Source organism: Algiphilus sp., from assembly GCF_023145115.1.
In the GTDB taxonomy this organism is placed as follows: domain Bacteria; phylum Pseudomonadota; class Gammaproteobacteria; order Nevskiales; family Nevskiaceae; genus Algiphilus.
In genome coordinates, this window is sequence record NZ_JAGLEJ010000036.1 from 57,672 (window position 1) to 110,326 (window position 52,655).

Consider the following 52,655-nt stretch of genomic DNA (forward strand, 5'->3'; position numbering starts at 1 on the left):
TCGACGCGCACAGGTGCCCGGCATCGGCGAGCAGCCCGTCCGACACGTCGATCGCCGCGCGCGCCAGTCCGCGCAGCGCCCGCCCGGCCGCTAGCCGGGCCGTCGGGCGGTGCAGGCGTTCGCGCAGCGCCGGATCGTCCGCACCGGCGAGCGCGGCAGCGGCGTCGCCGAGCGTCCCGGTGACGCACAGCAGATCGCCGGCGCGCGCGCCGCAGCGGCGCAGCGCCCCGCCCGCCTCGACACTGCCCACCGCGGTGATGGTGATCGCCAGCGGGCCGCGCGTGGTGTCGCCGCCTGCGAGCGGCACGCCGGTGGCCCCGGCCGCCCGGCGCAATCCGTCCGCGAAGGTGTCGAGCCAGGGGCCGTCGAACGCCGGCAGCGTGAGCGCCAGCAGGAAGCACTCGGCTTCCGCGCCCATCGCGGCGAGATCGGACAGATTGACGTTGAGGGCCTTCCAGGCGATCCCGGCGGGATCGTCGTCGGGCAGGAAGTGGCGGCCGCTCACCAGCGTGTCGCAGCTGAGCGCGATCTCGCGACCCTCGGGCGGCTGCAGCAGCGCGGCGTCGTCCCCCACGCCCAGCGTCACGGCACCGGAAGCCGGCGCCGCGAAGTGGCGGCGGATGAGGTCGAACTCGTTCACGGCCGCGCCGCGCGCGGCATCAGAGCCCGGCGCGCATGTGCTCGGAGCGCACATCGTGCGCGACACGGTCCAGCACGCCGTTGACGAACTTGTAGGACTCGTCGACGCCGCCGAACATCTTGGTGAGGTTGACCGATTCGTTGACCACCACCCGCCACGGTACGTCCGGCTTGGCCATGAGCTCGTAGGTGCCCACCATGAGGATGGCGCGCTCGGCGGGGTCGAGCTCCGCCAGTGCGCGATCCAGGTGCGGCACGAAGGTCTGCGTGATGTGCGCCGCGTCGGCGGTGATCGCGCGCAGCAGCTCGTCGAAGTAGGTGCCGTCGGCACGCCCCAGGCCGGGTTCCTCGCGGAATTCCCGCAGCAGCTGCTCGGCGGGCGCCTCGTTGACCAGCCACTGGTAGAGCGCCTGCACGGTCAACCGGCGCGCCAGACCGCGCCGGCTCTGGCCCTGCGGCTTGCCGCCGCCGCGCTCGGCGTCGCTCACGGCGCGTCTACCTCCCATTCGAAGCGGATCATCTCCAGTACCGCCTGGGCGGCCTCGCGGCCCTTGTTGTCCTCGCCCTCGCCGGCGCGCTCGAGCGCCTGATCCTCGGTATTGACGGTCAGCACGCCGAAGCCCACGGCGAGCGCGTGGCGCAGCATGACGTCCTGCAGGCCGCGCGCGCATTCGCCGGCGACGAAGTCGAAGTGCGGCGTATCGCCGCGGATCACCGCGCCGAGCGCGACGATGCCGTCGAAGTGCTTGCCGCGCGCCAGGTGCTCGCAGGCCAGCGGCAGCTCGTAGGCACCGGGCGCGCGGTAGACGCGGATGTTGTTCTCGGCGACGCCCCAGTCATGCAGCGCGCCGAGCGCGCCCTCGACCAGTGCGTCGACCACCTCGGCATTCCAGCGCGTGGCGAGCACCGCCACCCGGGTGTTGGCGAACTCGCCTTCCGAGGGCGCCGGCGGCGCGTGGTAACCCGTCTTGATATCGGACATCGTGTTCTTCTTGCTTGTGGCTGGTGCGCCGTCGGCTCAGTCGCAGGGCACGTACTCGGTGACCTCGAGATCGAAGCCCGACAGCCCCTGCATGCGCTTGGGCGCCGACAGCACGCGCATCCGGCGCACGCCCAGATCGGACAGGATCTGGGCGCCGATGCCGTAGGTGCGCAGCACCTGCTCGTGGTCGTGCCCGGTCGTGATCGGCACGCGCTCGTGCGCGCTCAGGCTCAGCTCCTGGATCTGCTGGGCGAGCTCGCGCGGGGTCTCGGGCTTGCGGAGCAGCACCAGCACCCCGTTGTCCTCCTCCGCGATGCGCTGCATCGCGCGACGCAGGGGCCAGCCGAAATCGGGATGCTGCACGCCCAGCGTGTCGGCCAGGGTGTTGCGCAGGTGCACGCGCACCAGCGTCGGCGTATCGGGCGTGATCTGCCCGCGCACCAGCGCGAGATGCACGGTGTTGTCGGCCGAGTCCTCGAAGCTGATCAGGCGGAACGGACCGAACTCGGTGTCGATGCGCGACTCCGCCACCCGCTCGACGCTGTGCTCCTCGCGCAGCCGGTAGCGGATCAGGTCGGCGATGGTGCCGATGCGCAGGCCGTGCTCGCGGGCGAAGACCTCGAGATCGGGCCGACGCGCCATGGTGCCGTCCTCGTTCATGATCTCGACGATCACCGATGCCGGCTCGAGCCCGGCCATGCGCGCGAGATCGCAGCCCGCCTCGGTGTGGCCGGCGCGCGTCAGCACGCCGCCCGGCTGCGCCATCAGCGGGAACACGTGTCCGGGCTGCACCAGGTCCTCGGGCGTGGCCTCGGGCTTCACGGCAGTGCGGATGGTGTGCGCGCGGTCGAAGGCCGAGATGCCGGTGGTGACGCCCTCGGCGGCCTCGATCGAGACGGTGAACGCGGTGCGGTGGGCATCATCGCCGTGCGCCACCATGGGCGGCAGGCGGAGCTGGCGGCAGCGCTCGGGCGAGAGCGTCAGGCAGATCAGGCCACGCGCATGGCGCGCCATGAAGTTGATGTCCTCCGGACGCACCTTCTCGGCCGCGATGATGAGGTCGCCCTCGTTCTCGCGGTCCTCGTCGTCCATGATGACGACCATCTTGCCCGCGCGCATGTCGGCGAGGACATCGCCGATGTCGTCGAGGCCGTTCTCGGCGCGGCTGCCCTGCTCGATCTCCGCGGTCATGTCGTGCGGCTTGTTCATGTTGCGTCGCCCGCGGCCAGCAGCCGCTCGGTATATCGTGCGATGAGGTCGACCTCGATGTTGACGGCGGCCCCCGTTTCGGTGGCGCCGAGCGTGGTGTGGCGCCATGTGTGGGGCACGATGTTAACGCCAAAGCGGGTGTCATCGACGTCGTTGACGGTCAGGCTGATGCCGTCGACGCATACCGAGCCCTTGCGCGCGATGTAGCGCGCCAGCGGTGCGGGCACCTCGATCTCCAGGCGCCAGCTGCGCGCGTCCTCGCGTCGGTCGACGATGCGCCCCACCCCGTCGACGTGGCCCGAGACCAGATGCCCCCCCAGCGGCTTGGCGAGGGTCAGCGCCGGCTCCAGATTCAGCGGACGCCCGACGGCCCAGCCGCCGGCCGTGGTGGCGTCGAGCGTCTCCACCGACACGTCGGCCTCGAAGCTGTCGCCGCCGAACGCCACCGCGGTCAGGCAGATGCCCGACACCGCGATACTGTCACCGATGGCCGCGCTGTCGAGGAACCCCGCTGGCGTGCCGATCTCGAGACGCCGGTCGCCGCCGTCGTCGCGAACCGCGCGGAGCTCTCCCAGCGCCTCGATGATGCCCGTGAACATGTCTACTCCTCGTCGGGGGCCGCGGTGACCGCGGCCCGGATGCGCAGATCGGCGCCCACCATGCGGACGTCCTCCCACTGCAGCAGGCGCCGCTGCGCCAGCCGCTCGATGCCCGGCAGCGCCGCCAGGGGCCGTGCGCGGTCGCCCAGCAGGCACGGCGCCTGATAGAGCAGCAGCTCGTCGACCACGCCGGCATCGAGCAGCGCGCCGGCCAGTGCCGGGCCGCACTCCGCCAGCACGTCGTTGATCCCTGCTTCGCCGAGCGCGATGAAGGCAGCCGGCAGATCGACGTGATCACCGCTCAGCGGCACCCGCAGCACCGACACTCCGGCCGCCGGTGCGACGCGGGCATCGCTGCCGACCAGCCACCAGCGCGGCGTGCCGTCGTCGTCGAACACGCGTGCGCCCGGATCGGCGACACCGCGGGCATCGAGCACGATGCGGTCGGGCTGCCGGCAGGGCGCCTCCAGGCGGGCGGTGAGGCGCGGATCATCGTCCCGCACGGTGCGCGCGCTGGTCAGCACGGCGTGGTGGCGCGCGCGCGCGCGATGCACGTCCCGGCGCGCGGCCGTATCGGTGATCCACTGCGATTCGCCGCTCGCCATGGCGGTACGGCCGTCCAGGCTCGCGGCCAGTTTCAGGGTCACGAAGGGTCGCCCCCGCTCCAGCCGCTGCACGAAGCCGCGGTTGAGGGCACGCGCCTGCGCCGCCATCAGTCCGCTCTCGACGCGGATGCCCGCCTCGCGCAGGCGCGCCAGCCCGCCCCCGGCAGTGCGCGGATCGGGATCCGGGTGCGCCGCCACCACGCGCGCCACGCCCGCGGCAACCAGCGCATCGGCGCACGGCGGGGTCCGGCCGGTGTGCGCGCACGGCTCGAGTGTCACGAAGACCTCGGCGCCGTGCGCCGCATCGCCCGCCGCGGCAAGCGCTTCGGCCTCGGCGTGCGGCGCGCCGGCACGGGCGTGGAAGCCCTCGCCGACCACCGCGCCGTCGCGCACGATGACGCAGCCCACCGCCGGATTGGGATGGGTCGCGCCCTGCCCGCGCCGCGCCAGACGCAGCGCGCGCGCCATGTGGCGGGCGTCGGTGGCGGAGAAGCCATCGGGCGATGCGCTCACGCCGCCTCCGCGCCCCGGACCGTTCCGGCCGGAGACACCGGGGCAAGTCGCGGCGCGGCGAACACGCGCCGGGGATCAGTGCGCGGTGTCATCGCCACCATCGGTCCCGATCAGCGGAATCTGGCTCCGCCGCAGCTCGGCGGTGGGCGCGCGCTCGAGACGCTCGATCTCCTCGCGGAAGGCCTGCGCGTCGTTGAACTGGCGATACACCGACGCGAATCGCACATAGGCGACGTGGTCGAGATCACGCAGCTCCTCCATCACCCATTCGCCGACCCGGCGCGCCGGCACGCTGCGCTCGCCCACGGTGCGCAGCTTCTCGACGATATGGTCGATGCTCTGCTGCAGACGCTCGTCGGAAACCGGCCGCTTGTAGAGCGCCCGCGCCATGCCGCGGCGCAGCTTCTCCTCGTCGAAGGGCTCCAGTCGCCCGCCCGACTTCTCCAGCGGCGGCACCGGGAGATGCGCGCGCTCGTAGGTGTTGAAGCGCTCACTGCATTCCGGGCACTCGCGGCGACGGCGGATCGACGAACCGTCGTCCGCCGTCCGCGAGTCCACGACGCGGGTGTCGGCGTGCCGGCAGTACGGGCACTGCACGGAGTCAGCCGCCCCGCGCGTCGCGCCGCATCAGGCGGCAGCGCGACGGGTGTCGCCGTACACCGGAAAGCGCGCGCAGAGCTGCTCCACCTGCCCGCGCACGCGGGTGATGGCGTTCTCGGCGTCGTCGCTGGCGATGGCATCGATGATGTCGGCGATCCAGCCGGCGATCTGGGCCATCTCCTCGGTGCCGAAGCCGCGCGTCGTCGAGGCGGGCGTGCCGATACGCAGACCGGAGGTCACGAAGGCGGAGCGCGGATCACCGGGCACGGCATTCTTGTTGACCGTGATGTGCGCGCGGCCGAGCGCTTCCTCGGCATCTTTGCCGGTGACATCCGTGGCCACCAGGTCGAGCAGGAAGAGATGGTCGTCGGTGCCGTCGGAGACCACCTTGTAGCCGCGTTCCTTGAACACGCCGGCCATCGCCTGGGCGTTGGCTACGACCCGCTCCTGGTAGCCGCGGAAGTCCTCGGAGAGCGCCTCGCGGAAGGCCACCGCCTTGGCGGCGATGACGTGCATGAGCGGGCCGCCCTGCATGCCCGGGAACACGGCCGAGTTCAGCTTCTTCTGCAGCTTCTCGTCCGCGCCCTTGGCGAGGATGATGCCGCCGCGCGGGCCGCGCAGGGTCTTGTGCGTGGTCGAGGTCACGACATGCGCGTGGGGCAGCGGCGACGGATAGACGCCCGCGGCCACCAGACCGGCGACGTGCGCCATGTCGACCCAGAACCAGGCACCGACCTTGTCGGCGATGGCGCGCATGCGCGCCCAGTCCTTGACGCGCGAATAGGCCGAGAAGCCGCCGATGAGGATCTTGGGCTTGTGCTCGACGGCCTGCTTCTCCATGGCGTCGTAGTCGATGAGACCGGCGGTCTCGTCGATGCCGTAGGCGACCACGTTGTAGTGCTTGCCGGAGAAGTTGGCGGGATGCCCGTGGGTGAGATGGCCGCCGTGATCCAGGCTCATGCCCATGATGGTGTCACCGGGCTGGGCCAGCGCCATGAACACGGCGGCATTGGCCTGGGCGCCGGAATGCGGCTGCACGTTGGCGTAGTCGCAGTCGAACAGCTCGCGTACGCGGGCCAGCGCCAGCTGCTCGGCAACGTCGACGTGCTCGCAGCCGCCGTAGTAGCGCTTGGACGGATAGCCCTCGGCGTACTTGTTGGTCAGCACCGAGCCCTGCGCGGCCATGACGGCCGGGCTGGCGTAGTTCTCGGAAGCGATGAGCTCGATGTGCGCTTCCTGCCGACCGGCTTCGGCCGCTACGGCGCGGGCGATTTCCGGATCGAACTCGGCAAGGCTGGGCGCGTTCTTCCACATAAGATTGATTCTCCTTGGGTTATGAGGCAGACCGGATGCGTGTGGCCGCGAACGAGCGCGGCAGCGGTCTACTTGGCGATGGCGAGCATCCGGTCCAGCGCCTTGCGCGCCGGCTCCGCCACGTCCTGCGGCACCTGGATGCGATTCACCGTATTGCCCACCACGAGATTCTCAAGGGTCCATGCCAGGTGCTGGGGATCGATGCGGAACATCGTCGAGCACATGCACACCATCGGCGACATGAACTGCACGCTGACGCCCTTGGGCTTCATCTCCGCAGCGAGGCGGTTGACGAGATTGAGCTCGGTGCCCACCAGCCAGTGCGTGCCGGGCTCGGAGGCATGCACGGTGTTGAGAATGGTTTCGGTGGAACCGACGTAGTCGGAGGCCAGGCAGACCTCCAGTGCGTTCTCCGGATGGCTGATCACCCTGCCCTCCGGATGCTGCTCCCGGAACCGGCCGATGTGATCCGGCTGGAACATCTGATGGACCGAGCAGTGGCCATTCCAGAGAATGACGCGGGCATCGCGGATCTGCTCCGCCGTCAGCCCGCCCATCGGCTTGGTGAAGTCCCACACCACCATCTGCTCGAGGGGCACGTCCATGTTGTAGGCTGTCCAGCGACCGAGATGCTGGTCGGGGAAGAACAGCACCTTCTCGCGGCGCTCGAAGGCCCACTCGAGCACGCCGCGGGCGTTGGTCGACGTGCAGACGATACCGCCATGGCTGCCGCAGAAGGCCTTCAGATCGGCCGCCGAGTTGATGTAGGTGACCGGCGTCACCGTCTCGTCGGGGTCGAGCACTTCGGCCAGCTCGCGCCAGCAGGTCTTCACCTTGGCGAGATTGGCCATGTCGGCCATCGCGCAGCCGGCCGCCAGATCGGGCAGCACCACCGTGCGCTGACCAAAGGTCACGATGTCGGCGACCTCGGCCATGAAGTGCACGCCGCAGAAGACGATGAACTCGGCATCCGTGGCAGCCGCCTGATGGGCGAGCTTGAGGGAATCGCCGGTCAGGTCGGCGTGCCGGTATACCTCTTCGCGCTGGTAGTGGTGACCGAGCAGCACGGCACGTCCGCCGAGCTGCTCCTTGGCGGCCCGGATGCGTGCGTCGCACTGCCCATCATCAAGAAGCGCGAACTCGTCGAGTTGCAAGGCTGCTGCCACGGTCAGACCTCCTCGCTGCCGGATGGCTTCGCTGCAGTCATCGCCCTATTGTAAGTCAGCGGCGTTCTCCACGGAGGCGCAGTCCACCCGCTCGACAACCCGGACGATGAGCTCGTCCTCGATGACGAAGGTCTCTTCCTCGCCATTGTCGACATCGTCGAAGCCGGGCAGCGCCGTCGACTGGATGAGCACGGCGCGCACGCGTTCCTCGTCGCCGACCTCCCCGATCGCGGTGATGGTCCCGGCGCGGCGCTGGGTCGAGAGCCTGGTGCGATCGACGACCTCGACGACGGGGTTTGCTTCCTCTGCATCGTCATTGCCGGCGCCATCCTCGGCGTTGATCGGCTCGTCGCCCACTCGGTAGTTGATCTCGCGATCAATGCGGCGCGTGACCTCAGCCTTGCTGCCATCCTCGAGCGCGATGCGCAAGTCGCCCTCGACGCCCGGCTTCACGCTGCAGTCCTGGGGCACTTCCAGCACGCGATCGCCGTCGTCGTTGCGCGGCACCTGCCAGCGCAGCGCGTCGACCCGGCCGGGGCGCACCGTCAGCGAGAGCGGGTCGGCATCGACCTGGGTCGGGTCGGCCTCGCCTTCCTCGAGATCGGCGTCGTCGGCGGGATCCTGGTCGAAGCTGGCGTTGGCGGTGCCGGTACCACCGCTGCCCTCGGCGTCACCGACCGCGCCGTCGCCGTCACCGGTGCCGTCGCCCGCTTCCTCCTCGTCGTCGTCGTCCTCGAGACCGGACAGGCCGAGCACCAGGCTGTTGCCTCCGGCCGCCGGTTCCGGGAAGAGAAGCAGGTTCTGGCTGTCCTCCGACGCCGAGAAGCGCGCCTGATTGGAGAGGTCGAGCGTGCTGCCGTCGTCGAATACTGCGGTCGCCGTCAGCAGATCGGACAAACCGATGACCAGCGGCTGGCCGTCGTCGTTGGGGCGCGACACCTGTAGCTCGGCGATGTCCGCGACGCGGAACTCGCGCTGGAAGCTGCGATCGCAGAGTTCGAAGTCGAGTTCCACGCGCTGGGCCGTGGCGGCCTCGAGGGCGCGGATCGCCACCCGGCTCTGGGTGGGCTCGACCCGCGCGGCCTCGCTCTCCTCGCCGCTGTTGACGTCGGTGAGAGACAGGGACGCCGCGGTCGCGACCGACAGCGTCTGGCCGTTCACGGTCGCCTCGCTGACGACCTCGGCGAAGCTGTTGGGCGCCAGCACATCCGGAAAGTCGACGAAGGGATCGATCGCCCCCAGCGCCTGGACCTCGACCGGAATCTCGGCACTGAAACTCGAGTAGTTCACCGTGATGGTGGCGCTGCCCGGCGCAACCGGCACGATCGCGCCGCGCGGGAAGACCTGGTCGGGGTTGCCGAGAAAGGGAATGTCGCGGTTGGAGACGCGCACCACGGATTCGTCCGAGCTGCGGTACACGACGTTCTCGCTGCGGCGCGTGATGTTCTCGCGCGCACCGCTGTCGAACTCCAGGATCACGCTCATCGCCGCCGGCAGGCATTCCGCGATCCGGAACGGCTCGCCGTCCTCGAAGCGCTCCTGCGCCGCCTCCGCCTCGCGCGTCGACAGGCCGGTGCCGCTGAAGTCCGGCTGGATGGTGATGCCGGTGGGCGCGACGCCCTCGCCGACCGCGTCGCAGCCGGCGAGCAGGCCGGCCGTCAGCAGCGCCGTGCCGGCCGTCAGCCATGCCCGGTGCGTGCGGGATTCGCGCATCATGAACTCTCCGTTGCCGTGGTTGCCGCAGCCGGAGCAAGGCTGCGCAGTGACAGCTCGCGCAGGGACGCCGGATCGACGCGCCCGGGGGCGTCGGTCAGCGGGCAGTGCGCGGTCTGCGTCTTGGGGAAGGCGATGACCTCGCGGATGGAGTCGGCACCCACCATGAGCATGACCAGCCGGTCGATGCCGAAGGCGATGCCGCCGTGCGGCGGTGCACCGTAGCGCAGCGCCTCGAGCAGGAAGCCGAACTTCTCGCGTGCCGATTCGGCGTCGATGCCCAGAATGCCCAGAACCGCCTCCTGCATCTCGCGCCGGTGGATGCGGACCGAGCCACCCCCGATCTCGACGCCGTTGAGGACCATGTCGTAGCCCTGAGACAGGCAGCTGGCGGGATCGTTCTGGACCTCGGCCGGATCGTCGGTCTGCGGCGCGGTGAAGGGGTGGTTGCTGGCGAACCAGCGCTTGTCCTTGTCATCCCATTCGAACATCGGCCAGTCCACCACCCAGAGCGCGCGCCAGCCGGCCTCGACCATGCCGAGATCGGCCGCCACCTTCTGGCGCAGCGCGCCCAGCGCGTCGCAGACGACATTGAAGCGATCGGCGCCGAAGAACAGCAGATCGCCGTCGGCGGCGCCGCTGCGTTCGACGATGCCGGCCAGCGCCTCGTCCGACAGGTTCTTGATGATCGGCGACTGCAGGCCCTCGCGACCGGCGGCGACGTCGTTGACCTTGATCCATGCCAGACCGCGCGCCCCGTACTGGCCGACGAACCTGGTGTACTGGTCGATCTGCCCGCGGCTCACCGAGCCGCCGCCCGCCACGCGCAGCACCGCGACGCGCGATCCGGGGTCGTTGGCGGGCCCGGCGAAGACCTTGAAGTCGCAGTCCGCGACCAGGTCGGCGATGTCGACCAGTTCGAGCGGGTTGCGCAGGTCGGGCTTGTCCGAGCCGAAGCGACGCATGGCCTCGGCCCAGCTCATGTGCGGCATGTCGCCGAGATCGACATCGAGCACGTCGCGGAACAGGCCGCGGATCATGCCCTCCATCAGGACCATGATGTCCTGCTGCGTGCAGAAGCTGGTCTCAACGTCGAGCTGGGTGAACTCGGGCTGGCGGTCGGCGCGCAAATCCTCGTCGCGGAAGCAGCGCGCGATCTGGTAGTAGCGGTCCATGCCGCCCATCATCAGCAGCTGCTTGAACAGCTGGGGCGACTGCGGCAGCGCGAAGAAGCGCCCGGCGTGCGTGCGCGAGGGCACCAGGTAATCGCGCGCGCCCTCGGGCGTGGCACGGGTCAGCACCGGTGTCTCGACCTCGACGAAGCCGTTGTCGTCCAGATAGCGACGCAGCGTCGAGACCGCGCGGTGGCGCAGGCGCAGGTTGTGCTGCAGGCCGGACCGGCGCAGATCGACCGTGCGATGGCGCAGACGCACATCCTCGCCGACGTTCTCGTCCTCGGGGTAGAACGGCGGCGTCTCGGCGCGGCTCAGCGTCTCCAGACCGGTGCCCAGCACCTCGATCTCGCCGCTCGCCATGTCCGGGTTGACCGTCCCCTCGGGGCGGCGACGGACGCGCCCGGTGATGCGCAGCACGTACTCCGGGCGCACCCGCTCGGCCTCGGCGAAGATCTCCGGGCGATCCGGGTCGAACACCACCTGCAGCAGACCTTCCCGGTCGCGCAGGTCGACGAAGATCACGCCGCCGTGGTCGCGGCGGCGGTGCACCCAGCCGCAGACGGTGACCTCGGAGTCGACCAGGGTCGCATCGACCTGGCCGCAGTAATGAGAACGCATGAATCGGGTCCGGAGAATCGCGAGCCGCGCATTGTAGCGGTGCTGCAACGCGCGTGAGCGGGCGCCGGGCCCCGGCCCCGACCGGGCGATCAGGCGGCGCTGGTGCTGGCGGCGCTCGAACCGGTGCTCGAACCGCTGTCCGAGGACTTGGCGGCTCCGCCGTCCGAGGCCTTCGTGCTGCCGCTGTCCGAGCTGCCGGCGCCGCCATCGTCGGACTTGCCGCCCGACGACGTGCCGGTACCGTCGGAGGCGACATTGCGGCGCTTGTCGGACTTGAAGTCGGTCTCGTACCAGCCGCCGCCCTTGAGACGGAACCCGGCCGCCGAGATCAGGCGCTCCATGGTCTGGTCGCCGCAGACCTCGCAGGCGACCTCGGGCTTGTCGTTGATGCCGTGCAGGACTTCCTTCTCGGCGCCGCACTTGGCACAGCTGTATTCGTAGAACGGCATGACGCTGGGTCTCTCGCTCGAGCGCCCGATGGCGCGACAAAGGGCGAATGAGGGCCGCGGCCGGAAAATCAAGGCCCGCCCTCCTTCGGCGGCTATTGTGCCGCAAGCGGACCGGCACCACCGCCCGCACGGAGCCGGACGCCCGAACCCGACCGACGGACGGGACAGCATTTGCCAAGCGCCGATGCCGGGTGCACTGTTCCGCGGTCCGCACCGCCCGCCGAGCGCGCCGCCATGACCAGCGCCCCCGCCACGCCACCGAAGTTCACCGACCCCGAGGTCACCGCCACCGGCGAAGCGCGCGCCAGCGTCGCGCCGGTGGCGCTGCGGACGCTGTGGTTCAACACCGGCACGCTGTGCAACCTCGCCTGCACGCACTGCTACATCGAGTCCTCGCCCAGCAACGATCGGCTGGTCTACATCGACGACCGCGAGGTCGCCGGGTATCTCGACGAGATCGAGACCGGCGCATTCGGCACGCGGGAGATCGGCTTCACCGGTGGCGAGCCCTTCATGAACCCGCATTTCATGGCCATGCTCGCAGATACGCTCTCGCGCGGCTTCCGCGCGCTGGTGCTGACCAACGCGATGCGTCCCATGGAGAAGTGTGCCGAGCCACTGCTGGCGCTGCGCGCCGAGCACGGCGACCGGCTCGAAGTGCGCGTCTCGGTCGATCACTACGCGCGCGAGCAGCACGAGGCCGAGCGCGGCCCGCGCTCCTGGAAACCCACCGTCCGCGGCCTGAAGTGGCTCTCCGACGCCGGCTTCAATCTGTCCGTGGCAGGCCGCACGATGTGGGGCGAGGACGAAGCCGCCATGCGCGCGGGCTTCCGCGCCCTGTTCGCCGAGCACGGCATCGCGATCGACGCCGACGATCCGCTCCACCTCATGCTCTTCCCGGAGATGGACGAACGCGCCGAGGTCCCGGAGATCACCACCGGATGCTGGTCCATCCTCGGCAAATCGCCGGACGACATCATGTGCGCCAGCTCGCGGATGGTCGTCAAGCGCAGGGGCGATCCGCATCCCGTCGTCGCTGCCTGCACCCTGCTGCCCTACGACGCACAGTTCGAGATGGGACGGAGCCTCGCCGAGGCCTGGCGCCCGGTGCGCCTCAACCACCCCCACTGCGCCAAGTTCTGCGTGCTGGGCGGCGGTTCGTGCTCGGCCTGAAGGGATCGACGCGCTCCACCCACCGGCCGCCAAGCGACCCCGGATGGCTGCCGACCGCGTCGGCGCCGGCACCGCAGGGACGGCACGTCGGGCGGCACGTCGGGGACAGTATACTTATTTCCCGGACTGTGTGCGCCCAGCCTCCCGTTCTCGGTCAGAAAATACGTATACTGTCCCCATACGGTCGTGGGGACAGTGTACTGATTCCATGAGCAACTGGAGGCCTGTACCCGGAAGTGCCCCGGAGATCAGCATACTGTCCCCCGCCGTATCTCCCGCCCCCATGCCCCGCTCCCCATCTGCCGGAAGAGACCGTACGAGCGCGTGATCAGCGTCGTCCTCCCCACCCACGACGAAATCGGCCTCGGCCTGCTGCCCGACGTGCTGGCACCACTGACCGGTCATGCCGATGTCGAGCTGATCGCCGTGGACAACGCCAGCCGGGACGGCACCGCGGACCTCCTGCGCAACGCCGGCGCCCGGGTCATCGACCTGCCCGGCAGCAACCGCGCGCAGCGCCTCAATGCCGGCTTCGCAGCCTGCAGTGGTGAGGTCGTGCTACTGCACCATCCGCGCAGCGTGCTGGCACCGGATGCGCTCGACGCGCTGCGCGGCCTCCCGGCAGACGCCATCTGGGGGGCCTTCACGCATGCCTTCGACGACCGCCACCCGCTGCTGGGCTGGACCTCCTGGTACTCCAATCGGGTGCGTCTGGACCGCGCCGGCGTCGCCTATCTCGACCACTGCATCTTCCTGCGCCGCGACCGCCTGCCGGATGCACCGGTGCCGGACCTCGACATCTTCGAGGACACCGCGCTGTCGCGGCGTCTGCGCCCGCTCGGGCGCCCCCGTCGCCTGCCGCAGATCGCCACCACCTCGGCGGTGCGCTACCGGCGCAACGGGGTCTGGCGGCAGGCGGCCATGAACCAGGTCCTCAAGCTGGGCTACGCCGCACGAGTGCCCCCGCGCCTGATGAACCGGATCTACGAGCGCGGGCTGTCGCTGAACGGCTGAAAGCGCGGCACGCGGCCCGCTCTCAGGTATTCTTGTGCGCCGCGCCATCGGTCCGCTCGCGCCAACCAGGGGGAACCCGCTTGAAGCTCACCATTTTCGGCTCCGGATATGTCGGTCTGGTCACTGCCGCCTGCCTGGCGGACGCCGGCAATCAGGTCGTCTGCGTCGACGTCGACGCCGCCAAGATCGACAAGCTCCGCGCCGGCCACGTTCCGTTCTACGAGCCGGGGCTCGAGGCCATCGTCAAGCGCAATGCCGATTCGGGACGCCTGAAGTTCACCACCGATGCCGCCGAGGGCGTGGCGCACGGCCTGTTCCAGTTCATCGCCGTGGGCACGCCCCCCGACGAGGACGGCTCGGCGGATCTGAAGTACGTGCTCGCGGTGGCACGCACCATCGGTGAGCAGATGCACGAGTACCGGGTCGTCGTGACCAAGTCCACCGTGCCGGTCGGCACCTCCGACAAGGTGCGCGACGAGGTCGGCCGCGCCCTGGCCGCGCGCGGCGCACAGACCGAGTACGACGTCGTCTCGAACCCGGAATTCCTCAAGGAAGGCGCGGCGGTCAGCGACTTCACCAAGCCCGACCGCGTCATCGTCGGCACCGACAACCCGCGCACCGCCGAGCTCATGAAGGCGCTCTACGCGCCCTTCAACCGCAGCCACGACCGCGTCGTGGTCATGGACATCCGCTCCGCCGAGCTGACTAAGTACGCCGCCAACGCCATCCTGGCGACCAAGATCAGCTTCATGAACGAGCTCGCGAATCTGGCCGAGAAGCTGGGCGCGGACATCGAGGACGTGCGCCTGGGCATCGGATCCGACCCGCGCATCGGCTACCACTTCATCTATCCGGGCTGCGGCTACGGCGGCTCCTGCTTCCCGAAGGACGTCAAGGCGCTGATCCGCACCGCCCACGAGCAGGACTTCAACGCCGAGCTGCTGCGCTCGGTGGAGAGCGTCAACGAACGCCAGAAGTCGGTGCTCTTCGACAAGATCCGGCGCCACTTCGGCGACGACCTCGCCGGCCGCACCATCGCCGTATGGGGCCTGTCCTTCAAGCCGCGCACCGACGACATGCGCGAAGCCTCCAGCCGTTCGCTGATCGAGGCGTTGCTGGCGGCCGGCGCGACGGTCCGCGCCCACGACCCGGTGGCAATGGACGAAGCCCGCCGCATCTGGCCGGACCGCAACGGCATCGTCTACTGCGAAAGCCCGGAGGCCGCCCTGGACGGCGCCGACGCACTCGCCCTGGTCACCGAGTGGAAGGTCTTCCAGAGCCCCGACTTCTTCGAGATGGCGAAGACGCTGAGCGCCCGGGCCATCTTCGACGGTCGCAACATCTACGACCCCGGGCTGGTCAACGCCGCCGGCATGCACTACTACGGCATCGGGCGCAGCGCGCCGCTGTAGGGGCGGATGGCGCGCATCCTGCTCACCGGCGCCGCCGGCTTCGTCGGCTTCCACACCGTTCGCGCCCTCTGCGCGCGCGGCGACGACGTCGTCGGCTTCGACAACTGCAACGCCTACTACGACCCGGCTCTGAAGGAGGCGCGCCTCGCCGAGCTGGCGGCGCTGCCCAACTTCACCTTCCGACGCGGCGGCCTCGAGGATGCCGATGCGCTGCGCGCCGCCATGGCGGAAGCCCGACCCGATACGGTGATCCACCTCGCCGCCCAGGCGGGCGTGCGCTATTCGCTGACCCGCCCCGACGCTTACGTGGCCTCGAATCTGGTGGGGTTCAACAACCTGCTGGAGTGCTGCCGGCACACCGACGGCCTGCAGCATCTGGTGTTCGCGTCGTCGAGCTCGGTCTACGGCGCCAATACCCGCCTGCCCTTCTCCACCGACGACCGCACCGACTATCCGGTGAGCCTGTACGCGGCCACCAAGAAGGCCAACGAAGCCGTGGCCCACGCCTACAGCCACCTCTACGGCATCCCCACCACCGGCCTGCGCTTCTTCACGGTCTACGGCCCATGGGGGCGGCCCGACATGGCCTACTTCAGCTTCACGAAGGCCATCCTCGAGGGCGCGCCGATCAAGGTCTTCAACCACGGCCGGCTGCAGCGCGACTTCACCTACATCGACGACGTCGTGGAAGGCGTGGTGCGCATCGCCGACCGACCGCCCGTCGAAACCGTGGGCGCCGACGGCAGCTACCGCAGCGACGCGCGCTTCGCGCTGCACAACATCGGCAACCACAGCCCGGTGGCGCTGGGCGACTTCATCGCCATCCTGGAGCGGCTGTGCGGCCGCGAGGCCATCAAGGAATACGTCGCCATGCAGCCGGGTGACGTGCACGCCACCTACGCCGATATCACCAGCCTCCGCGATGCCGTCGGCTTCGAGCCGGACACGCCACTGGAAGACGGGCTGGCGCGCTTCGTGGACTGGTACCGCGGCTTCCACGGCGCGGGCTGACCGCACGCCGGCAGCGCGTACCCCGGCACGCAAGACCGCGCAAAGCGGGGACGCCCGCGCGACATAAATGGTGACAGTATACTTATTTCCCCCGGAGCTACAGCGCTATTGGTCGGTCGAAGGGGAAATGAGTATACTGTCCCTGCTCTCGCCCGCCGACCATCCACTGGCGCCGGACGCCGAGCGCGCGCAGGATCGCGATTCACCCGACGGAAGCCGCCGCGTGCGCAAGATCGTGCACATCGACATGGATGCCTTCTACGCCTCGGTCGAGCAGCGTGACGATCCGTCGCTGCGCGGCCGGCCAGTCGTGGTCGGCGGCCGTGGCGCGCGCTCGGTGGTCGCGGCGGCGTCCTACGAGGCACGGCGCTTCGGGGTGCGCTCGGCGATGCCGTCGGTGCGCGCCGAGCGCCTGTGCCCGGACGCGGTCTTCCTGCCGCCCGACTTCGCGCGCTATCGCGCCGTGTCGCGGCAGGTGCGCACCATCCTCCTGCGCCACACCACGCTGATCGAGCCGCTGTCGCTGGACGAGGCCTATCTCGACGTCACCAGCAATCTGCAGGGGCTGCCCAGCGCGACCGCAGTGGCCGAGGCCATCCGGGCCGCCATCCGCGACGAGCTGCGCCTGACCGCCTCTGCCGGCGTTGCGCCCAGCAAGTTCCTCGCCAAGCTCGCCTCGGACGCGCGCAAGCCCGACGGCCTGTGCGTGGTGCGCCCGCGCGATGTCGACGCCTTCCTGCTACCGCTGCCAGTGAGCGCGCTGCCCGGCGTCGGCCGCGTCACCAACGGCCGCCTGGAAACGCTCGGCATCCGCACGGTGGCCGACCTGCGCGCCGCACCGCGTTCGCAGCTCGAGGCGCGCTTCGGCCGCTGGGGCGCTCGCCTCTCCGAGCTGGCGCACGGCATCGACGACAGCCCGGTACGCGCCGACCGCCGGCGCAAGTCGATATCGGCGGAGGATACGCTGCCCGAGGACCTGCCGCCGGATGCGCTGGCGCCGCACATCGCGCGCATGGCCGACAAGACCTGGCGCGCGGCAACCAAGGCCGCCGTGACCGGTCGCACGGTGGTGCTCAAGCTGAAGACCGCCGACTTCCGCATCCTCACGCGCAGCCTCACCCTCGCGCAGCCTCCGGCCAGCGCCGCGGAGCTGGCCGACACCGCCGCCGCCCTGCTGTCCCGCGTCGCGCACGGCGCCGACCGTTACAGGCTCATCGGCGTGGGGCTGGCCAACCTCGACGCCGCTGCCGGCAACACGGTCCAGGCACCGCAGGCCGCCCTGTTCGCGCCCGGCGAGTCCTAGTCGCGCCCCTCGATCCACTCGTTGTAGAAGGGCGGCATGTCCGATGACGCCCGCCCGCCGAAGGCGGCCTCGCGCTTCTTGAGAAAGGCCTGCACGCCTTCCTTGCCGTCACCGACGCTGGTGTAGAACATCGCCAGCGAATCCACCCTGTGGGCATCCAGCGGGTGGGGTGCCGCACTGTTGCGGAGCAGCATCTGACGGGTCAGCGCCACCGCCACCGGCGAGCGGTTCGCCACCAGTGAGCGCGCGTAGGTCACCGCGTGCTCCAGCAGATCATCCACCGGCACCACCTCGCGCACCAGGCCGCCGGCGTGCGCGGCCTGTGCATCCAGGATCTCGGCCTGATAGCACCACTCCAGCGCCTGCGACAGCCCGACGATGCGCGGCAGGAACCACGTCGAGCAGGCCTCCGGCACCACGCCCAGCCGGCCGAACACGAAGCCGATGCGCGCCTTGTCGGCGGCAATGCGCGCGTCCATGGCCAGGGTCATGGTGGCGCCGATGCCCACCGCGGCCCCGTTGATCGCCGCGATCACCGGCTTGCGGCAATCGTAGATGGCCAGGGTGACGCGGCCGCCGGTATCGCGCACGCCGGCGATGAAGGCCGGATCGTCGAGCTTGTCGTCCATGTCGGCGAGCGTCGGCTGCATCGACTCGTCCAGTCCGAAGACGTTGCCGTCCACGGACAGATCCATGCCCGCGCAGAACGCACGCCCCTCGCCGGTGACGACCACCGCGCGGATGGCATCGTCGTCGTTGGCGCGGCGGAAGAAGTCCTCGAGCTCGTCGGCCATCCGCACGGTGAAGGCGTTGAGCTGATCCGGCCGGCTCAGGCGCAGGATCAGGATGCCGTCGTCGCGTTGCTCGGTCTGCAGGGTCTCGTAGGCCATGGGGTACCTGGAAGCGTCAACTGGGACGGCAAGTGTGCCTGCCGGCGCACGGCCGCGCCGGCGATGCCCGCTGCGCCGCTCCCCCTTCCTCAGGTCTGCGCGGGCGCGGTACGCAGCGTCACGCCCGCGAGCACGCCGCAGCCCGCAACCACCAGCCCCAGCGGCAGGGCGCTGCCGTTGTAGCTGACACCAACGATGAGACCGGATACGGCCCCGGCCCCAAGCTGGATGGTGCCGAGCATCGCCGAGGCCGCCCCCGCCTGCCGCACGAAGGGATTCAGTGCCAGCGCCGTGGTGTTGGCCAGCGAGCAGCCCACCGCGAACAGCACGATCGCCATGGTCGCGATGAAGCTCGCCACGCCGAACAGCGGCGACGCGCAGACCGCGACCAGCAGGAAGGTGCCGATCACGAAGGCGCCGATGGTCCACGGCAGGAGCTCGCCGGGGGTGCGATAGCGCAGCATGCGCGCGTTGACCTGCGAACCCAGCACGAAGCAGGCGGCGTTGACGCCGAACAGCACCCCGTAGAGACCGGGCGACACACCGAGCAGCTCGATGAGCACGAACGGCGATCCCGAGATGTACGCGAACAGCGCCGCCAGCCCGCTGCCGCCGGTGAGCGCATAGGCCAGGAACTGCCGGGTGGACAGCACCTCCCAGTAGTCGGAGGCGGCGGCGGACAACGGCCGCGCACGATTGCCGCGCATGATCTCCGCATCCATGGTCTCGGGCAGTCCGCGCACCACCGCCACCAGGCAGATCACGCCGTACAGGGCAAGGAAGGCGAATATCCAGTGCCAGTCGCCCCACATCAGCACCTGCCCGCCGAGCACCGGCGCCAGGATCGGTGCCACGCCCATGATCAGGATCAGCGTGGAGTACATGCGCGCCGCCGCGGTGGCGTCGAAGAGGTCGCGCACGACCGCGCGCACCATCACCATGCCGGCGGCCCCGCCCAGCGCCTGCAGCACGCGCAGCGCGATCAGGTGGTCGATGTCCGCGACCGCCGCGCAGCCCGCCGAGGCCAGCGAGAACAGCACGAGGCCGAAGAGCAGCGGCCGGCGTCGACCGAAGCGATCGGAGATCGGCCCGTACAGCAGCTGGCCGACCGCGAGGCCGAGCAGATAGGCGCTCAGCGTGGACTGCACCTGTGCCTCGTCGGCGCCGAAGGCGCGGCCGATGGCCGGCAGGGCGGGCAGGTACATGTCGATGGACAGCGGCCCGAACGCCATGATCGCACCCAGCAGCAGGATCAGGCTCCGGGCGGGCCGCGCAGGATCGATTCGGGAAGGGGCCACCATCAGGCCCACTATGGTACCGGCTGCACCCCTCTCGGCGCCCGCCGCGATGCTGCCACACCCCCTTGCCCCGGCCGGGTGCGGCGACGCAAGCTGCCCGGGCGACCGGCGACGAGGCATCCATGGACGATAGCGCCCTGACCATCCCGCTGTTCCCCCTCGGCACCGTCCTCTACCCCGGCGGCGTGCTGCCGCTGCGCATCTTCGAGCCGCGCTATGTCGCGATGGTGCGGGACTGCCTCGCCCATGATTCCCTGTTCGGCGTCTGCCTGATCCGCGCCGGCTTCGAGGCCGGCAAGCCGGCGATCCCGCACGGGATCGGATGCACCGCGCGCATCGCGCGCTGCGAGGAGACCGGGCCGAATCGCTTCTCGCTGGTGGCGCGCGGCGAGTCGGTGTTCCGGATCGACCGCCACTGGGCGCGGGACGACGGTCTCCTGATGGGCGCGGTCACCCTCGCCGACCCACCCGACCCGACACCGCTGCCCGAGCGCTTCCGCGGGCTGCGCGAGCTGCTGGAGCGCGCCATCGCGGAGCATGGTGCCGAACGCTTCCCGTCGCCGACGCGGCTCGACGACGCCGCATGGGTGGCCTTCCGCGTGGCCGAGCTGCTGCCCGTCCCGCCCGAGCGCCGACAGCGCTTCCTGACCTGCGACGATCCGATCGCGCGACTGGCCGACGTCGCCGAGACCCTCGCCGAGCTGCGCAGCGGCGGAAGCTGAACCGGCGCACACCGCGCCCGCGTTTCCGGGACAATGCGCGCCCGCCCGCGTCCCGCCCGCCATGGCCTTCCCGCATCACCAGCGCGCCGCTGCCTTCGGGCTCGGCACCGTGCTCATCTCCGGAGCCGGCCAGACCTACTTCATCGGTCTGTTCGGTGCCGAGCTGCGCGATGCCTTCGGGCTCAGCGAAGCGGCGCTGGGCACCATCTACGGCGGCGCCACGCTGGTCAGCGGCCTGCTGATGTTCTGGCTGGGCGCGATGGCCGACCGCATGCCTCTGGGGCGGGCGCTGGCCATCGCGCTGACCTGCCTGATCGCCGGTGCGCTGGTGATGGCATCGGCACCGCACCCCGCCCTGCTGCTCCCCGGTTTCCTGCTACTGCGCCTGGGTGGTCAGGGTCTGTGCGGACACATCGGCATCGTGGCGGCCGCGCGCCACGCCGGACCGCGCCGCGGCACGGCGCTCAGCATCGCCGCCTTCGGCTTCGTCATCGGCGAAGCGCTGTGGCCCATGCTGGTGAGCGCCTCGCTGGGGCTCATGCCCTGGCGCTGGGTCTGGGGCGGCACCGCGCTGGTGGTGCTGGTGGCGGGATGGCCGCTGCTCGGCTGGCTGGCGGCGCCGCTGCCCCCGCCCGACGCGGCGGCCGGACACGGCACGGCGCCGCTGCGCCGACGCACCCTGATGACCTCGCCGCGCTTCCTGGCTGCGCTGTCGGTGGTGCTGGTGCCGCCCTTCATGATCACCGCGGTGTTCTTCCACCAATCCTCGGTAGGCGCAGTGAAGGGCTGGGCGCTCGGCGACATCGCGTCGGCCTTCGCAGCCTACGCCGCCGCCCAGGCCACGGCAAACTGGTTCACCGGTCGTGCCGTCGACCGGCTGGGCAGCGTCGCCGTGCTGCGCCTGCAGCTGCTGCCGCTGGTGCCGGCGATGCTGGCGCTGGCCTGGTTGCCGAGTGGCGCGGGCCCGTGGCCGGTGTTCGCGCTGCTCGGCGCGATGAGCGGCGCCAGCCAGGTCAACGCGGGCGCGCTGTGGGCGGAACTGTTCGGCACCGAGCAGATGGGCATGGTGCGCGGCGTGGCCGCCGCCATCATGGTGGTGGCAACGGCACTGGCGCCGCCGCTGCTGGGACTGGCGCTGGGTGCGGGACTGCCGCTCGCGGCCTGGTGCCTACCGGCGGCCGCGTACGCCGTGGTCGTGCCGCTGCTCGTGGCCCGCACGCTGACGCCCGCGCGGGCACCCGCGACCTAGCGGCGCAACGCGCTCACGGCTCCGTCGGCAACCCGAGCCGGCGATCGAAGATGCGCGCCTCCGCCAGCCTCGCCGCCGCCCGCAGCTCGCGGTATTCCTCGGCAAGGGTGGCCAGGCGCTCGACGGCATCGGCGCGCCAGGCGGTTTGAAGGTCGCCGCGCAGCGCGGCCAGCGCGTCGCGGTGGGTCGCCGCCGGCGTATCCCGGGCCACCTGCGAGAGCATGGCGAGGAAATCCGCGGACGCGCGCAGCTGTGCCGGCTCGTCGCCGCTGGCCCAGTCCAGCAACCACCAGCTCAGATCGCGTTCCCGGGCGACGGCCGGATCGGCACGGAAGTCCGGCAGCGCGCCGTCCTCGAGCGCGGCGCGCGCATCGGCCATGCGCGCCTCGACGGCATCGAGTCGCCTCGTGGCCTCGGCCAGCAGCGCCACCGCACGCGGGTCGCGACCGACCAGCGCGAAGGCCTCGGCCGCGGCCAGATAGGCGCGGATCACGTTGGGATCGCGCGCGTCCCGCTCCATCAGCGGCGCCCAGTAGCGCATGGCCGCGGCGGGCGCGTTGGTTTCCTGCGGGTCCAGGCGGGCGCGCTCGAAGCGCGCCGAGCGCGGGCACGCCGAGACCCCATCGATGAAGTGCTGGAGCTCGAAGCAGCCGATGACGCCGGTCTTGTGCAGCGCGCGCAGCGCCGTCTCCGCCAGCCCGCCGTCCCCCAGACCGACGATGTCCTCGCGCGCGATGCGCTCGCTCGGCCCCTGCAGCACGGCCCAGCCGCGCCCCAGCAGCGCGGCGCTGGAGAGCTTGCCGTCGAGATCGATGCGGTCGAAGGCCGCGGCCGCCTCGCTGCCCTGTCGCAGACGCAGCATCTCGCGCCCGAGCATGAGATTGGCGCGATCGCGCAGCGCCTCGCCGAGCGGCCCGCGCGTGTCGCGCTGCCCGGCCAGGTCGAACACCGACATCGCGGCACGCAGCTCGTCCTGCCGCGCCAGCGCGATGCCGTGGTTGAGCAGCAGGAAGGCCAGGATCGGGTTCGCCGAGCCCTCCTCGCCCCAGATCTCCGACACGCTGAGATGACGACCCTCGGCGAGCAGCGCCGCCGCCTCGTCCACGGCGTCGTACTCGAGCAGCAGCAGCGAGAGCTTGTCGCGGTACTGCGGCATGTAGGTCAGCGGCACCACCGGCGCCAGCGCGCGCAGCACCGCGACCGCCGACGGATCGTCACCCCGCGCGACATCGAGCTCGGCGACGGCCAGGCTCGTCTCGGCCAGGGCGTGGTCGTCCACCGGCCGCTTGCCCACCGCTTCCAGCGCGGCTTCGGCCTCGGCGCGCAGGCCGGCGCGCAGCGCGCAGCGCGCATAGCTCAGCGACAGCGCAGCCGGCGGCTCCGGGGTCGCGGCACGGATCGCCCGCAGTGCACGCAGCCCCACCAGCACGTCGCCGGAGGCGCAGGCGTCGATGGCGCTGCGCACGTCCGGCGCCTGCAGGGGATCCTCGTCGAGGTCCAATCGGATCGCGTTGGTGCCCAGACCGAACCATTCCATCAGGCGGGTGACCAGACCGGCTCCACCGGTGTCGCCCCAGATCGTGACCTGCGGATTGCGCTCGCGCAGGCCCTCGCCCGGCACCCGGATCTCGATGATGGCTTCGCCGCCGTAGAGCAGCAGTTCCTGCTCGTGCTCCTCGAAACCGCCCTCGCCGTCGGGGACGCGCAGGCGCAGTGTGTAGCTGCCGGCGCCGGGCTCGTTGCTGGTGCCGAGCGCCCGCTGCAGGCCTTCGCCCGCGGGCGCGTCGAAGGTGCGCAGCGGATTGCCGTTGGTGTCGACGAAGCTCAGCTGCAGATCGTCGAGATAGGCGGCCTCGCTGGCGGTGGCGTACCAGGCGATGCGACCGGCCTGGCGCTCGTCGCCGAGCGCCGGCAGCGCATCGAGCACATCGGTCACCAGCGTGTCGTAGCGCTCGTAGAGCGCCTGCGTCTCGGCGCTGGCGGGATCGAAGGCGGCGACCGGCGCGCTCGCCAGCAGGGGCAGCATCAGTGCGAGCGCTCGCGGCAGGACGGCTCCGGGCGTCTTTGCGTCATGGCGGTGCATGCGCCGATGATAGCTGCACCGGCACCGTTGCTGGCGATGGCGCGCCGACCCGCCGCCGGGCGCACCGTTCCGGGGCTAGAAGAGCTCCACCGAGCCCGCCTGCATGTTGGCTTGCGACACCGGCTTGTGCATCGGCCGGCTGAGCTCGACCACCTTCGACTCCGCCGCCGCGCGCGCCGCGCCCGCGGCCGGCCGGTTGCCGGCGGCGGCGCGCAGCTCGCCGGCATGACCGGCGGTATCCGAGAGGCGCATCAGATGCTGATCGGCGGCGCCCAGCGCCTGGGTGGCGATGTCGTCGAACTGCAGCGCGCGCAGTCCCTCGCTGACGGCACGGCCCACGCGCTGGCTGCCGGCAGTCGCCTCCTCGGCGGTACGGTCGAGCGCCTCGCGCACCGCCCGCACGTGCCCGACCAGGGTCTCGGTCTGGCGCGCCGCCTCGGCGGAGAGGTCGTCGTCCTGATCGACCATCTGGCCGACCGCTTCGCGCGCCGAGGCGATCGCCTCCTTGGCCTCGGTGGCGAGCTTGCGGATCTGCTCGTTGAAGCTGTTCGAGCGCTGCGACAGTGAACGCACCTCTTCGGCGACCACCGCGAAGCCGCGACCCGCCTCGCCGGCGCGTGCGGCCTCGATGGCGGCGTTCAGCGCCAGCAGGTTGGTCTGGTCGGCGATCGACTTGACGTCCTCCAGCAGCACGAACATGCCGTCCAGCCGCTGCGCCATCGCGTCGATGCGATCGACGGTCGCGGCCGAGCGCTTGCCGACATCGGCGAGGCGACCGGCGAAGCCCTGCATCAGTGTCTGCGCCTCCTCGGCGAAGCCGCTCACGCTCATGTCGCGACCCTCGGGCTGCGCCAGGCGCTTGACCAGCTGCTCCTGCTCGCGCGCCTGCCTGGCCATCGATTCGAAGCTGCCGGTGAGGTCGCCGATGGCCTCGGCGAGCAGCCCCCGCACGCGATCGATCTCGCTGCGCGCACCGCCGATCTCGTTCTCGGCGCGCTCGCCCAGCCGGTCGAGCAAGGGCGTGCTGCCGCCCTCGGTCGCGTCCGCCGTGCGCAGTGCCAGCCACAGCGTCACCGCCCACGCGGCAAACGCCACCGCACTGGCCACCGCCGGCACCCAGGCAGGCAGGGGCGCCACCGCCACCGACAGGGCGATCACGGACAACACGGCGGGCGGTACGAAGTGACGGAGCATGGCGGTTCTCATTGCGGAATCCTCGTTTCGGAATATCGGCCCGCGCGCGCGGAACTTGAGCGCGAACGCTCGGCGCTGGCGGCCATGTGCTCGGCGATCGCGCCGAGCGGCAGGACGGCATCGGCGGCGTCCAGCCGCACCGCCGCGCCCGGCATGCCCCAGACGACGCTGGTGGCCTCGTCCTGCGCCACGGTGGGTACTCCGGCCGCGCGCAACTCGGCGAGGCCGCGCGCGCCGTCGTCGCCCATGCCGGTGAGCAGCGCGGCGCCGCAGCAGCTGCGGGCCGCGCTCACGGCGGAGGCGAACAGCACGTCCACCGAGGGCCGGTGACGGTTCACCGGGGCGGTATCGTCCAGGCGCAGCGCGAAGCCGGTGCCGGAGCGGATCAGGCGCATGTGGCGTCCGCCGGGCGCGACATAGGCGTGCCCCGCCTGCAGTGCCTGACCGTCGACGGCATGGCGCACGAACAGCGGGCTGTTGCGGTCCAGGCGCTCGGCGAAGGAGGCCGAGAACGCCGGCGGGATGTGCTGCACGATCAGCACCGCGACGTCCCGGAGACGCCAGTCGGCAAGCACCTCGCGCAGTGCTTCGGTACCGCCGGTGGACGCGCCCAGCAGGCAGAAGCGCGATGCGGTGGCAATGCGTCCGGCGAACTTGTCCGGCGCCACCGGCGGCGCGCTGCGCATGCGCGGCTTGCTGCCCGATGCCGTGCGGATCGCCCGTGCCAGCGCATCGGCGGCCGCGGCGAGCTCGGCGTCGGTGGTGCCGGACGGCTTCTGCAGCACCTCGACCGCGCCCAGCGCGAACGCCTGGAGGGTGGTCTGGGCGCCGCGTGCGGTGAGCGAGGAGAACATCACCACCGGCGTCGGCCGCAGGCGCATCAGGTTCTCGAGGAACTGCAGACCGTTCATGCGCGGCATCTCGACGTCGAGCACGATCACCGCGGGATTGAGCGCCTTGATACGGTCGCGCGCCTCGTAGGGGTCGGCCGCTTCGCCCACCACGCGGATATCGTCGCAGGCGGCCAGCAGCTCGCGCAGCAGCGCGCGCATCGCGGCGGAGTCGTCGACCAGCAGCACGTCCACGGGTTCGCGCATCAGAAGAGCTCCACGTCGTGCGCCGGCGTCCGCTGACGGGCCTGATCGCGCTTGCGCTGCTCGACGGCCGCTATGCTGCGGCCCTCGACCAGCGGCAGGTGGCGCACGCGCGCCTCGGCGGTGGCCGGGAAGAACAGCAGCTTGCGCGGATGCGGGCCGAGCAAGTCCTCCGCCACCACCGGAATGCCCTCGGTGGCCAGGAAGCGCCGCACGAAGGCGGCATTCTGCCTGCCGACATCGATGCTGGTGACCGCCGCCAACACCGCGCCGCCGCCGAACAGCTTGGCGCGGAGACGACTGCGGCGTGCGCCGAGCTTGAGCAGCGCGTTGATCAGCAGCTCCATGGCGTGGACGCCGTAGCGCGCGGTCTCGTTCTCGCCGCCCTCGGGCAGCAGGAAGTGATTCATGCCGCCGATGCCGGTGCCGTCCTCGTACATGCAGGCGGCCACGCAACTGCCCAGCGTCGTGGCCAGCACCGGCTGCCACGGCACGTCGCGGGCCTGCAGCGCGCGGTAGTCGCCGGGCGCGACCTTGAGCACGCGCGCGGCCAGCCGCTTGTCGAGGTAGCCCTCGGTCCTGGCGGGCAGGCTCATGCGGCGCGCCCCACCCGGCTGCGTGCCGGTGCGTACACGCTGCGCCCGCACGAGCGCACGATCTCGGTGGCGTGGAAGAAGCTCTCGGAATGCCCGGCGAAGAACAGGCCGTCGTCGTGCAGCAGCGGCACCATGCGCCCCAGCAGCCGGAGCTGCGTGGGCTTGTCGAAGTAGATCATGACGTTGCGGCAGAACACCGCGTCGAACTGGCCCTGGACGGGCCAGCGCGCGTCGAGCAGGTTGCACGGCGCGAAGCGCACCAGCCGCTGCAGCGCGGGCAGCACGCGCGCCTGGCCGGCATTGCTGCCGGTGCCGCGCTGGAAGAAGCGCTTGCGGCGCGTCGCCGACAGATCCTCGATCCGCGCCACCGGGTAGATCGCGCGTCCCGCGCGCTCCAGGCAGGCGGTGTCGATATCGGTGGCGAGGATCTCCACCGGCGGGTCGAGCCGGTCGAAGGCCTCGCAGGCGGTGATCGCCAGACTCCACGCCTCCTCGCCGGTCGAGGCCGCCGAGCACCAGATGCGCTGCCGCGGCGGCGCACCGCTGCGCCGCAGATGCCGCGCCAGTGTCTCGAAGTGATGCGCCTCGCGGAAGAAGCTCGTGAGATTGGTGGTCAGCGCGTTGACGAACTGCTGCCAGTCGTCGGTACCGCCGGAACGCTCCAGCGTGTCGAGATAGTCGGCCACGCTGCGATGCCCGCCGGCGCGCAGCAGCCGCGTCAGCCGGCCATAGGCCATGTCCCGCTTGGCCTCGGCGAGCGCGATGCCCGCGCGCTTCCGGATCAGCTCGCGGATGCGCGTGAAATCCCGCTGCGTATAGGCGAACTCGCTCACCGGGCGCGGTCTCCTGCCTGCCCGCCGCGCCCCGGCGGCGCCGGCAGCGGCTGGCGCGCGTCGCAGCCATCCAGCGACGCGCCCCACACGGCGAAGCACCGCAGCAGCGTCAGCCAGGCTGCCCGCTGCTCCCGCCACCCACCGGCCTTGTGCGTGCGCATGGGCGATGGCGTCAGAAGCTGGTCCACTGCTCGCCGGCGTCGGCACCGGTATCGGCACCCGCCGATCCGCCGCCGTGCCCGTTCACCCCGGCGGTGTGCCCGGCACCGTTGGCACGGGCGGCCGGCGTCGCCTGCCGCGCAGCCGGCACCGCCGCCCGCGGCCGGGCCGGCGCGCTCCGCTGCGCCTCGGCCGCGTGCCCGGTCTCGCGACTGCGCTCGGCGCTCTGCTGCTGGCTGATGCGGAACTGGTTGACCAGCTCCTCCATCGCGCCGGCCTGCTCCTCCATCGAGCGCGCCGCCGCGGAGGCTTCCTCGACCAGCGCCGCATTCTGCTGAGTGACCTCGTCCATCTGCGACACCGTCAGGCTGACCTGCTCGATGCCGGAGCTCTGCTCGGCGGAGGCCGAGGTGATCTCGCCCATGATGTCGGTGACGCGCTTCACCGCGGTGACGATCTCGTCCATGGTGGTGCCGGCGCGGTTCACCAGTTCGGTGCCGCCCTTGATCTTGTCCACCGAGTCGGAGATCAGGGCCTTGATCTCCTTCGCCGCGGCGGCGGAGCGCTGCGCGAGGTTGCGCACCTCGCCGGCGACCACCGCGAAGCCGCGGCCCTGCTCGCCGGCGCGTGCGGCTTCCACCGCGGCGTTCAGCGCCAGGATGTTGGTCTGGAAGGCGATGCCGTCGATCACGCCGATGATGTCGGCGATCTTCTTCGAGCTGTCGTTGATGTCGCTCATCGTCGAGACCACCTGCTCGACCACGTCGCCGCCGCGGGTCGCGACGCTCGACGCGCCCTGCGCCTGCTCGTTGGCCTGGCGGGCGTTGTCGGCGTTCTGCTTGACGGTGGCGGTGAGCTCCTCCATCGACGATGCGGTCTCCTCGAGGCTGGCCGCCTGCTGCTCGGTGCGCGACGAGAGGTCGGCGTTGCCGGCGGCGATCTCGCGGGCCGCGACATTGATCGACTCGGAGGCCTGGCGGATGGACGTCACCATGTCGGTGAGCTTGTCCATGGTGCCGTTGGCGTCCTCCTTCAGGCGCGCGAAGAGACCCTCGTAGTCAGCCGTGATGCGCTGCGTGAGATCGCCCTGCGCCATCGCGCCGAGGATGCCGAGCACTTCGTTGAAGGCCTTCTCGTTGGTATCGAGCAGCTGGTTGATGCCGCCTGCCAGACGCCCGAAGAAGCCGTCCTTGTCGTCCAGCGATACGCGGGTCGAGAACTCGCCGCGCACGGCACCGTCGACGATGCCGTTGATCTCCTGCTCCACCGCCACCTCGGCGGTGCGGTCGAGCCATTCCACGACCGTGCCGCAGCGCTGACCGTCGGCGTCGGTGATCGGATTGAGCGTCAGACTCATGGTGCGGCCGCCGACCCCGATCTGCGTGGTCAGCGTGTCGCGCAGCGCATCGATCATGCGGATCTGATGCGAGGGATTCTTGTGGAAGATGTCGATGTTCGCGCCCATCACCTTGCGCACGTCGAACTGCGGCAGATCCTTGCGCAGATCGCTCTCGACGTTGGTCAGCATCTCGTTCAGCGAGTTGTTGACGTAGACGATGTTGCGATCGCCGTCGGCGATCATGACGTTGGTGGTGACGTTGTCCAGCGCGTTGCGGATGCGCAGGTTCTCCTCGGCGAGCCGCTGCTCCTTCTCGGTGCGCTCGGCGATCTCCGCCTGCAGCTTGAGCTCGGCGGTGCGGTCCTGCCACTCGACGACCGTTCCGGCGCGAGCGCCGTCGTCGCTGAAGATCGGGCTGGCGATGAGGCCGAAGGTGCGGCCGCCGAGCTTGATCTCGGTGCGGTAGGTGTCCTTGAGCGCCGCCAGCATCTTCTCCTGGTGCGCCGGGTTCTTGTGGAAGCCGTCGATGCACGCGCCCACCAGCCCGTCGACGCGGAAGCTGCCGATCTCCTTGCGGATGTCCGACTCGGCGTCCGAGAGCATCGCGGTCACGGCCGGATTCATGTAGACGATGCGCCGCTCGTTGTCGGCGATCATGACGTTGGTGGTGACGTTGTCCAGCGCGTTGCGGATGCGCAGGTTCTCCTCGCCGATCGCGCGTTCCTTCTCGGTGCGCGCCGCGACGTCGTCCAGCATGCGGTTCACGCCCTCGCAGAGGGTGCGGATCATATCGTCCTTGCCGTCCAGCGCGATGCGCCGCGACAGATCGCCGGAGGCAGCCGCCGCGACCACTTCCCCGGTCTCGTGGACCGCGGCCTCGAGGGCGCGCCGTCCGAGCACTTCGGCGGTGATGTCGGTGGCGTACTTGATCACCTTGAAGGCCGTGCCGTCGGGCCCGAAGATGGGGTTGTAGCTGGCCTGGATCCAGATCTCGTTGCCGGCCTTGCCGATGCGCTTGTACTGGCCGGCATCGAACTCGCCGCGGCCGAGCTTCTGCCAGAAGCGCCGGTATTCCGCGGATTCGCGCTCCTCCGGCGTGACGAACATGCGGTGATGCTTGCCCACCACCTCGTCCTTGGCGTAGCCCAGCGCGTCGAGGAAGTTCTGGTTGCAGTTCAGGATGTTGCCGCCGAGATCGAACTCGATGACGGCCTGCACCTTGTTGATGGCCGCGATCTGGCCTTCCAGCTCGGCCTGATGCATGGCGTGTTCGCGCCCGTGATGGCCGACGCGGCCGAAGCTCTTGAGCATGCCCATGGCGTGTTCTCCGGTGGGATTCGTTAAGCGGTTGCGGGGGTGGCCGTCACGGCCTTGGAGACCAGCGCCATTTCCTGGCTGGCCATCATGGTTTCGATATCGAGGAGGATCAGCATCCGGTCGTCGACCGAGCCCAGCCCGGTGACGTAGCTCGCGTCGACCGACTGCCCGAGCTCGGGCGGATCGAGGATCTGGTCGGTGGTGAGCGCCATGACGTCGGAGACGCGGTCGACGACGACACCGACCACGCGCTCGGCGAGGTTGAGGATGATCATCACCGTGAAGGCGTCGTACTCGGCGCGCGGAAGGTTGAACTTCAGGCGCAGGTCGATGACCGGCACGATGGTGCCGCGCAGGTTGACCACGCCCTTGATGAAGGCCGGTGCATCCGGAATGCGCGTGACGGTGTCGTAGCCCCGGATCTCCTGCACCTTCAGGATGTCGACGCCGTACTCCTCCTCGGCGAGGGCGAAGGTGAGGAACTCGCGGGTGGCGACGCCGCTCTCGGCGTCCTCGACGGCGCGCTCTGCCACGGCTTGTGCTTGCATGATCGGGCTCCGGTGGAATCAGGCCGCCTGCGCGCGGCGCATGCCGCGCACGATGTCGGCGACGTCGAGGATCAGCGCCACGCGCCCGTCCCCGAGGATGGTCGCGCCGGCGATGCCGTCGACGCGTCGGAAGTTGGTGGTCAGGCTCTTCACCACCGCCTGCTGCTGGCCGATGAGCTCGTCCACGATGAGCGCGGCGCGCCGGCCCTCGGCCTCGACCAGCACCGCGATGGCCTCGGTGAGCGGCGGGGCCTCGCCGTCCACGTGCATCAGGTCGCGCAGCGGCAGGATGGGCACGAACTCGCCGCGCATGCGCAGCAGGCTCGGCCGCCCGGCGACGCCCTCGATGTCGGCGGGACGCGGCTGCATCGACTCGATGACCTCGCCCAGCGGCAGCACGAAGATCTGATCGCCCACCGCCACCTGCATGCCGTCGAGGATGGCCAGGGTCAGCGGCAGCCGGATGCTCAGGCGCGTGCCCTCGCCGAGCGAGGAGCTCACGTCCATTCGGCCGGACAGCGCGTTGATGTTCTTGCGCACCACGTCCATGCCGACGCCGCGCCCCGACACATCGGTGACCTGATCGGCGGTCGAGAAGCCCGGCTCGAAGATCAGTTGCCAGACCTCCGCATCGGTGGCCGGCTCGGCGGTGATCAGCCCGCGCTCGCGCGCCTTGGCGACGATGCGCTCGCGGCTCAGCCCGGCGCCGTCGTCGGTGATCTCCAGCACCACCTGCCCGGACTCGTGCCGCGCCGCCAGACTGAGCGTGCCGGCGGCAGGCTTGCCTGCGGCCCTGCGCGCCTCCGGTGTCTCGATGCCGTGGTCGACGGCATTGCGCACCAGATGCGTGAGCGGGTCGACCAGGCGCTCGATGAGCCCCTTGTCGAGTTCGGTGGCCTCGCCCGCCATCTGCAGGCGCACCTGCTTGCCGAGCTTGCCGGCGAGGTCGCGCACCATGCGCGGAAAGCGGCTGAACACCGTGCCCACCGGCATCATGCGCACCGACATGACGGCTTCCTGCAGATGCCGCGTGTTGCGCTCCAGCTCGGCGAGCCCGTTGAGCAGGCGCTCGTGCTCGACCGGATCGAGCCCGGCCGAATCCTGTGCGATGGCGGCCTGCGTGATGACCAGCTCGCCGACCAGATTGATCAGCGCATCGACCTTGTCCACCGGCACGCGGATGGAGGCCTGCTCGATGGTGGACACGCGCGCACGCGCCGGCTCCGGAGCGGCCGCTTCGACCGGCGCGGTCACGCTCGAGGGCGCCGTCGCGTCGACGGGCGGCTCCCCGGGCTCCGCGGCGTCTTCGACTTCGACCGCCGGCGCGGTGTCGGCGCGGTCGCCATCGACTGCCGCCGCAGCGAGCGGCGCGACGGTCAGTGCGCAGTCGTCCTCGACCCAGGCGAAGATCTCGCGCACCGCGCTCTCGCTCGCCTCGCCGGTCAGGGCCACGCGCCAGTCAAGGTAGAGCGCGTCCGGGGTCAGCGCGTCGAGCGCGGGCAGCGCCGAGGCATCGCAGCGCACCGCGCAGGCGCCGAGCCGGTGCAGCTCGCGCAGGATCGCGATGGGATCATTGCCGGTGCGCAGCAGATCCGGCTCGGGCACGAAGTGGATATCCCAGCCGGCCTGCGCCGGCGTGTCGGCAGTCGCCGGCGCGACCACCGGCGCGGGCTCCGCTCCGCCCTGCTGAAGGCCCTCGAGCGTGCGCAGCACCGGGTCCAGCAGAGCAGCGTCGATCTGCTCGCCGGCACGCGCGGCCTCGATCTGGCGACGCACGCAGTCCGCGGCCCCCAGCAATGCATCGATCTCGGCACCGCCCAGCGCGCGCTGACCGCTGCGGGCGGCGTCGAGCAGCGATTCCAGGTGATGGGTGACTTCGGCGATGTCGGGAAAGCCGAAGGTGGCGGCACCGCCCTTGATCGAGTGGGCGGCGCGGAAGACCGCGTGCAGCGTGTCCTCGTCGGCCTGGCCGGACTCCAGCGCCAGCAGGCCGGACTCCATGGTGGCGAGCCCTTCTTCGGACTCGTCGAAGAAGGCCTCGCGGAAGCGACTGACGTCGATGCCCATGACGGTGCGATCAGCCCAGCACGCGACGCACGGTCGCCACCAGGTTCTCGGGCTCGAAGGGCTTGACGATCCAGCCGGTGGCACCGGCGGCCTTGCCTTCGGACTTGCGCTCCATCGAGGACTCGGTGGTCAGCATGAGCAGCGGCGTGTACTGGTAGCTCGACAGACCGCGCAGCGCCTTGATGAGAGCGATGCCGTCCATGTTCGGCATGTTGACGTCGGCCAGCACCAGATCGAACGACTGCTGCTCGGCGGCGGCCAGCGCCTCGGTACCGTCGCCGGCCTCCGATACGTCGAAGCCGGCGTCGCGAAGGGTGTAGGCCACCATCTGGCGCATGGAGACGGAGTCGTCGACGGTCAGGATGTGGGTCATGAATCAGGCCTGTTGCGGTTCCGGTCGGGGGGAGAGGTCGAAATGCGGGTCGAGCCCGAGCCAGCGGGCCGCTTCTGCGAGCGGCTCCGATACGGGCTCGAGCACGGTGCGGCGCCCGACCGCGGCGCGATCACGGAACAGCGCCAGCAGCACCTGCAGGCAGGCGGTGCTGACGCGCTCGACCGCCGAGCCGTCGATGCGCAGCGCAGCCTCGGTATCGCGCAGTGCCAGCAGCTCGTCGCGCAGCGCAGCGGCACCGGCAATACCCAGATCCGCAGGCAGTCGGGTATGCGTCTCTTCGACGTCGGCGTCCTGATCATTGCCGGCCATGACGGCTCCTTGATCGCGTCGCGCGGACATCCCGCGCACCGTGCATGGAGCAATTAACGGTCGTTCGGGCAGTGCCTGGAGGCCGCGGCCGACTGGCGGCGGTGCCGGCGGCATGAATGGCGCGGCAGGTCCCCGCGCCGCTCAGGCGAACAGCGAATCCGGATCGATCTGCTGCACGAGCCGGCGCGGCTGGCGCAGCAATCCGACGATGTGCCGGGCACTGGCGCCGAGCTCCGGCGGGACTTCGGCGTCACCGCCGTCGAAGCGCAGGATTTCCGACACCGCGTCCACCATCAGGCCGACGGTGTCCTCGCCGAGCTCCAGCACGATGACGCGCGCCTGCGGCCCCGCCGCCACCTCGCCCTGGCCCAGCAGACGGGCGGTGTCGAAGACCGCGACCACCGCGCCGCGGAGGTTGGCCATGCCCACCAGCGTGGCCGGAGCGTGCGGCATCGGTTCCATCACCGGCGGGCGCACGATCTCGCGCACCGTGTGCACGTCCAGGCCGTAGTCCTGTCCACCGAGCGTGAACACCACCCACTCGCGCGGCTCGGCCGCTTCCCCGGCACCTGCGCCTTCGGCGTGGCCGTCGGCCGCCGCAACCGGCGCGTCGACATCGGTCGCCGGTGGCGCGAGCGCCGCGGGAAGGGCCGGCGGAGCCAACATGGCGTCGAAGTAATCCTGCAGGTTCTCGGACATCAGGCCGCCTCCGAACTGGACGGATGCAGGCGCTCGAACAGCGCCTCGTAGGTTGCGGTGGCGTGGCGATACGGCGCGCAGGTATTCAGCGGCCGGCCATCGCGCGCGGCCTCGCGGATGCGCGTATCCATCGGCACCACACCGCCGTCGAACACCGCCGCGCCCCAGCGCTTGCGCATCTCCGCCAGCGTCTCGTGCGAGATGCGCACACGGCGATCCATGAGCGTGGGCAGGATGATGGGCTCGGGCACGCCGGCGCCGGCCTTGCGCATCATCTCCACGGTGCGCATGAGTCCTTCGAGTCCGTGCAGCGCCAGCGGATCGGTCTGCACCGGCACGATCAGCGCATCGGCCGCGGCCAGTGCGTTGACCAGCAGCGTGCCCAGCATCGGCGGCGTGTCGAGAATGATGGGATCGAACCGCGTACGCAGCGGCGCGAGCCCCTGCGCCAGGCGCCGCCCCATGCCCTGCGCGGCACCCTGCTGGCGTTCGATGGCGGCAAGCCCTGCGCTGGCGCCGAGCATGCGGATGCCCGGCACCGCGGTCGCGCACGGCTCGGTGGGTGTCCCGCGCAGGAGCGCCTCGGCGCCGCCGGCGGCTTCGGCGCGCAGATAGTGGGTTGCCGAGGCATGCGGATCGAGGTCGATCAGCAGGCACGGGAAGCCGCGCTCGGCTGCGATGCCGGCCAGCGTGACGGCGGTGGTGGTCTTGCCCACTCCGCCCTTCTGATTGGCGACGGTCCAGACGCTCATGCGCGTGCTCCCGGCGGCGGCGGCTGCACCTCGCTGTCGCCGAGGACGATGATGGTGACGCGCCGATTGCGGTTGCGACCGTCGGCATCGCTGTTGGCGGCCACCGGACGGAACTCGCCGTAGCCGGCCAGCGTCATGCGCTCCGGCGCCACGCCGCCGCCGCCCAGTACGTGCACCACGCTGGCCGCGCGCGCGGCGGACAGTTCCCAGTTGGACGGATAGCGCTCGGTGGCGATGGGCAGATTGTCGGTGTGTCCCTCGATGCGCAGCGGGTAGGTGAAGTCCACCAGCACCGCGCCGATCTCGGCGATGACGCGCTCGGCCTCGGAAGTCAGCTCGGCCGAGCCACTCGGATAGAGGATGTCGGCGCGGATCTCGACCTCCAGCCAGTCCTTGCCGTGATGGATGCGGACCGCGCCCTCCTCGACCAGTTGTGCGAGCTTGCGCTCGAGCTCGGCGCCGACGCGCGCCAGCTCCGGGTCCTGCGCCGGCGTGGTGACGCGCTGCGGCGGCAGCCGCGACATCGGCAGGTCGGCCTGGATGCCCGCCGGATGCGGAATGGGCCGCGTCAGCGACATCAGGTCCAGGTTCTCCTCGCGCACCGCACGGCGGGGCGTGAAGTCGCCCACGTCGATCGGGTTCATGGCGCGCGGCGGGCCGCCGAAGGCCACCACCATCGCCTCGGACAGCACGCGCATCTTGCCCTCGTTCACCGAGCTGATCGCGTACATCACCACGAAGAACGCGAGCAGCAGCGTGATGAGGTCGCCGTAGGGAATGGCCCACGCCTCGTGATTGACGTGCTCCTCGTGCTTGGGCTTGCGCGCCATGTCAGCGGGCCCTCACCGCAGCCCGTCGCGTCGCGCTCCCTTCTCCCCGAGGGGAGAAGGGTCGGGGATGACGGGGCACGATGGCACTCGGTCCGGGGCTGCGCATGGCCGGCCTCTAGTGCAGGAAACCGCGCAGGCGCGCTTCGATGTTGCGCGGGTTGTCGCCGCGGGCGATGCCCACCAGTCCCTCGACGATGATCTCGCGCAGGCGGGTGCGATCGGCGATGACGGCCTTGAGCTTGGCCGCGGCCGGCAGGAAGAAGAGGTTGGCGGCGCCGATGCCGTAGATGGTGGCGACGAAGGCCGCGGCGATGCCCGAGCCGAGCTTGCTGGGATCGGCGAGATTCTGCATGACCGCCATCAGGCCCATCACCGCGCCGAGGATGCCCATGGTGGGCAGATAGATGCCGGCGCTCTCGAAGACCTTGGCGGCCGCCGTGTCGGCATGCTCGCGGGCGTCGATCTCGACCTCCAGCGTGCTGCGCAGGACTTCCGGCTCGGAGCCGTCGACCAGCAGCTGCAGCCCCTTCTTCACGAAGGCGTCGTCCTGCTCCTCGACCGCCGGCTCCAGCGCCAGCAGCCCCTGCTTGCGCGCGAGGTTGCTCCACTCCAGCACCGAACCGATGGTGCCGTCGGCCGAGGCCACCGGCGGCCGGAAGATCCACTTCACGATGCCGACTGCGTGGCGCAGGGTCGACGGCGGCGTGTGCACGCAGATGGCGGCGAAGGTGCCCACGAAGACGATCATGAACGCCGCCGACGACACCAGCGCACCGGCGCCGGCCCCCTTGAGGATGCTGCCGCCGACCACCGCGACCGCGGCGAGCAGCAGGCCGATGGGCGTGAACTTGTCCATCAGGCGGCCTCCTGCCTGCGCACGCCGGCGCGGACCAGCGATTGCGGATCGAGCACCAGCGCGACTTCGCCGCGCCCGGTGACGGTGGCGCCGCTGTAGCCGGGAATGCCGCGCAGATGGCGCGCCAGTGGCCGCACGACGATGTCCTCGCGCCCGACCACGCTGTCGACCACGAGCCCCCAGGCGCGCTGCTCGACGGTGGTCTGGACGATGAGCCCCGGATGCGACGCCTCGCTGCCGTCCATCCAGCCGCGCAGGAAGCGCAGCGGCAGCACGTCGCGCCCCACCGGCAGCTGCCAGCGGTGGCCCACCTGCTCGACCTGCGAGAGATCCAGCGCCGACAGCTCGCGCACCTCGGCGAGCGGCAGCGCGAAGATGCGCCCGTCGACGCGTACCATCAGCGACGGCAGCACCGCCAGCGTCAGCGGCAGGCGCAGCCGGATGTGCGTGCCGCGACCGACCTCTGACTCCAGGCTGACGCTGCCACCCAGCTCGATGATGCGGCTGTTGACCACGTCCATCCCCACGCCGCGGCCGGAGATGTCCGACACCGCCTCGCGGGTCGAGAAGCCGGGCGCGAAGATCAGCGCCTGGGCACTTGCATCGTCCATGCCCTCGGCGGCCTGGGTGGTGATGACACCCCGCTTGATCGCGACCTGCTTGACCGCCTCCGGATCGATGCCGCGCCCGTCGTCGGACAGCACGATCTCGATGTGATCGCCGGCCTGCCGCGCCGTCACGCGCAGGGTGCCGGCCGCCGGCTTGCCCGCCTGCTGACGGTCGGACGGTCGCTCGATGCCGTGATCGAGACTGTTGCGCACCAGATGCACCAGCGGATCGCCGAGCGCATCCAGCATGTGCTTGTCGAGTTCGGCCGACTCACCCTCCAGCACCACCTGGACCTGCTTGTCGAGGCCGCGCGCCAGCTCGCGCACCATGCGCGGAATGCGCGAGAACAGACGCCCCACAGGCTGCATGCGCACCGCCATGACGCTGCGCTGGAGCGCACCGGTGACGTGGTCGAGCTCGGCCACCGCGCGGCGCGCGGTCTCGTCGAGCCCGTCGGGCTGGGCCTTCAGCCGGTTGCGCACCAGCACCAGCTCGCCCACCAGATCCATGAGCTGATCGAGGCGCCTGGCCTCGACGCGCACCGGCGCCTCGGCGGCCTGCCTGGCGTCGCCGGCCGGCCGGTCGGGTTTCGCGGGACCGGTAGTGGCACCACCGCCCGCGTCCGGCGGCACGGCGACGGCTTCCGGCGGTTCCGCGGCGGTGGCGGCCTCCGCTTCGGGCTCTGCCGGGGCTTCCGTCGGGGCCGCATCGGTACCGGGCGCCTTGCCCGATCCGTGCAGCTGGTCGAGCAGCGCCTCGAATTCGTCATCGCTGATCGCGTCGCCGGCGGCGTCGGCGCCTTCCGGATGGCGCGCGCGGTGCAGCGCGTCGCGCACCGACTGCGGAGCGGGTGCGACGTCGGCCTCCTGCGCCAGCGCATTGAGCATGCCCTCGACATGCATCAGCGCCTGCGCCACCGCGTCGATGCCCTCGGCGGACAGCGCCAGCCGGCCGGCGCGCACCTCGGAGAGCAGGTCCTCGGCGGTGTGGCAGAGATCGACCATGGGCTGGACACCGAGGAATCCGGCGCCACCCTTGACGGTGTGGAAGGCGCGGAACATGCGGTTCAGCACGTCGGCATCCCCGGGCGCGGCCTCCAGCGCGCCGATGTCGCCGTTGGCGGCGTCGACGAGGTCCTGGGCCTCGTTGAGGAAGTCGGCGAGCAGTTCGGGATCCATGGCCATGGTCGTATTCCTAGAGCCCCAGATCGGCCAGCAGGTCGTCGGCCTCGTCCTGCGAGCTGCGCCGTCCGTCGATACCGGGCACGCCGGGGCCGGTGGCCTCGGTGCCGCCGTCGCGATCGCCGGCGAGCGTGTACAGGCTCTGCTCGACGCCCGCGATCAGTGCGCGCACGCGCTGCAGGATCTGGCCGGTGAGGTCCTGATAGCCCTGCGCCAGCGCGAGCTCGCCGAAGACGCGGCGCAGCTCGACGCAGGCGGTGACGTGATCGGACGACGTCTCCAGGCAGTCCACCAGTGCCCGTCCCTGCTCCACCAGATCGAGCGTGCCGTGCGCGGCCGACTCGGTGAGCGAGATGACATGGTCGAGACTCTGCACCGCCTCGGCGCCGCCGCTGAGCGCGCCGCCGGCGTGCGCGGGCAGTGCCTGCACGCGCTCGTGCAGCGCATCCGCGAGCCGTGCCAGCCGGGCGCGCAGCTGTGCGCTGTCGAAGGCCGCGAGGCCCGCCAGCGCCTCCGCGGCACCGGCGTCGTCGTCGTCGCGCAGCGCCGCCACCAGGGCCTCGGCCTGGCGCGCGAGCGCGGCGCTCTGCACGGGGGCCGTCACGTCAGGCCGCCTGTTCCAGGCGCTCGAAGATCTTCTCGAGCTTCTCGCGCAGGGTCTGCGCGGTGAACGGCTTGATAACGTAGCCGTTCACCCCGGCCTGGGCGGCCTCGATGATCTGGTCGCGCTTGCCTTCGGCGGTGACCATCAGCACCGGCAGGTGCTTCAGCTGCTCGTCCGAGCGGATCGCCTTGAGCAGATCGATACCCGTCACTCCGGGCATGTTCCAGTCGGTGATGACGAAGTCGATCTCCTGGCTCTTCAGCGTGGTCAGCGCGGTGCTGCCGTCGTCGGCCTCGGTGATGTTGTTGAAGCCGAGATCCTGGAGCAGATTCCGGATGATGCGACGCATGGTCGAAAAGTCGTCGACCACCAGCATGCGGAGATTGGTATTCATGGCATTGACTCGATGGGGCTCATAACCAGGCCTGCAGACGCGCGCGCAGGCGTACCACCGCCTGGGCGTGGATCTGGCAGACCCGGGATTCGGTGACGCCGAGCACGGCGCCGATCTCGCGCAGGTTCAGGGCCTCGTCGTAGTAGAGACCCATGACCTGACGCTCGCGCTCGGGAAGGTGGTCGATGGCGCCGGCCAGCGCGCGCCGGAAGGCCGAGCCGGTGACCTGCTCGGCGGCGTCGATGGCGTCCGGATCCGGGATCTCCGGCGGCTCGTCGTCGATGGCGATGCCCTCCAGCGACAGCAGCGGACCGCGCGCGGCATCGCCGGCCATCGCCTGGTAGTCCGCCAGGGGCATGCCCAGCTCGGCGGCAACCTCGGCCTCGGTGGCGGCGCGTCCGTGCCGCGCCTCCACCGTACGCACCGCGCCGGCGATCGTGCGCGCATTGCGGTGCACCGAGCGCGGCATCCAGTCGCCACGCCGCAGCTCGTCGAGCATGGCGCCGCGGATGCGGGAACTGGCGAAGGTCGCGAAACTGGCACCGCCGTCGGGGCGGTACTGCCGCGCAGCCTCGATCAGGCCGATCTGCCCGGCCTGCACGAGATCGTCGATCTCGACCGAATCGGGCAGCCGCGCGCTCAGGTGCCAGGCGATGCGACGCACCAGCTCCTGATGCTCGGCCACCAGCGCATGCACATCGCCGGCCGCGTTGGCTTGATAGGCGGCCGCGACGGTCATGCGGCGACGCCTCCGCCGACGACGCGCTCCACGAAGAACTCGGTATCGCCGCGCGCACCGCTGGGCAGCGGCCAGCGCAGGATGCGCGCGGCCAGCTCGCGGAACGCCACCGACGACGGCGCGCCCGGATAGGCCTCGACGACGCCGCGCTGGCGCTGGACGGCACGGCGCAGGAAGTCGTCGTGCGGCACGTGGCCGAGATATTCGATGCGCACGTCCAGGAAGCGGGCCGCCACCCGCTTGAGGCTTTCGTAGACGTCGAAGCCCTCGGCCGCGCTCTTCACCATGTTCGCCACCACGTGCACGCGCGGTATGCCGTGCTCGCGCGACAGCACCTTGATCAGCGCGTAGGCGTCGGTCAGCGAGGCGGGCTCGTTGCAGGCCACCACCAGCACTTCCTGGGCGGCGCGCGAGAAGGTCACCACGCTGTCCGAGATGCCGGCGGCGGTGTCGATGATGAGCGTGTCCAGCGGCCGCGTCAGCGACGAGAACGCGTTGACCAGCCCGATGTGCTCGGCGTGGCCGAGATCGGCCATGCGCTGCTTGCCGGAGGCCGCCGGCACGATCGCGAGATCGAGCGGCCCCTCCAGCAGTGCCTCGTCGAGCGTGCAGTGGCCGCCGAGGACGTGCATGAGGTTGAACTGCGGCTGCAGGCCGAGCAGCACATCGACGTTGCCCATGCCGAGATCGGCATCCAGCAGCATCGTGCGCTGCTCGGCGAGCTGCATGGCCAGCGCCAGGTTGACCGCGACGTTGGTCTTGCCCACGCCGCCCTTGCCGCTGGCCACGGCAAGCACGCGCACCGGACGGGTCTCGGGACTGGACAGGCCCTCGGCCTGTCCCGGAATGGGGTCATGCATGAACGCGCTCCTGAACCGGCTGCCGAAGGGGTTGAGAGATCTGTGCCGCCTGGGCGTGACGCGCTGCGCGCAGCACCACATCGGCACTCGTGGCCCTGTGTAAATCACGCGGCACCGCCTGCCCGTCCGCCAGCCACGCCAGCGGCAGCCGCGAGCCGATGAGCGCAGACAGCGCCCCACCCAGACGGGCGGCTTCGTCCACCTTGGTCAGCACACAGGCGGCCGGCCGTGCCGGCGCGAAGCGTGCGACGGTGGCCAGCAGATCCTCGCGCTGGACGTTGGCCGGCAGTGCCAGCAGGGTGCGCAGCGGCACCGGCTGGGCATCGCGCATGGCGGCCAGCGCGGGCAGCAGCGCGGCCAGCTTGTGATCGGCCGGCCCGGCGCCGGCGGTATCGATGAGGACGTGGCGGCAGTCCGCGCAGGCATCGAGCGCGGCGCGCAGCTCGTCGGCGTCGCGCACCACGCGCAGCGACACCCCGAGCAGGCGTGCGTACACCGCGATCTGCGCGTCGGCGCCGGCGCGATGGCCGTCCATGCTGATCAGCGAGACCTCGCGCGCACCGTGGGCGGAAACCGCCCGCGCCGCCAGCTTGGCCAGCGTGGTGGTCTTGCCGGCGCCGGTGGGCCCGACCAGTGCGATGCGCGACGGCGCGTCGAAGAAGTCGTCGCCGGCCACGCGCAGCCGGCGCGCCAGCAGCGCCAGCGGCAGATTGCGGCGCTGGCGAGTATCCACCTGATCCGGCACGTGCGCGGCGATGTCGCGCGCCAGATCGCTTTCGATGCCCAGCGCCTCCAGACTGCGCAGGGCGCGGGCCCGCTCCGGATGGGCGCGCAGGGCGGCGTCGGCCTGCTGCGTCAGCGAGTTCGACAGCATCTGGCGCAGGTCCTTGAGCTCGGTCTGCAGCCGCTTGAGCTGCGGGTCCTGCGCCCACACCACGTGCTGCGACGACGGCTTCGATGCCGGCTTCTGCGTCGCCGCCGGACGGCTCCGCACCTTCGTGTCGCGATCGCCCGCGGTGGCGGGCGCGGACTCGGCATCCCCGCCGCGACGCGCGGCCTGCTGCAGCAGCGACTCGTCGTAGTCCACCGCCGCGACCAGCTCGATACCGCCGTCGCGTGCCTCGGTGCCCAGGATGACGGCGTCGGCGCCCTGTTCCTCGCGCACGCGGCGCATGGCCTCGCGCATCGTGGAAGCAAAGTAGCGTTTGATCTTCACGGTGGGTGCTCTCCTGTCTACTCGACCGTCCCGGCCAGACGCAGCCGGGTGGTATCGGGAATCTCGTCAAAGGCCAGCACGTGGGCGCTGGGCGCCGCGGCGCGGACGAAGCGCGCCAGCGTGGCGCGCAGCGCCGGCGGCACCAGCAGCACGGTGGGCTCACTGGTGGCTTCCTGACGCTCGGCGTGGCTGGTGATGGCCTGCTGCAGGCGCTCGGCCAGACCCGGTTCGAGCGCGTTGCTGCCTGCCCCTTCCTGCAGCAGCCGCTCGAGCTGCGGGGCCAGACTCAGCACCGGCAGCTCGTCGGCGCCACCGGAGATGCCCTGCACGATCTGCCGCCCGATGGCCGCGCGCACCGAGGCCATGAGCTGCGGCGGATCGGTGGTACCGGCAGCGGCACGCTCGGCCATGGCGCCGAAGATGGCGCGCAGGTTCTTGAGCGACACGCGCTCGGCGAGCAGGCCCTGCAGCACGCGCGTGACCGTCGCCAGCGGCAGGGTCTTGGGCACCAGATCCTCGACCAGCTTGGGCGCCGAGCGCGCCAGCACGTCGAGCAGATGCTGGGTCTCGTCCGGGCCCAGCACCTCGTGGGCGTGGTGCTGAACGACGTGCGACACATGCGTGGCGACCACCGTGGCCGGATCGACCACGGTGTAGCCGTTGGCCTGCGCCTGCGCGCGCACCTCGGCCTCGATCCACAGCGCCGGCATGCCGAAGGTCGGGTCGCGCGTGGCCTGCCCCTCGACCCGGGCGATGACGTTGCCGGGGTCCAGCGCCAGCCAGCGATCGGGCAGCACCTCGCCGTGACCGACCACCGCGCCGCCGATGAGGATGCGGTACTGCGTCGGCTCCATGCTCAGGTTGTCGCGCACGTGCACCGGCGGCACCAGGAAGCCGAGCTCGTCGGAAAGCCGACGGCGCACGCCGCGGATGCGTGCCATGAGCTCGCCGCCGGCCGTGGCGTCGACCATCGACACCAGGCGGTAGCCGATCTCCAGTGCCAGCGGATCGGCCGGCGCCAGGTCGTCCCAGCTGAGCTCGCGGTTCTGCGCCGGCTCGGCGTCGGCTTCGGCGGCTTCGTCGGTCGCTTCCGCGGCGGCATTGCGGCGCACGATCAGCCAGGCCGCACCGAGGCTGGTGCCGCCGAGCAGCAGGAAGACCAGATTGGGCATGCCGGGCACGAAGCCCAGCGCGAGCAGCAGACCGCCGGTCACCATCAGCGCGCGCGGGTCGCCCAGCAGCTGCCCGCGCACCGAGGCGCCCATGGCCTGCGAGCGCGACAACCGCGTCACCAGGATGGCCACGGCGGTGGCGAGCAGCAGCGCCGGGATCTGCGCCACCAGCCCGTCGCCAATGGTGAGCAGCGTGTAGCGCGCCGCCGCCTCGCCGGCGGACAGCCCGTGGCTGCCCATGCCGATGGCGAGACCACCGATCAGATTGACGACCAGGATGAGGATGCCGGCGACGGCGTCGCCGCGCACGAACTTGCTGGCGCCGTCCATGGCGCCGTAGAAGTCGGTCTCCTCGCGCAGCTCCTCGCGTCGCGCCCTGGCTTCCTCGCGGCTGAGCGTGCCGGCGTTGAGGTCGGCGTCGATGGCCATCTGCCGACCGGGCAGCGCATCCAGCATGAAGCGCGCCGAGACCTCCGACACGCGCCCGGCGCCCTTGGTGATGACCACGAAGTTGACGATGGTCAGGATCAGGAAGACCGCGATGCCGACGCCGAAGTGCCCGCCCACCACGAAGGCCCCGAAGGCCTCGATGACCTTGCCGGCGGCGTCGGCGCCCTCGTGGCCGTTGAGCAGCACCACGCGCGTGGATGCCACGTTCAGCGCCAGTCGCAGCAGGGTCGCCAGCAGCAGGATGGTGGGAAACACGCTGAAGTCCAGCGGCCGCATGACGTAGACCACCGCCAGCACCACCATCAGCGAGACCGCGATGTTGAAGGTGAACAGCAGATCCAGCGCGAAGGGCGGCAGCGGCAGCACCACCATCGCCAGCATGGTCAGCAGCAGCGCCGGTGCCGCCACGGCGGCGACCGGCACGCCGCGCAGGCGGTCGAGCAGCGTGGGCGCGGTGGTGGTTGCCGTGCTCATTCGATCGGCGCTCCGAGCGCGTCATCGACGTGCGGGTTCGGGCGCTCCGGCGCCGCGCCGGCGGTGGCCACGCGCAGCCGGTAGACCCAGGTCAGGACCTCCGCCACCGCCGCGAACAGCCCCGCCGGCACGGTCTCGCCCAGCGCAGTGGCGCGGTACAGCGCACGCGCCAGCGGCGGTGCCTCCAGCACCGGCACGCGGTGCGCCTCGGCAAGACCGCGGATGCTGGCGGCGACCTCGCCCAGCCCCTTGGCCACCACCTGGGGCGCATCCATGCGGGCGGCGTCGTAGCGCAGCGCCACGGCGACGTGGATCGGGTTGACGATCACCACGTCGGCCTCCGGCACCGCCTCCATCATGCGGCCGCGCGCGGCCTCGGCCTGCAGCTGCCGCTGCCGTGCCTTGACTTCGGGCTTGCCGTCGGTGTCCTTGGCCTCGCGCTTGACCTCCTCGCGGGTCATGCGCATCTGGCGGGCGTGATTGAACAGCTGCCAGGGCGCGTCGACGGCCGAGATGAGCAGCAGCGCCAGCGCGCCGGCAGAGAACACCGCCAGCAGGATGATGCCGGCGTGGCCGAAGCCGGCCTGCGCATCCATGCGCGGCAGTCGCGCGATGTCCTCGCGCAGCCACCAGATCACCGCGAATCCGAGGCCCGACACCAGCGCGAACTTGAGCAGCGTCTTGGAGAGCTCCACCCACGCGTTGGCGCCGAAGATGCGCTTCATGCCCTTGAAGGGGTCCAGCCGCTCCCCCTTGGGCGCGAGCGCCTTGCCGGTGAGATTCCAGCCGCCCAGCGCCAGCGTGCCGCCGATGCCGGCCACCGCCACCAGGAACAGCCACGGCAGCAGGACGCCGGCACCGTGCACGGCCAGATCGCCGGCGGCGACCATGACGTCGTCGTGCCGCGTACCGGCCTGACGGATGGCGTGCGCGAACCAGCCGGCGAAGTGGCGGATCAGCTCGCCGCCCGCGACCCAGGCGCCGAGCGCGCCGGCAACCGCGATCAGCGCACCGGGCAGCTCCCGCGAACGCGCGAGCTGGCCTTCCTCGCGCGCCTGTTCGAGGCGGCGCGGGGTGGCGCTTTCGGTTTTTTCCTGACCGCTCTCGTTCTCGGCCATGCCAGGGACGTGCCTTGCGGGTGTGCGACGCCCCTTCGATGCAACCGCCGCTCCGCCGCGCCGGACACGTTGCCGGTGCCGGATGACCGGTAGACGGAGCCCGACGAACTTCCGCGCCCGCGCCTCATCCGCGCGCGCGGCCGCCCGGGCCTAGCTGCTCCCGGCCGGCGGGATGGCGGAGGACGGCAGCCACAGCGTCGCGGTCAGGCCGCCTGCCGTGCCGCCATCCAGCGTCAGCTCGCCGTCGTAGAGCGCGACCAGGTCGGCCACCACTGCCAGACCGAGGCCCGAACCGGGCTGGCGCTGGTCGAGGCGCTCGCCGCGGCGCATGGCGCGCTCGCGCGCATCCGCCGGCATGCCCGGGCCGTCGTCGCCGACGCGGATGGTGACGCCGCCGCGGTCGCGGAAGGCACGCAGCGTGACGCGGGTTCGCGCCCAGTTGACGGCATTCTCGAGCAGGTTACCCACCATTTCCTGCAGATCCTGCGCATCGGCGCGTACGCGCAGAGCCGCGCCGATCTCGCTGTCCAGCGCGAGGCCGCGCCGCTCGGCGAGGCGGGACAGGCCCGCGACCACGGGCGCGAGCGCGCTGCCGACATCGACGCGCGCGCCCACGGCATCGTCCCCGGCCGCCGAGGCGCGCGCCAGGTGATGGCGCACCGCGGCGTCGAGCCGGTCGAGCTCGGTACGGACGCCGGCACGCGACGCCTCCGGCATGCTCTCCGAGAGCGTCTGCAGCACGCTGATCGGCGTCTTCAGCGCGTGCGCCAGATTGCCGGCCGCGGCCCGGCCCCGCTCGACGCGGCGGCGGTCGCGCCGCAGCACGCCGTTCATGGCGGCCGCCAGCTCCGCCAGCTCGCGCGGAAGGGCTTCGTCCAGACGCTCGGCCTCGCCTTCGCGCACGCGCTGCAGGTCGCTGCGCAGCCGGCGCAGCGGCGACAGCCCCCAGCGGATCTGCAATGCCAGGCCAGCCAGCAGCAGCACACCCAGGCTCAGCAGCGACAGCCACAGCAGACGCTCGAAATGGCGCAGCTCGGCATCCAGCTCGCTGCGCGGCAGCGCCACGCGCAGGGTCACGCGCTCGGCCAGCCTCGGCAGCTGGACGGTACGGCTGATGACGCGCAGCGACTGACCGCGCGGCCCGGGCGCATCGCGCACCCGCGTCACCGGCGTGGCAGCACCGGCCAGGGTCTGATCCCACAGCGAGCGCGAGGCCAGCGCGCGCTCGCCGGCGCGGTCGATCTGCCAGTACCAGCCCGAGAACACGCGGTCGAAGCGCGAGTCGCCGAGCGGCCGCACCATCGCCAGCGCATCGCCCGCCGGGTCGTACTGCACGCTCGCCAGCAGCGTGTCGATCAGCGATTTCAGGCGCTCGTCGAAGGCCGTGGTCACCGACTCGCGGAAACTGTAGGCGAGGCCGGTGCCGGCAATGGGCAGGAGCGCCATCACCAGCAGCAGCGAGGCGATCAGCAACCGTTGCGCGACCGAGGTCCGGTAGCCGGTCGGCGCGCGCTTCACGAGGGTGTGTCGTCGACCATGCGGTAGCCCTGCCCGCGCAGCGTCGCGATGCGCTGGCTGCCCAGCTTCTTGCGCAGGCGGCTGATCTGCACATCGATGACGTTGGAGTCCGGTTCATGATCGCGGTCGTAGACGTGCTCGGCCAGCTCGGTGCGGCTGACGATGCGCGGGGCGGCGTGCATGAGATAGGCCAGCAGGCGGCTCTCCTGCGCGGTCAGCGTGATCGGACGGCCGGCCAACGTGACGCTGCCCACGTGGGTGTCATAGGACAGCGCACCGCAGCTCAGCACCGGATGGGCGTGGCCGTGGCTGCGGCGCACCAGCGCGCGCAGGCGGAACAGCACCTCGGCGGTCTCGAAGGGCTTGGTCACGTAATCGTCGGCACCTGCCGAGAAGCCGGCGGCCTTGTCCGACCAGCGCTCGCGCGCGGTCAGCACCAGCACCGGCAGGTCGAACCCGTCCTCCCGCCACTGCGCCAGCCACTGCGTGCCGTCGCCGTCAGGCAGGCCGAGGTCCAGGATGACCGCGTCGTAGCGCTCGGTGCGCACCAGGAAATCCGCCGCCGCCCCGCTGCCCGCGCGCTCCACCAGCAGATCCGCATCGCGCAGCGCCCCGGCCAATGCTTCGGCAAGGGCACCGTCATCCTCGATGAGCAGGATCTTCACTGCCGCTCCATCGCGCGCAGGCCGGTGCCGTCGATGCCTATGAGGCTGCCGTCCGCGGCATCGAACTCGAACTCCACGACCTGCCCCTGCGGCCCGACCATCTCGACCTCGTAGACCGGGATGCCGTCCTCGCGCTCCATCTCGACCTCGATGACCTGCCCCACGTAGCGCGCCTCCAGCCAGTCGAGCACCGTTGCCAGCGGCACATACTCGCCGGATTCCACGCGCTGGTGCACGTCGCGCCAGTCGATGTCGTCGGCCATCGCCGGGCCGGTACCGGACGGCGGAAGGCCGCACGTGATCAGCAGCGCGGCGGCGCGAAGACCGAATGAGCGGGACCCGGGCATGCGCGGAGTCTGAAGAGGCCGGCATGAATGAAGCATGACAGGTACCCCGACGCCACCCTGCAGAGCCCGCCACCGCGGGCCGGAAGATGAACGGAAGCTGTCATCGCCCCTCATCGAGCGGACAGGCGGCACGCCGGAGAATGCGGCGCACGGTCGGGCACCAACCCGGTCCCGATCGCCGTCCCCATACGCAAGGAGCAACACCATGCAGCAGCATTTCCGCACGCTTCCGATGGCCGCCGCCATCGCCGCCGCGTCCTTCGGGTCGCTTGTCCATGCCGACCGACCGGTGAACGAAATGGACGCCGTCATCGAGCGGGGCGTCAGCTACGGCTTCACGCACTTCGAGGAGATCGAGCTCAAGAGCCGCGGCCGCAGCGAGATGGAGGGCTTCCTCGGCGAGGATGGCTGGTACGCGGAAGTGACCTTCGACGATACCGGCGAACCCACCCACGAGGAGCGCTCCAGGCGCATCGACGGCGCCTGGGGCATGCAGCCCGCGGACGTGCGCCAGGCCCTGGCCGCCGCGGCCAAGGCCGGACTGGCTTCGGTGGAGGAGATCCAAATCAATAGCAGCGGCTACATCGATGTCGAGGGCCACGACGAACAGCGCCGCGAGATCGAGATGACGCTCCGCCTGGGCAGCGACAAGGTGCTCGGCACCGAGCGCGACTGACCGCGCCACCGGGCAGGCCGGCGGAGCCCACTACGGGCTCCGCCGTATCCGGACCCGGCCCATCGCACTGAACCCGGAGACCCTTCGCGCAGTCGGTAGAGAGGCGCCACGATGAATGCGGCGCCGCTATCCACTCCAAGCACAAGGAGCGAGACCCGTGCACGTGCAGATCAATCCCGCCGAGGGCATCGAAGTGTCCGAGGCGCTGGCGCAGCACATCCACGACAGCCTGGAGCGTGTCGAGAAGCGCTTCGGTGACCGCATCACCCGTGTCGAGATCCACCTCAAGGACATCAACGGCCCCAAGGGCGGGCCGGACAAGCACTGCCTGGTCGAGGCGCGACCGCGCGGGCTGGACCCGGCAGTAGCGGAGTCGACCTCCGAAGACGCCTACGACGGCGTGCGCCAGGCCGCCCACAAGCTGGAAAAGGTGCTCGACAAGCGCATCGGCAAGCTCGCGCAGCACAACGACTGAGCAGGTGCGCGGCGGCGGAGCGCCACCCCGCATCGTGGCCCCGCCGTCCGCGCCCGCTCACGCCCGCCGGCATTGCCCGACCCGCCCCGGCGCGTGCAAAGTGCCCCGTGCATTCCAGCGTGCGGGAAAGGCAGAACGGCGCCAGGCGCCGCATCTCCGCGCGCTCGTTCCGGGGGGATCGAAAAATGAGAATCGCGGAGCTGCTGTTCGGCTGCCCGCTCCTGTTCATGGCGATCTGGGGCATCGCCACCGGCGACATCTTCGTCCTCAGTGACAAGACCAGCGGCGATGCGGGCGGCTGGGCATCCTTCGACGACAGCCCGCTGATCTTCCTGATCGCGCTGGCCCTCTACGGAATCGGCGGCATCGGCCTCGTGCGCGCCGGACTGAAGGGGGATTAGACGGGGCCAAGCGCCGGTGCGTGGTATGCCGCGCCATCGTCAGGTGCGTACTATCCCCACCAGTGCACCGGCAGGCCGTTCACAAGGAAGCGCACGTGGAAGGGGGCAAGGACAACGCAGACGCCGTAGAGGCGTTCATCGCCCGCTGGTCCGGCGCCGGCGGCACCGGTTGGATCGTTCAACAGGCGCCGATAGCAGGACGCGAACTGCCGTCGTGCTAGAAGCTCGGATACAGAACGTGAGGGAACAGCTGCGAAAGTTCGTGCTCGAGCGGGACTGGCAGCAGTTCCATTCGCCGAAGAATCTGGCGATGGCGCTTACCGCCGAAGTCGGCGAACTGGTCGAACATTTCCAGTGGCTGACCGACGAAGAGAGTCGCTCCCTATCCGAAGCTGACTTGCAGCGGGTCCGTGAAGAGCTGGCGGACGTCCAGATCTACGTCATGCTTCTGGCAGACTCCCTGAGCGCGGACCTGTTGAGCGAAATCGAGCGAAAGATCGAGAAGAACCGAGCACACTATCCAATCGAGAGCTCTCGCGGCACCCACAAGCGCCCACCGAGAACCTAGGCCTCACAAGTAGCCGCCGTGTTCATCTATACCGCTGACAAGCAAGAATTCGTCGCCCACGTCTGCGACAACGTGATCGAAGAACGAATTCTGGAAGGCATGCGTTCGCAAGGCCTCGGCGGCGTTGGCGCATCCGAAGTCCGATCCTGGCAGAACTCTCTGCTGTACATGAAGAATGTGGTCGATGACGATGCGATTCCAAACGACGCGGGCGTGGCGATCGAGTACAAGATCCCCCAGACCGCGAAACGCATTGATTTCATTCTCAGCGGGTACGGTGACAAGCGGCAGCACAATGCCGTCATCGTCGAACTCAAGCAGTGGGACAGGATCGCCACCTCGGAAAAGGACGGCATCGTGCGGACCGCCGTTGGCGGCGGTGAGCGAGAGATGCTGCATCCCTCCTACCAGGCTTGGACGTACGCAGCATTGCTCTCGGATTTCAACGAATCCGTCGAGAGCGAGAACATCGCCCTCTGGCCATGCGCGTACCTCCACAACTGCTCGGCCGACGAGGTGCGCGACAAGATTTACGCGCAGCACCTGCAGCGCGCACCAGTCTTCCTCCGGGCTGACTCGGACAAGCTGCGCCGCTTCATCTCGCAGCACGTTCGCCGCGGAGACCAGAAGCAGACTCTGTATCTGATCGATACGGGCCGCATTCGCCCTTCGAAGTCATTGGCGGACCACTTGGCCGCTCTCATGCAAGGCAAGCGCGAATTTCTGATGATTGATGATCAGAAGCTCATCTACGAGCAAGCGCTCGCCGCGAGTGACGCCGCCGAAACCGAGGGGAAACAGGTGCTCATCGTTGAAGGCGGGCCCGGCACCGGAAAGACCGTCGTCGCCGTCAACCTGCTCGTTGAGCTGACTCAGCGGGAGCGGAACGCGCATTACGTCACGAGGAACGCGGCGCCTCGAAGGGTCTATGAAAGCAAGCTGACGGGAACGCCGAATGCCACCCGCATTCGCAACCTATTCAAGAGCTCCGGCTCCTACCACGGCACCGACGCGGATGCGCTCGATGCCTTGATCATCGATGAGGCTCACCGCCTCAACGAGAAGTCGGGCATGTTCCAGAACCTCGGCGAGAACCAGATCAAGGAACTCATCGCGGCGGCCCGGCTCAGCGTCTTCTTCATCGATGAAGACCAACGCGTGACGTGGCGGGACATCGGCTCACGAGCAGAGATCAATCGGTGGGCAGACGAATTGGGCGCGACCGTGCACCGCGCGGAGTTGCAATCCCAGTTTCGCTGCAATGGCTCGGATGGCTATCTCGCGTGGATCGATAACGCATTGCAGATCCGCTCAACTGCCAACACAGACTCCAGCGAAACGGGCTACCACGTCGAAGTGGTCGACTCACCAACCGAGCTGCGAAGGAAGGTACTGAATCACAACATCGAGGCAAACCGCGCCCGTCTGCTTGCCGGCTACTGCTGGGACTGGAAGAGCAAGAGAGAGCCGGATGCGATGGACATAGTGTTCCCCGAGCATGACTTCGCCATGCAATGGAACCTCGACAAGGATGGACCGCTCTGGCTGGTGCAGCCGAACTCAGTGCACCAGATTGGTTGCATTCATACCTGTCAGGGCCTGGAGCTGGATTATGCCGGTGTGATCATCGGCCCGGACCTTATCGTGCGGGAAGGCAAGATCCTGACGGTTCCCACCGAACGTTCTCATATGGACTCGTCGATCAGGGGTTACCGAACTGCGCGGCGAAACAACGCTGCCGAGGCAGACGGGAAGGCAGAAGCCATAATCAAGAACACCTACCGAACCCTTCTGAGCCGCGCAACGAAGGGTTGCTTCATCTGGTGTACTGATCAGGAAACGCTGGAATACTTCCGAGCGCTTACGGCAGGAACCGCCGACAACCGCGATGTCGTCAGCGGCGAAGTACTTTCCGATCCGGCATGCCCTCTGGATCTCCTTCCAGCCAACGATGTAGAGCCCTACGTCAACGCAGTCCCGCTGATGGACTTCAAGGCGGCTGCAGGAGGCTTCAGCGAGATTCAGTCCGTGGAAGAGTGCCAGTGGGTCATGCTCCCGGATCACCTGCGCCCGTCGCGCGGGATGTTCGTAGCCCAGGTCATCGGCGACTCCATGAACCGGGTGATCCCCAATGGCGCCTGGTGCCTCTTTCAGGGCGCCCCCGAAGGCAGCCGTCAGGGCAAGATCGTCCTAGTGCAGCACCGCAGTATTGAAGACCCCGATACGGGGGCAAGTTTCACCGTCAAGCGCTACCGGAGTGAGAAGGCGACGGATGACGATGGCGACTGGCGCCATACCCGTATCGCGCTACTTCCCGACTCTCTCGATCCTCAGTATCAGCCCATCGAACTCGACCCGGATCTAGGAGACGAAATCCGCGTCGTAGGCGAGTACAAGTGTGTTGTCCACTACTAGCTCAGCCGGACCCGCCGCCCAATGTGAACCGCCCCGGGTTTGAAGGAGG

52 protein-coding genes (1 of these 52 only partly in view) are annotated in these 52,655 nt (G+C 70.3%); 12 read left to right on the top strand and 40 right to left on the bottom strand.

The genetic code is table 11. The annotated features are described in order from the left end of the window. The 12 genes from thiL to KAH28_RS11705 all read right to left on the bottom strand — a co-directional run. Positions 1-640: the 5' portion of a thiamine-phosphate kinase gene (gene thiL, locus KAH28_RS11650; RefSeq protein ID WP_290576786.1), read on the bottom strand. 287 nt of this gene lie to the left of the window's left edge; the window shows 640 of its 927 coding nt (coding positions 1-640); its start codon is at positions 638-640; its stop codon lies beyond the left edge, outside the window. Between the two features lie 19 nt (positions 641-659). Beyond that, positions 660-1,127 carry a transcription antitermination factor NusB gene (nusB, locus tag KAH28_RS11655; RefSeq protein WP_290576787.1) on the bottom strand — a complete coding sequence of 156 codons (468 nt, stop codon included), beginning with the start codon at positions 1,125-1,127 and terminating at the stop codon, positions 660-662. Continuing rightward, entirely contained in the window at positions 1,124-1,621 is a 498-nt protein-coding gene (ribH, locus tag KAH28_RS11660) for a 6,7-dimethyl-8-ribityllumazine synthase (protein WP_290576789.1), read from the bottom strand. Before ribH ends, nusB begins: the two co-directional genes overlap by 4 nt. A 36-nt stretch (positions 1,622-1,657) precedes the next feature. Then, positions 1,658-2,812, bottom strand: a complete 1,155-nt coding sequence (ribBA, locus tag KAH28_RS11665) for a bifunctional 3,4-dihydroxy-2-butanone-4-phosphate synthase/GTP cyclohydrolase II (RefSeq protein ID WP_366918177.1) — start codon at positions 2,810-2,812, stop codon at positions 1,658-1,660. A gap of 14 nt (positions 2,813-2,826) precedes the next feature. Beyond that, positions 2,827-3,429 (bottom strand): riboflavin synthase, encoded by a 603-nt coding sequence (locus tag KAH28_RS11670; RefSeq protein WP_290576793.1) that lies wholly within the window; start codon positions 3,427-3,429, stop codon positions 2,827-2,829. 2 nt (positions 3,430-3,431) lie between these two features. Next, positions 3,432-4,547, bottom strand: coding sequence for a bifunctional diaminohydroxyphosphoribosylaminopyrimidine deaminase/5-amino-6-(5-phosphoribosylamino)uracil reductase RibD (gene ribD / locus KAH28_RS11675; protein ID WP_290576795.1), 1,116 nt, complete (start codon positions 4,545-4,547; stop codon positions 3,432-3,434). 75 nt (positions 4,548-4,622) lie between these two features. Continuing rightward, positions 4,623-5,144, bottom strand: a complete 522-nt coding sequence (gene nrdR, locus KAH28_RS11680) for a transcriptional regulator NrdR (protein WP_290576797.1) — start codon at positions 5,142-5,144, stop codon at positions 4,623-4,625. Between the two features lie 30 nt (positions 5,145-5,174). Next, complete coding sequence (glyA, locus tag KAH28_RS11685; RefSeq protein ID WP_290576799.1) at positions 5,175-6,461, bottom strand: serine hydroxymethyltransferase; 1,287 nt, start codon at positions 6,459-6,461, stop codon at positions 5,175-5,177. 68 nt (positions 6,462-6,529) lie between these two features. Further along, positions 6,530-7,627: a quinolinate synthase NadA gene (gene nadA / locus KAH28_RS11690; RefSeq protein WP_290576801.1), complete on the bottom strand. Its 1,098-nt coding sequence runs from the start codon at positions 7,625-7,627 to the stop codon at positions 6,530-6,532. A 45-nt stretch (positions 7,628-7,672) separates the two neighbouring features. Next, the gene (locus tag KAH28_RS11695) at positions 7,673-9,343 is read right to left on the bottom strand and encodes a hypothetical protein (protein WP_290576803.1); all 1,671 of its coding nucleotides are present in this window, start codon (positions 9,341-9,343) and stop codon (positions 7,673-7,675) included. Beyond that, the gene (aspS, locus tag KAH28_RS11700; RefSeq protein ID WP_290576805.1) at positions 9,340-11,133 is read right to left on the bottom strand and encodes an aspartate--tRNA ligase; all 1,794 of its coding nucleotides are present in this window, start codon (positions 11,131-11,133) and stop codon (positions 9,340-9,342) included. The genes KAH28_RS11695 and aspS overlap by 4 nt, the downstream gene beginning before the upstream one ends. Before the next feature lie 89 nt (positions 11,134-11,222). After that, the gene (locus tag KAH28_RS11705; protein ID WP_290576807.1) at positions 11,223-11,582 is read right to left on the bottom strand and encodes a zinc ribbon domain-containing protein; all 360 of its coding nucleotides are present in this window, start codon (positions 11,580-11,582) and stop codon (positions 11,223-11,225) included. A gap of 234 nt (positions 11,583-11,816) precedes the next feature. Between KAH28_RS11705 and KAH28_RS11710 the strand changes: the two genes are divergently transcribed. From KAH28_RS11710 to dinB, 5 genes are all read left to right on the top strand, one after another. Continuing rightward, complete coding sequence (locus tag KAH28_RS11710; protein WP_290576809.1) at positions 11,817-12,755, top strand: radical SAM protein; 939 nt, start codon at positions 11,817-11,819, stop codon at positions 12,753-12,755. A gap of 324 nt (positions 12,756-13,079) precedes the next feature. Beyond that, on the top strand, positions 13,080-13,769 hold the full coding sequence (locus KAH28_RS11715; RefSeq protein WP_290576811.1) for a glycosyltransferase: 690 nt from the start codon (positions 13,080-13,082) through the stop codon (positions 13,767-13,769). 80 nt (positions 13,770-13,849) lie between these two features. Next, the gene (locus KAH28_RS11720) at positions 13,850-15,181 is read left to right on the top strand and encodes a UDP-glucose/GDP-mannose dehydrogenase family protein (RefSeq protein ID WP_290576813.1); all 1,332 of its coding nucleotides are present in this window, start codon (positions 13,850-13,852) and stop codon (positions 15,179-15,181) included. Positions 15,182-15,187: 6 nt separating this feature from the next. Next, a complete protein-coding gene (locus tag KAH28_RS11725; protein WP_290576814.1) occupies positions 15,188-16,192 on the top strand; it encodes an NAD-dependent epimerase/dehydratase family protein in 1,005 nt (334 codons plus the stop codon). Between the two features lie 127 nt (positions 16,193-16,319). Beyond that, on the top strand, positions 16,320-17,495 hold the full coding sequence (gene dinB / locus KAH28_RS11730; protein WP_290576815.1) for a DNA polymerase IV: 1,176 nt from the start codon (positions 16,320-16,322) through the stop codon (positions 17,493-17,495). On the opposite strand, the gene KAH28_RS11735 is transcribed toward dinB, so the two are convergent. Continuing rightward, positions 17,492-18,385 (bottom strand): crotonase/enoyl-CoA hydratase family protein, encoded by an 894-nt coding sequence (locus KAH28_RS11735; RefSeq protein WP_290576816.1) that lies wholly within the window; start codon positions 18,383-18,385, stop codon positions 17,492-17,494. The two genes, dinB and KAH28_RS11735, sit on opposite strands and share 4 nt — an antisense overlap. An 89-nt stretch (positions 18,386-18,474) precedes the next feature. Then, a complete protein-coding gene (locus tag KAH28_RS11740) occupies positions 18,475-19,803 on the bottom strand; it encodes a multidrug effflux MFS transporter (RefSeq protein WP_366918176.1) in 1,329 nt (442 codons plus the stop codon). A 2-nt stretch (positions 19,804-19,805) separates the two neighbouring features. Here KAH28_RS11740 and KAH28_RS11745 point away from each other — a divergent pair, with 2 nt between their 5' ends. After that, a complete protein-coding gene (locus KAH28_RS11745; protein ID WP_290576818.1) occupies positions 19,806-20,405 on the top strand; it encodes an LON peptidase substrate-binding domain-containing protein in 600 nt (199 codons plus the stop codon). A 61-nt stretch (positions 20,406-20,466) separates the two neighbouring features. Beyond that, positions 20,467-21,654, top strand: a complete 1,188-nt coding sequence (locus KAH28_RS11750) for an MFS transporter (protein WP_290576819.1) — start codon at positions 20,467-20,469, stop codon at positions 21,652-21,654. A gap of 13 nt (positions 21,655-21,667) precedes the next feature. Here KAH28_RS11750 and KAH28_RS11755 read toward each other — a convergent pair whose 3' ends face one another. The 26 genes from KAH28_RS11755 to KAH28_RS11880 all read right to left on the bottom strand — a co-directional run bounded on the left by KAH28_RS11755 (position 21,668) and on the right by KAH28_RS11880 (position 48,071). Then, positions 21,668-23,680, bottom strand: coding sequence for a hypothetical protein (locus KAH28_RS11755; RefSeq protein ID WP_290576820.1), 2,013 nt, complete (start codon positions 23,678-23,680; stop codon positions 21,668-21,670). Positions 23,681-23,812: 132 nt separating this feature from the next. After that, complete coding sequence (locus KAH28_RS11760) at positions 23,813-24,931, bottom strand: methyl-accepting chemotaxis protein (protein WP_290576821.1); 1,119 nt, start codon at positions 24,929-24,931, stop codon at positions 23,813-23,815. Positions 24,932-24,939: 8 nt separating this feature from the next. Next, positions 24,940-26,028, bottom strand: coding sequence for a chemotaxis response regulator protein-glutamate methylesterase (locus KAH28_RS11765; RefSeq protein ID WP_290576822.1), 1,089 nt, complete (start codon positions 26,026-26,028; stop codon positions 24,940-24,942). Then, positions 26,028-26,621: a chemoreceptor glutamine deamidase CheD gene (locus KAH28_RS11770; RefSeq protein ID WP_290576823.1), complete on the bottom strand. Its 594-nt coding sequence runs from the start codon at positions 26,619-26,621 to the stop codon at positions 26,028-26,030. The genes KAH28_RS11765 and KAH28_RS11770 overlap by 1 nt, the downstream gene beginning before the upstream one ends. Then, positions 26,618-27,454, bottom strand: a complete 837-nt coding sequence (locus tag KAH28_RS11775; protein WP_290576824.1) for a CheR family methyltransferase — start codon at positions 27,452-27,454, stop codon at positions 26,618-26,620. The genes KAH28_RS11770 and KAH28_RS11775 overlap by 4 nt, the downstream gene beginning before the upstream one ends. Continuing rightward, positions 27,451-27,615 (bottom strand): hypothetical protein, encoded by a 165-nt coding sequence (locus KAH28_RS11780; RefSeq protein ID WP_290576825.1) that lies wholly within the window; start codon positions 27,613-27,615, stop codon positions 27,451-27,453. The genes KAH28_RS11775 and KAH28_RS11780 overlap by 4 nt, the downstream gene beginning before the upstream one ends. A gap of 11 nt (positions 27,616-27,626) precedes the next feature. After that, positions 27,627-30,263, bottom strand: coding sequence for a methyl-accepting chemotaxis protein (locus tag KAH28_RS11785; protein ID WP_366918178.1), 2,637 nt, complete (start codon positions 30,261-30,263; stop codon positions 27,627-27,629). Between the two features lie 29 nt (positions 30,264-30,292). After that, the gene (locus tag KAH28_RS11790) at positions 30,293-30,817 is read right to left on the bottom strand and encodes a chemotaxis protein CheW (protein WP_290576829.1); all 525 of its coding nucleotides are present in this window, start codon (positions 30,815-30,817) and stop codon (positions 30,293-30,295) included. Between the two features lie 18 nt (positions 30,818-30,835). Beyond that, positions 30,836-32,884 carry a chemotaxis protein CheA gene (locus KAH28_RS11795; protein ID WP_290576831.1) on the bottom strand — a complete coding sequence of 683 codons (2,049 nt, stop codon included), beginning with the start codon at positions 32,882-32,884 and terminating at the stop codon, positions 30,836-30,838. Between the two features lie 10 nt (positions 32,885-32,894). After that, complete coding sequence (locus KAH28_RS11800; protein WP_290576833.1) at positions 32,895-33,257, bottom strand: response regulator; 363 nt, start codon at positions 33,255-33,257, stop codon at positions 32,895-32,897. A 3-nt stretch (positions 33,258-33,260) separates the two neighbouring features. Beyond that, positions 33,261-33,587, bottom strand: coding sequence for an STAS domain-containing protein (locus KAH28_RS11805; protein WP_290576835.1), 327 nt, complete (start codon positions 33,585-33,587; stop codon positions 33,261-33,263). A 141-nt stretch (positions 33,588-33,728) separates the two neighbouring features. Next, positions 33,729-34,286: a chemotaxis protein CheW gene (locus KAH28_RS11810; protein WP_290576837.1), complete on the bottom strand. Its 558-nt coding sequence runs from the start codon at positions 34,284-34,286 to the stop codon at positions 33,729-33,731. Beyond that, positions 34,286-35,038 (bottom strand): ParA family protein, encoded by a 753-nt coding sequence (locus KAH28_RS11815; protein ID WP_290576839.1) that lies wholly within the window; start codon positions 35,036-35,038, stop codon positions 34,286-34,288. Before KAH28_RS11815 ends, KAH28_RS11810 begins: the two co-directional genes overlap by 1 nt. Then, positions 35,035-35,868, bottom strand: coding sequence for a flagellar motor protein MotD (gene motD, locus KAH28_RS11820; protein ID WP_290576841.1), 834 nt, complete (start codon positions 35,866-35,868; stop codon positions 35,035-35,037). The genes KAH28_RS11815 and motD overlap by 4 nt, the downstream gene beginning before the upstream one ends. Positions 35,869-35,983: 115 nt before the next feature. After that, positions 35,984-36,724, bottom strand: coding sequence for a flagellar motor protein (locus KAH28_RS11825; RefSeq protein ID WP_290576843.1), 741 nt, complete (start codon positions 36,722-36,724; stop codon positions 35,984-35,986). Then, positions 36,724-38,517 (bottom strand): chemotaxis protein CheA, encoded by a 1,794-nt coding sequence (locus tag KAH28_RS11830; protein WP_290576844.1) that lies wholly within the window; start codon positions 38,515-38,517, stop codon positions 36,724-36,726. Before KAH28_RS11830 ends, KAH28_RS11825 begins: the two co-directional genes overlap by 1 nt. Before the next feature lie 10 nt (positions 38,518-38,527). Then, entirely contained in the window at positions 38,528-39,118 is a 591-nt protein-coding gene (locus KAH28_RS11835) for a protein phosphatase CheZ (protein WP_290576846.1), read from the bottom strand. A 1-nt stretch (position 39,119) separates the two neighbouring features. Further along, positions 39,120-39,512 carry a chemotaxis response regulator CheY gene (gene cheY, locus KAH28_RS11840; RefSeq protein ID WP_290576848.1) on the bottom strand — a complete coding sequence of 131 codons (393 nt, stop codon included), beginning with the start codon at positions 39,510-39,512 and terminating at the stop codon, positions 39,120-39,122. A 19-nt stretch (positions 39,513-39,531) separates the two neighbouring features. Continuing rightward, entirely contained in the window at positions 39,532-40,251 is a 720-nt protein-coding gene (locus KAH28_RS11845) for an RNA polymerase sigma factor FliA (protein ID WP_290576850.1), read from the bottom strand. Then, positions 40,248-41,111 (bottom strand): MinD/ParA family protein, encoded by an 864-nt coding sequence (locus tag KAH28_RS11850; RefSeq protein ID WP_290576852.1) that lies wholly within the window; start codon positions 41,109-41,111, stop codon positions 40,248-40,250. The genes KAH28_RS11845 and KAH28_RS11850 overlap by 4 nt, the downstream gene beginning before the upstream one ends. Next, entirely contained in the window at positions 41,104-42,327 is a 1,224-nt protein-coding gene (gene flhF, locus KAH28_RS11855) for a flagellar biosynthesis protein FlhF (RefSeq protein ID WP_290576854.1), read from the bottom strand. The genes KAH28_RS11850 and flhF overlap by 8 nt, the downstream gene beginning before the upstream one ends. Before the next feature lie 17 nt (positions 42,328-42,344). After that, positions 42,345-44,423 (bottom strand): flagellar biosynthesis protein FlhA, encoded by a 2,079-nt coding sequence (gene flhA / locus KAH28_RS11860; protein WP_290576857.1) that lies wholly within the window; start codon positions 44,421-44,423, stop codon positions 42,345-42,347. Continuing rightward, positions 44,420-45,541 (bottom strand): flagellar biosynthesis protein FlhB, encoded by a 1,122-nt coding sequence (gene flhB / locus KAH28_RS11865; RefSeq protein ID WP_290576859.1) that lies wholly within the window; start codon positions 45,539-45,541, stop codon positions 44,420-44,422. Before flhB ends, flhA begins: the two co-directional genes overlap by 4 nt. 150 nt (positions 45,542-45,691) lie before the next feature. Continuing rightward, positions 45,692-47,059, bottom strand: coding sequence for a HAMP domain-containing sensor histidine kinase (locus tag KAH28_RS11870; protein WP_290576861.1), 1,368 nt, complete (start codon positions 47,057-47,059; stop codon positions 45,692-45,694). Next, entirely contained in the window at positions 47,056-47,724 is a 669-nt protein-coding gene (locus KAH28_RS11875) for a response regulator transcription factor (RefSeq protein ID WP_290576863.1), read from the bottom strand. Before KAH28_RS11875 ends, KAH28_RS11870 begins: the two co-directional genes overlap by 4 nt. Then, positions 47,721-48,071 (bottom strand): PepSY domain-containing protein, encoded by a 351-nt coding sequence (locus tag KAH28_RS11880; protein WP_290576865.1) that lies wholly within the window; start codon positions 48,069-48,071, stop codon positions 47,721-47,723. The genes KAH28_RS11875 and KAH28_RS11880 overlap by 4 nt, the downstream gene beginning before the upstream one ends. A 205-nt stretch (positions 48,072-48,276) precedes the next feature. On the opposite strand from KAH28_RS11880, the gene KAH28_RS11885 reads away from it, so the two are divergent. The 5 genes from KAH28_RS11885 to KAH28_RS11905 all read left to right on the top strand — a co-directional run bounded on the left by KAH28_RS11885 (position 48,277) and on the right by KAH28_RS11905 (position 52,606). Continuing rightward, positions 48,277-48,747, top strand: coding sequence for a hypothetical protein (locus tag KAH28_RS11885; protein WP_290576867.1), 471 nt, complete (start codon positions 48,277-48,279; stop codon positions 48,745-48,747). Between the two features lie 157 nt (positions 48,748-48,904). Beyond that, a complete protein-coding gene (locus KAH28_RS11890) occupies positions 48,905-49,222 on the top strand; it encodes an HPF/RaiA family ribosome-associated protein (protein ID WP_290576869.1) in 318 nt (105 codons plus the stop codon). 185 nt (positions 49,223-49,407) lie between these two features. Then, a complete protein-coding gene (locus tag KAH28_RS11895; protein ID WP_290576871.1) occupies positions 49,408-49,623 on the top strand; it encodes a hypothetical protein in 216 nt (71 codons plus the stop codon). Positions 49,624-49,861: 238 nt separating this feature from the next. Beyond that, positions 49,862-50,191: a nucleotide pyrophosphohydrolase gene (locus KAH28_RS11900; RefSeq protein WP_290576873.1), complete on the top strand. Its 330-nt coding sequence runs from the start codon at positions 49,862-49,864 to the stop codon at positions 50,189-50,191. 18 nt (positions 50,192-50,209) lie between these two features. Next, positions 50,210-52,606, top strand: coding sequence for a DNA/RNA helicase domain-containing protein (locus KAH28_RS11905; protein WP_290576875.1), 2,397 nt, complete (start codon positions 50,210-50,212; stop codon positions 52,604-52,606). The last annotated feature ends 49 nt before the right edge of the window (positions 52,607-52,655 follow it).

Excerpts from the sequence above, each read along its gene's own strand:
- ribH (WP_290576789.1), bottom strand. The coding sequence starts at position 1,621 with ATGTCCGATATCAAGACGGGTTACCACGCGCCGCCGGCGCCCTCGGAA.
- ribBA (WP_366918177.1), bottom strand. The coding sequence starts at position 2,812 with ATGACCGCGGAGATCGAGCAGGGCAGCCGCGCCGAGAACGGCCTCGAC.
- KAH28_RS11670 (WP_290576793.1), bottom strand. The coding sequence starts at position 3,429 with ATGTTCACGGGCATCATCGAGGCGCTGGGAGAGCTCCGCGCGGTTCGC.
- glyA (WP_290576799.1), bottom strand. The coding sequence starts at position 6,461 with ATGTGGAAGAACGCGCCCAGCCTTGCCGAGTTCGATCCGGAAATCGCC.
- KAH28_RS11695 (WP_290576803.1), bottom strand. The coding sequence starts at position 9,343 with ATGATGCGCGAATCCCGCACGCACCGGGCATGGCTGACGGCCGGCACG.
- aspS (WP_290576805.1), bottom strand. The coding sequence starts at position 11,133 with ATGCGTTCTCATTACTGCGGCCAGGTCGATGCGACCCTGGTCGACTCC.
- KAH28_RS11705 (WP_290576807.1), bottom strand. The coding sequence starts at position 11,582 with ATGCCGTTCTACGAATACAGCTGTGCCAAGTGCGGCGCCGAGAAGGAA.
- KAH28_RS11710 (WP_290576809.1), top strand. The coding sequence starts at position 11,817 with ATGACCAGCGCCCCCGCCACGCCACCGAAGTTCACCGACCCCGAGGTC.
- KAH28_RS11725 (WP_290576814.1), top strand. The coding sequence starts at position 15,188 with ATGGCGCGCATCCTGCTCACCGGCGCCGCCGGCTTCGTCGGCTTCCAC.
- dinB (WP_290576815.1), top strand. The coding sequence starts at position 16,320 with ATGAGTATACTGTCCCTGCTCTCGCCCGCCGACCATCCACTGGCGCCG.
- KAH28_RS11735 (WP_290576816.1), bottom strand. The coding sequence starts at position 18,385 with ATGGCCTACGAGACCCTGCAGACCGAGCAACGCGACGACGGCATCCTG.
- KAH28_RS11740 (WP_366918176.1), bottom strand. The coding sequence starts at position 19,803 with ATGCCTCGTCGCCGGTCGCCCGGGCAGCTTGCGTCGCCGCACCCGGCC.
- KAH28_RS11745 (WP_290576818.1), top strand. The coding sequence starts at position 19,806 with ATGGACGATAGCGCCCTGACCATCCCGCTGTTCCCCCTCGGCACCGTC.
- KAH28_RS11750 (WP_290576819.1), top strand. The coding sequence starts at position 20,467 with ATGGCCTTCCCGCATCACCAGCGCGCCGCTGCCTTCGGGCTCGGCACC.
- KAH28_RS11755 (WP_290576820.1), bottom strand. The coding sequence starts at position 23,680 with ATGCTGCCCCTGCTGGCGAGCGCGCCGGTCGCCGCCTTCGATCCCGCC.
- KAH28_RS11760 (WP_290576821.1), bottom strand. The coding sequence starts at position 24,931 with ATGCTCCGTCACTTCGTACCGCCCGCCGTGTTGTCCGTGATCGCCCTG.
- KAH28_RS11765 (WP_290576822.1), bottom strand. The coding sequence starts at position 26,028 with ATGCGCGAACCCGTGGACGTGCTGCTGGTCGACGACTCCGCCGCGATG.
- KAH28_RS11770 (WP_290576823.1), bottom strand. The coding sequence starts at position 26,621 with ATGAGCCTGCCCGCCAGGACCGAGGGCTACCTCGACAAGCGGCTGGCC.
- KAH28_RS11780 (WP_290576825.1), bottom strand. The coding sequence starts at position 27,615 with ATGCGCACGCACAAGGCCGGTGGGTGGCGGGAGCAGCGGGCAGCCTGG.
- KAH28_RS11785 (WP_366918178.1), bottom strand. The coding sequence starts at position 30,263 with ATGCTCAAGAGCTTCGGCCGCGTCGGCCATCACGGGCGCGAACACGCC.
- KAH28_RS11790 (WP_290576829.1), bottom strand. The coding sequence starts at position 30,817 with ATGCAAGCACAAGCCGTGGCAGAGCGCGCCGTCGAGGACGCCGAGAGC.
- KAH28_RS11795 (WP_290576831.1), bottom strand. The coding sequence starts at position 32,884 with ATGGGCATCGACGTCAGTCGCTTCCGCGAGGCCTTCTTCGACGAGTCC.
- KAH28_RS11800 (WP_290576833.1), bottom strand. The coding sequence starts at position 33,257 with ATGACCCACATCCTGACCGTCGACGACTCCGTCTCCATGCGCCAGATG.
- KAH28_RS11805 (WP_290576835.1), bottom strand. The coding sequence starts at position 33,587 with ATGGCCGGCAATGATCAGGACGCCGACGTCGAAGAGACGCATACCCGA.
- KAH28_RS11810 (WP_290576837.1), bottom strand. The coding sequence starts at position 34,286 with ATGTCCGAGAACCTGCAGGATTACTTCGACGCCATGTTGGCTCCGCCG.
- KAH28_RS11815 (WP_290576839.1), bottom strand. The coding sequence starts at position 35,038 with ATGAGCGTCTGGACCGTCGCCAATCAGAAGGGCGGAGTGGGCAAGACC.
- motD (WP_290576841.1), bottom strand. The coding sequence starts at position 35,868 with ATGGCGCGCAAGCCCAAGCACGAGGAGCACGTCAATCACGAGGCGTGG.
- KAH28_RS11825 (WP_290576843.1), bottom strand. The coding sequence starts at position 36,724 with ATGGACAAGTTCACGCCCATCGGCCTGCTGCTCGCCGCGGTCGCGGTG.
- KAH28_RS11830 (WP_290576844.1), bottom strand. The coding sequence starts at position 38,517 with ATGGCCATGGATCCCGAACTGCTCGCCGACTTCCTCAACGAGGCCCAG.
- cheY (WP_290576848.1), bottom strand. The coding sequence starts at position 39,512 with ATGAATACCAATCTCCGCATGCTGGTGGTCGACGACTTTTCGACCATG.
- KAH28_RS11845 (WP_290576850.1), bottom strand. The coding sequence starts at position 40,251 with ATGACCGTCGCGGCCGCCTATCAAGCCAACGCGGCCGGCGATGTGCAT.
- KAH28_RS11850 (WP_290576852.1), bottom strand. The coding sequence starts at position 41,111 with ATGCATGACCCCATTCCGGGACAGGCCGAGGGCCTGTCCAGTCCCGAG.
- flhA (WP_290576857.1), bottom strand. The coding sequence starts at position 44,423 with ATGAGCACGGCAACCACCACCGCGCCCACGCTGCTCGACCGCCTGCGC.
- flhB (WP_290576859.1), bottom strand. The coding sequence starts at position 45,541 with ATGGCCGAGAACGAGAGCGGTCAGGAAAAAACCGAAAGCGCCACCCCG.
- KAH28_RS11880 (WP_290576865.1), bottom strand. The coding sequence starts at position 48,071 with ATGCCCGGGTCCCGCTCATTCGGTCTTCGCGCCGCCGCGCTGCTGATC.
- KAH28_RS11885 (WP_290576867.1), top strand. The coding sequence starts at position 48,277 with ATGCAGCAGCATTTCCGCACGCTTCCGATGGCCGCCGCCATCGCCGCC.
- KAH28_RS11895 (WP_290576871.1), top strand. The coding sequence starts at position 49,408 with ATGAGAATCGCGGAGCTGCTGTTCGGCTGCCCGCTCCTGTTCATGGCG.